The sequence below is a fragment of the Pseudomonas cremoris genome (assembly GCF_014230465.1).
Genome location: NZ_JAAXCY010000001.1, coordinates 341729 through 399399, shown reverse-complemented (window position 1 = coordinate 399399; position 57671 = coordinate 341729). Strand labels below are relative to the sequence as shown.

Sequence of the window (57671 nt, the reverse complement as noted above, 5' to 3'; positions counted from 1 at the left end):
ATATCAACGCTGCCAAAGTCTTTGAAAGCATGGGCGGCTACGCGCCGACCATCGGCATCATCGGTGCGGTGATGGGCCTGATCCACGTGATGGGCAACCTGGCTGATCCGTCGCAACTGGGCAGCGGTATTGCCGTGGCGTTTGTCGCCACCATCTACGGCGTGGCCAGTGCCAACCTGGTGTTGCTGCCGGTGGCCAGCAAGCTCAAGTCGATTGCCATGCGCCAGTCGCGTTATCGCGAGATGCTGCTTGAAGGCATCCTGTCGATTGCCGAAGGCGAGAACCCGCGCTCCATCGAATTGAAGCTCCAGGGCTTCATGGATTGATGGGGAGGATCGTCTATGAGCCGTCGCCGTCGAGAGCCTGAGGAACACGTCAACCATGAGCGTTGGCTGGTGTCCTATGCGGACTTCATCACCTTGCTGTTCGCTTTTTTCGTGGTGATGTACTCCATCTCGTCGATCAACGAAGGCAAGTACAAAGTCATTTCCCAGGCGCTGATCGGGGTGTTCAACGATGCCGACCGCGCCCTCAAGCCGATCCCCATCGGCGAAGAGCGCCCCAAGACCGTCACCCCAGCCAAGCCGCTGGTCAACGACAGCGACGAAACCGCCGCCGGCGTGGGCGGTACCAGCGACCCGCTGAAAAGCATCGCCGATGACATCAGCGCAGCCTTTGGCGACTTGATCAGCTCCAACCAGATGACCGTGCGCGGCAATGAGTTGTGGGTGGAGATCGAGCTTAATTCCAGCCTGTTGTTCGCCAGTGCCGACGCGTTGCCGAGCGACCAGGCGTTTACCATCATCGACAAGGTGGCGGCGATCCTCAAACCGTTTGAGAACCCGATCCACGTCGAAGGCTTCACCGACAATTTCCCGATCAGCACCGCGCAGTACCCGACCAACTGGGAGCTGTCCTCGGCACGTGCGTCGAGCATCGTGCGCATGCTCGCGATGCAGGGCGTGAACCCTGGGCGGCTGGCGTCGGTGGGCTATGGCGAGTTCCAGCCGGTGGCCAACAACGCCACGGCAGACGGTCGCGCGAAGAACCGCCGGGTGGTGCTGGTGGTGTCGCGTAACCTGGATGTACGTCGCAGCCTGACCGGCACCGGCACGGCCAATGCAACACCGGACGCCGCCTTAAAGCGCGCTGGCACACAAACTGCTTTGCCTCCTGTTAAGCCGCCGGTTCGTCAGGGCACCGTCAATACTCCGTCACCGGCTCTATAACTTATGCAATGTCTCGGTCGCGCCTGCGCCAGCCGGGAGGAACCAACCGAATGAGAGTCTGGGCAGTTGCCAATCAAAAAGGTGGAGTCGGCAAGACCACCACCTCCATCGCCTTAGCCGGCTTGCTGGCCGAGGCGGGCAAGCGCGTGGTCGTGGTCGACCTGGACCCCCACGGCTCCATGACCAGCTATTTCGGCTACGACCCGGATGCGCTGGAGCACAGCAACTACGACCTGTTCCTGCACAAAGGCAGCGTGCCGGCCGACCTGCCCGGGCAACTGTTGCTGCCCACCAGCAATGCAAGCATTTCGCTGCTGCCATCCAGCACCGCGCTGGCTACTCTGGAGCGCCAGTCGCCGGGGCAGAGCGGCCTGGGCCTGGTGATCGCCAAGACCCTGGCGCAGCTGTGGCAGGACTTCGACTACGCGATCATCGACAGCCCGCCGTTGTTGGGCGTGCTGATGGTCAATGCCTTGGCGGCGAGCCAGCAGTTGGTGATTCCGGTGCAGACCGAGCACTTGGCGGTCAAAGGCCTGGAGCGCATGGTCAGCACCTTGGCGATGATCAACCGGTCGCGCAAACAGGCGCTGCCGTTCAGCATCGTGCCGACCTTGTTCGACCGTCGCACCCAGGCGTCCCTCGGCACCTTGCGGGTGCTGCGTGATGCTTACCCGGACACCATCTGGAATGGCTACATCCCGGTGGACACGCGCCTGCGTGACGCCAGCCGCGCCGGCCTCGCGCCGTCGCAGTTCGACCCGAAAAGCCGTGGCGTGCTGGCCTACCGCGCGTTGCTCAAGCATCTGCTGTCGCAGCAACTTGTGGCGCAGGTGGCGTGATGAACCGGCCTATCGAGCTCAAGACGCGGCCGCAACTGGCGCTGGAATCCTACCTGGATGCCTTGCTGCAGGATGCGACCGAAGAAGAATTGCCGGCACCGATCCTGGTCCTCGAGCCTGCGATCGAGCCGCAAAGCACGCTGGATGAATTCCAGTTGGCCGTATTGGAAGAACAAGCGCGTGATGCTCACGTTGTCGTCGCGCCCGTCGTGGTGCCGATTGCTCCGGTGGCAGTAGTAGCGGTGCCTGTGGCGCCTGTGGTGGTCGAGCCGGTTGTCGAGGTTCATCTGCCGCCGAGCATCACGCCGCCGCCAGTGACCGGCGACGGTCGCCCGAGTTGGGCGGCCGAGCCGTTCGAATGCCTGCTGTTTGATGTCGCCGGGTTGACCCTGGCGGTGCCGCTGGTGTGCCTGGGGTCGATCTATTCCCTGGAAGGCCAGGAGCTCACGCCGCTGTTCGGCCAGCCTGAGTGGTTCCTTGGCATCCTGCCCAGCCAGGCTGGCAACCTCAAGGTGCTGGACACCGCGCGCTGGGTGATGCCCGACCGCTACCGCGATGATTTCCGCCAGGGCCTGCAATACGTGATCTCGGTGCAGGGCTACGAGTGGGGGCTGGCGGTGCATCAAGTCAGCCGCTCGTTGCGCCTGGACCCGAATGAAATCAAGTGGCGCAGCCACCGGGGCCAACGGCCTTGGTTGGCGGGCACCGTGATCGAACACATGTGCGCGTTGCTCGACGTCGCCGAACTGGCCGAGTTGATCGCCAGCGGCGCCGTCAAGACGATGCCGGTGACCAAACGCAGTTGATTGAACAATAAGGGCCACGCGGTTGCGTGGCCAATGAAGCATACACGCCGCATGCAGCGGCATTTGAAGGGGTCAGGGGTATGAACAAGTCAGCGTCCGCACAAGGTTTGGATGATCCGATCCTGCAATGGGTGACCTTCAAACTGGACAACGAGTCCTACGGCATCAACGTAATGCGCGTGCAGGAAGTGCTGCGCTACACCGAGATCGCGCCGGTACCGGGTGCGCCAAGCTATGTGCTGGGCATCATCAACCTGCGCGGCAACGTGGTCACCGTGATCGACACCCGCCAGCGCTTTGGCCTGGTGCCGACCGAAGTCAACGACAACACCCGTATCGTCATCATCGAAGCCGACAAGCAAGTGGTCGGGATCATGGTCGACAGCGTGGCCGAAGTGGTTTACCTGCGCCAATCGGAAGTGGAAACCGCGCCGAACGTGGGTAACGAAGAATCCGCCAAGTTCATCCAGGGCGTGTGCAACAAGAACGGCGAACTGCTGATTCTGGTTGAGCTGGACAAGATGATGAGCGAAGAAGAGTGGTCGGAACTGGAGAGCATCTGATTGTTCCTTGAGGCAGCGGTGATTGTCCTGGCCCTGTTGTGGGCCGGGACGCTGGCGTTTGTGCTGCGCTACGTGCGCCAGCAGCGGGAGTTGGCCTTGCAACAGGCCGAGCGTGACGCGGTGCGTGATCGGCGCCTGGTGGAACTGGTCAAGCGCGTTGACCACTTCCAGCAGAGCGCGGTGAAGGTCGGGGACGAAGTGCATGAACTGCGCGCGATCCTCGGTCCCTTGCCGGACAAGCTGGCGCAGATCGAGCAGCGTGATCCTTCAAGCCTGTCATTTGCCCAGGCGGCGAAGTTGGTGGGGATGGGCGCGACGGTGGATGAATTGACCCAGTCGTGCGGCCTGACCCAGGCCGAGGCGCAGTTGATGAGCAAGTTGCACAAGAGCAGTTAAGAGCTTGAAGCTACAAGCTTGTAGCTGCACTTTTCCTATCGGTTCAAGGTCAACATCCTTCAAGCACCTTTGAACTCAGGAGAACTCCACCATGACCACCCCCAAGGCCCTGTTGATCCTTCACGGCAAACAAGCCCTCAACGAGGACGTGCGCGCTGCCGTGCAGGCCAGGCGCGACCTGGGCTGGGAGCTGGCCGTGCGGGTTACCTGGGAGGGCGGCGATGCCCAGCGGCTGGTCAACGAAGCCCTCGATGACGGCTATACCCACCTGATAGCCGGCGGCGGCGACGGTACCTTGCGCGATGTGGCCGAAGCCATGGCCCTGGCCAAGACTGACGCCAGCCTGGTGCTGATGCCCCTGGGCACTGCCAACGATTTCGCGCGCGCGGCAGGGGTTCCATTGGAACCGGACGCTGCTCTCGCGCTGCTGGATGTGCCGGCCAGGGCCATCGACCTGGGCCAGGCTGGTGGGCAGATCTTCCTCAACATGGCCACCGGCGGCTTTGGTAGCCAGGTCACGGCCAATACCTCCGAAGACTTGAAGAAAGTCCTCGGCGGTGCTGCCTACCTGTTCACCGGCTTGACGCGCTTCAGCGAGTTGAAGGCTGCCTATGGCGAACTGGAAGGCCCGGGGTTTCACTGGAAGGGCGACCTGCTCGCGCTTGGTATCGGTAACGGGCGCCAGGCGGGTGGCGGGCACGTGTTGTGCCCCGGCGCGTTGGCGGACGATGGGCTGCTGGACATCAGCATCCTGCCGGCGCCTCAGGAAGTGGTGGGCACGCTGCTCACCCTGATGAGCGACGGTTGGGGCCTGGACAATATGTTTGTGCGTGCACGCTTGCCGTGGGTGGAGATCAAGGTTGCCGAAGGGTTGTACATCAACCTCGACGGCGAACCGCTCAAGGGCGATGACTTGCGCTTCGCCGCGTTGCCCAAGGCGCTGCGGGTACACTTGCCGGTGGGTTCGCCGCTAGTCGTCCAGGCTGATGATTTGCTCGCGCACGGCGAATAGCACAAGGCCCGCCACGTCGAAAATCTGCAGGCGCTTCATGATCTGCGAGCGGTGGGCTTCCACCGTCTTGATGCTCAGGCCCAGGCCATGGGCAATTTCGCGGGTGGATTTACCACGCACGATCAACCGCAAAATCTCCAATTGCCGCGCCGTGAGGTTATGGGTGTGGCCTGCGGGCGTGGTCGGTCCCTGGCTGCGCACCAGCGCCTGGTTGATCACCGTGTGGGCGATTGCCGGGCTCAGGTAGCGCTCGTTGTTGCGCAACGCCAGCAGCGCGTGTTCCAGCTCGTTGGCGCTGGTGTCCTTGAGCAGGTAGCCGTGGGCGCCGGACTCCAGCGCGCACATGATCAACTCGGGATCGGTGTGCATCGACAAAATCAGCACACGGCTCTTGGGGTAAGCGCGCTTGAGCTGTTGCAAGGCGTCCAGGCCGCCGGTGTGCTTCATCGACAGGTCCAGCAGGACGATATCGGGTTGCAAGGCACTGAACTGTTCAAGCAGTTGCGCGCCATCGCTGGCTTCGCCGACCACTTGGTAGCCGGGAATATCCTGGACCAGCGCGCGTACGCCGGCCCTGATCAGGGCGTGGTCATCCACCAGGAGTAATGTGCAGGTCACTCGAGAACCTTAGGGGAACTGGCCCGTTCGAGGGCGCGGGGCGCCCAGGGAAAAAGTGCGTCGATCCGCGTCCCTTTGCCTGGCTGGCTGCTAACGGACAACGAGCCCCCCAGTTGATCAATTCGCTCGGACATCCCCGCCATGCCCCGTTGGCCTTCCAGGCCTGGGTTGATGGCGGGTGAAAAGCCCTGGCCGTCATCGCAGATCGTCAGCGACAGGCCCTCAGGCAAACGTTGCAGACGTACCAGCAGATTCTGCGCCTGGGCGTGGCGCAGCATGTTGGTCACCGCTTCCTGGGTAATCCGAAAGGCTGCCACGGCCATTTCTTCGGGGATACCGGTCAGCCGTTGCTGGCACTCGAGGCTCCAGTGCACGGGTGTGTTTTCCAGGGTCTTGAGCAGGTGCGCGCGCAGGCTGGCCTCCAGGCCCAGGCTGGCCAACTGCCGGGGATTAAGGATGGCGGACACGTCGCGCACCTTGGCCAGGGTTTCACTGAGGGTATTGCACAGGACCGTGCACTGGTCTTGCAGGTCTTCGGGCAGGCGGCGCTTGAGCCATTCGCTTTGCAGCTTCGCGGCGGTCAGCAGTTGGCCGATATCGTCATGCAGTTCGCGGCTGAGGCGGTGGCGTTCGTTTTCCTGCACCTGCAGCAAGCGGTCGGCCAGTTCCTGGGGCTGGAACTTGATGGACTTGCGCGAGTGCCACTGTTGCAGGCCGACCACCACCAGTGTTGCCAGGTTAAGAATCACCAGCAGTGGCAAGGCCGCGGAAAAACTGTAGGCCCACAGGCTCAGCAGCAGCGAGCCAAGGCACAGGGCAAGGATCAAACGACGTGCATTGCTGCGGGACGCGGACCTTGCGATGAGTGTCTTGAGGTTGGCGTACATAGAGGATGGAGCCAATGAAGGTTCGCTGCGGGAAGTCCGGTCACGGCGGCTGACGGGGCTCTGTTTGGAATGCTCTATCGAATCGGTTTTAAGCATGGTGAAGTTGAGTCACTTCGAGCGGGGCATAGTACCACCACTCTAACCGTTGGTCGCCTGGTGGAGTGCCCGGCCGGTTTATTAAACGCGTAAGCACCCTGGGCGGTATTGCCAGAGTTCATCAAAAGGGAGAGTTGTATTGTTTGAATGTGTTTGTATCGTTATTACCATTAATGGCTAATTGATATCTTTCCGCGCTTAACTCAAGCCCAGGTGTTAGTTGATTGTGTCGTTTTCAGACAATTCATGCTTTGAATACGACCCGATAAACCTTCAGGACGAAGCGTGATGCACGCGTTGCTGAGGTTTATAACTGAAATCCTTTTGTGGGATTTGCAGTGTGACTGTCGCAATCAACGTGGCTTGTTCGCTGTCATCCATACCCAGTTCACCAGTTCGCGAGTCGATGAGTTCCAGTTGCCAGGCCAACAGGGTAAGGCAAGCGTGCAACGCATTCAGCGCCTCGTCGTGCAACTGCATGGGGCTGGCGGCGTTGTCGATCAGGTATTGGATATGTCGGGAAAACTCGCTGATCGCCTGCAGGGCCAGGGTGTCGGCCTTTTCCGCCAACTTGATCAGACTGGTTTTCATGCAGTCAATGGCGTCGCTGTCGTCACGAATCAGATGCAGGTGGTTCAAGCATTCTTCCGACTTGGCCAGCAGCATTTCAGCTTCAAGCAAAAACTCGGGAAGTGTGCTTTGCCATTCATTTGCGCTGTTCATCATGCAAGTCTCCACAACATAAGGTCGGGTGATGAGATGCCGCACCGGGTGAATGGCTTAAAACTAGCGCTGAAATATGACTGGAATCTGTAGGTCCGTTCTGAGATTTCAGTAGGACGTTTATTGAAATGCGGGCGACTGCAGCGCACGCCCCTCATGAGTGGGGTCAAGTGCACAACTTCAGTTGCCGACAAATGAGCGTCTGGAAGACCCGTGGGCCGAGGGCTTGGGATGGCAAACAAAAGCCTGACTCCATTCATGCATTGAGAATGGCGTCACATTAATGGCTATTAGATATTGCGAATATCAGGTTGGGCCCGATTGTGTGTAGGGGAATCCCTTACATAGAGGAACCTTGCGTCGAATTGAATGTCGCGCAATGTTGCCGCAAAGCCATATGAGGAGGCCCGCGCAGTAAACCATGATGTCAGTGTGACATCAATGAATTTACGTGGCATTTTACCAGGGTCAAGATCTGGCGCTCGCCGCCGATAAATAGCGTAGGAGCGAGCTTGCTCGCGAAGAATTCAAAGGCGCCGCGTTGAATCAGAACGGACGCGTTTTCGTCAGTTGCACAACCCCTTAGCGCATCAGGAGCTTTTAATGGCCGGCATTCTCGACACGGTAGATCAACGCACGCAACTGGTCGGTGAGAATCGCCTGGAAATCCTCATGTTTCGCCTGGCCGGGCGGCAGCTGTTTGCGATCAACGTGTTCAAAGTGCAGGAAGTGCTGCAACTGCCCAAATTGACCCTGATGCCACAGCGTCATCCCTTTGTCTGCGGCGTGGTCAACCTGCGCGGCCAGACCCTGCCGGTGATCGACCTGTCCCAGGCCATCGGCATGCGCCCGCTTGTGCCTGGCCCCAACAGCACCATCATCGTCACCGAGTACAACCGTTCGGTGCAGGCGTTCCTGGTAGGCGGGGTAGACCGCATCGTCAACATGAACTGGGAAGCCATCCTGCCGCCACCGGCCAGCGCCGGTCGCCAGCATTACCTCACGGCCATCAGCAAGGTCGACGACCAATTGGTGGAGATCATCGACGTGGAAAAAGTCCTCGCCGAGATCGTGCCGTACAACGCCAAGGTCTCCCGTGAAAAACTCGAAGACCCGGTGCTGGAACGCGCCCGTGGCCGCGAGGTGTTGCTGGTGGACGACTCCAACGTGGCCCTCTCGCAACTGCGCGACACCCTCGGCCAACTGGGGGTGAAAATGCACATCGCCAGCGACGGCCTCAAGGCGCTGAACATGCTCAAGGCCTGGGCCGACACGGGCCAGGTGATGACCGACAAGCTGCTGATGATCTTCACCGACGCCGAAATGCCCGAGATGGACGGCTACCGCCTCACCACCGAGATCCGCAACGACCCGCGCCTGCGCGGGCTCTACGTAGTGCTGCACACATCGTTGTCGGGCAGCTTCAACGATTCGATGGTGAAGAAGGTCGGCTGCGACAATTTCCTGTCCAAATTCCAGCCCGACAAGCTGGTGGACGTGGTACGCCAACGCCTGTTGCTGGACGAAGTTCCCGCCTAATGTAGTGAGCGGGCTTGTCCCGCGCTGCGCTGTGTCAGGTTGGCGTGAGGCACCAGGTACACCGTAGCGCGTATAGTGTGGGCTTTCTCCCTTCAGGAACGCAGGCCCATGCTTCGTCTCAGCGCGTTGTACCGTTACCCCTTGAAGTCTGGCAAGGCCGAGGTCTTGCAGCAGATCGGCCTGGACAAACTGGGGCTGGACGGCGACCGACGTTGGATGCTGGTGGACGCGGCCAGCGGACGTTTCCTGACCCAGCGTGCCGTGGCGAAGATGAGCCAGCTGGCGGCGTTGTGGAACAGCGCCGGTGGCCTGACCTTGAGTTCGCCAGGCCATGCGCCGCTTGACGTGGCCCTGCCCGGCAGCGAGGCCGAGTTGCGTGGCGTGACCATCTGGCGCGACACCTTGCGGGTGCCAGACGCCGGCGACGCGGCCGCCGCTTGGGTCAGCGACTTCATCGGCAAGCCGACGCGCCTGGTGCAAGTGCCAGTGGAACGTGCGCGCAGCACCGAGGCGGGCTTCGGCAAAGATGACGACAAAGTCGGTTTTGCCGATGGCTTCCCCTTGCTGCTGATCGGCCAAGCCTCCCTTGACGACTTGTCACAACGCATTGGCCGGCCCATGGAGATGCTGCGTTTTCGCCCCAACTTGGTGATCGAAGGCAGCGAGGCCTTTGCCGAAGATGGCTGGAAACGCGTGCGCATCGGCGAGGTGGAGTTTCGCGTGGTCAAGTCCTGCTCACGCTGCATCCTCACTACCATCGACCCGGCCACTGGCGAGCGCAGTGCCGACCGAGAACCACTGGCAACGCTCAAGACCTATCGCGAACAGGACGGTGACGTGATGTTCGGCCAGAACCTGGTTAACGATGGCATCGGCCAGTTGGCCGTGGGGATGCCGGTCACGGTCCTGGAATGAAAAAGGCCCGTCTCCTGCGAGACGGGCCTTTTTTTGAGCGGCTAACCCTTAGCCGCGGTATTCGCACAGGTAAGCGGTGTCCACGGCGACCTTCAACTGGAACTTGCTGTTGGCCGGTACGTTGAACTGGCTGCCGGCGGCGAAGGTTTCCCACTCGCTGGCCTCTGGCAGCTTGACGGTCAGGGCGCCGGACACCACGTGCATGATTTCACGCTGGGCGGTGCCGAACTCGTATTCACCCGGGGCCATGACGCCGATGGTCGCCGGACCTTCTGCGGTGCCGAAAGCGATCGACTTGACGGTGCCGTCGAAGTACTCGTTGACTTTAAACATGGGTGAATCCTCGGAAAAGGGTCTGGAAAGGTCGGCCAGTATGCCCAAGGGCAGGGGAGCTGCCTAGACCGGCAAAATCAACGGCAACAGGCGCGCGGTATTGCGCGCATCCTCCAGCGCCCGATGTTGCTGGCCGTTGAACTGCATACCCGCCAATTGCAGTGCGCCATTAAGCCCCAAGGGCTTGTCCAGGCGCCGCGCCTTGGCGAAGCGTTGCTTGAGGTTCACATGCGGCGTGTCGGCCAGCGCGCTGGCCAGGCCATGGCGTTGCCACTCCAGTTCCAACTGCCTGCGATCGTAATCGCCCCAGCTGGCCCAGCCTTCCAGGCGGGTTTGATGCTGGCCCAGCCAGCGCTCGAACAGCGGCCACACCTCGGTGATCGCAGCGGCGCTGTCGATGTTGGCTTGGGTGATGTGGGTCAGTTGGCGGCAGAAAGGCGTCAACAATGGGCGGCGCAGCGGCCGCACAAAGCGCTGGAAGTGATCCAGCTCGCGACCCTGGCGGTTCACCAGGCTCGCGCCGATCTCGATGACTTCCATCTCTGTCACGGGCCAGCCGCCGTCATCCGTGGTGGCTTCAAGGTCAATAATCAGCCAATGAGGCATGGTGCAGGTTCCCGTACTCGTCCTTTCCTGATGGGGATAGAGCGTAGCCCGGCCGTGTAGTTCCGCCTAGGGCGTTATTCGATCTCCAGCAGAACCTGGCGATTGCGCACCTGATCGCCCGTCATCACCTGCACGCCCTTGATCACCCCGTCGATGCCGGCGGTCAGCGGATGCTCCATTTTCATCGCCTCCAGCACCAGCAGCAGTTGGCCTTTGCTCACGCGGTCACCGGCGTTGACCCGTACATCGACGATGGCACCGTCCATCGGTGCCTTGACCGTACCGTTTTGGGCGTCGGCCTGGCGGTTGGCGACCTGCTGGGTGCGATTGATCACGGTCAGGCCCGGTAGCCACAATTGGTTGCCGTCGAGGTGATAGGCGATACGACGGCGGATGCCATTGAGCACCACGACCGCGTAGCGACCGTCGAGGGTGATTGGCAGCGGGTCAACGCTGACGGTGTGGAGGTTGTCGTTGGCCTCAAGGCGGTAGGTTACGGGGACACTGGCGTTGTTGCGCCACCCCGCCAGGGCTTGGGGGTGTTGGCCGGCGCTGTGCTGATAAAACAGCGCGGCGGCCAGGGCCAGTTGCTCTTTTGACGCCTCCGGGCGCGAGACCTCGTTGAAGTGCTCGGCGATAAACCCAGTGCCGAAATCGCCAGCGATAAAGCCCGGGTGCTTGAGCAGGTTTGCCAGCAGTTGCTGGTTGGTGGCGACGCCCAGCAGCAACGTGTCCTCCACGGCCCGCAGCAGTTTGCGCCGCGCCTCTTCGCGAGTGGCGCCGTGGGCGATGACCTTGCCCAGCATCGGATCGTAGAACGGGCTGATGCGCTGGCCTTCGACAACCCCGTGATCGGTGCGCACACCGGCTGCCGGTTGCCAGCGCAACACGTCGCCGGTTTGCGGCAGAAAGCCCTGGGCCGGGTCTTCGGCGTACAGGCGCACTTCCATGGCGTGGCCGGTCAGCGTCACTTCCTGTTGGGTCAACGGTAGCGGCTGGCCGGCGGCGATCTGCAACTGCCAGTCCACCAGGTCGAGGCCGTTGATCAGTTCAGTGACTGGGTGCTCGACTTGCAGGCGGGTGTTCATTTCCAGGAAGTAGAACTGGCCGTTACGGTCGAGCAGGAACTCCACCGTGCCGGCGCCGACATAATTCACCGCACGCCCGGCCTTGAGCGCCGCCTCGCCCATGGCGTGGCGTAGCGCGGGAGTCATCACCGGGCAGGGCGCTTCCTCGATGACTTTTTGATGGCGACGTTGGACCGAGCAATCGCGTTCGCCGAGGTAGATGAGGTGGCCGTGGCTGTCGCCGAACAGCTGGATTTCGACGTGACGCGGGTCGATCAACGCCTGTTCGAGGATCAGTTCGTCACTGCCGAAGGCGTTTCTGGCTTCGGAGCGCGCGGTGTGCAGGTTGTCCAGGAGCGCATCGCTTGTGTGCACCAGGCGCATGCCCCGGCCACCGCCGCCCGCACTGGCTTTGATCATCAGTGGGTAGCCGATGCGTTCGGCTTCGCGTTGCAGCGTGGTGTCGTCCTGGGCGCTGCCTTGGTAGCCGGCGATGCACGGCACGCCCGCGTCGAGCATGGCGAGCTTGGACAGGCGCTTGCTGCCCATCAGTTCGATGGCTGCAACGCTGGGGCCGATGAAGGTCAGGCCCGCCGCCAGGCAGGCGCGGGCGAAGTCGGGGTTTTCGGAGAGGAAACCGTAGCCAGGGTGGATGGCGTCGGCGCCGGTGACCTGCGCGGCGTGGATGATGGCTTGGATGTTCAGGTAGGACTGCTGTACGGGCGCGGGGCCGATAGGCACGGCTTCGTCGGCCATTTGCACGTGCAGGGCCTGGGCGTCGGCGTCACTGTAGACCGCCACGGTGCGGTAGCCCAAGGCCTGGGCGGTGCGCTGGATGCGGCAGGCGATTTCTCCGCGGTTGGCGATGAGGATTTTGCTGAATGCGGGCATTGGGTTATCCCTTGGGTGATGAGGTGTTTGTTAGGGCCTCTTCGCGAGCAAGCCCGCTCCCACATTGGGTTGGGTTCACACCTTTCTATTTGTGAATACATTCAAATGTGGGAGCGGGCTTGCTCGCGAAGGCGTCATTTGCACCACCTTGGCTTACGCTTCTGCACAAACGCCTGTGTCCCCTCAATCCCTTCCTCCCCCCTCACGGCCTCAGCAAACCACTGCGCCCCCCGATCCAGCACCGCCTCCAGCGGTTCATCCACACTCGCCAGCAACAGCGCTTTAGTCCGCCCATTCGCCCCCGGCGCACAGCGCAACACGTGCCCCAACACCTCATCCAATCGCTCGGCCAACGCCTGCGCATCACGCTCGGTAAAGTGCACGACACCCAAGCGCTCAGCCTCTAACCCATCAAACCGCGCGGCCGTCAGCGCAAGCCTGCGGGCCTGGGTCAACCCGATACGCTTGACCACAAATGGCGCAATCTGCGCCGGCAACAAGCCCAGGCCTGTCTCCGGCAAACCGAACTGGGCCTGGTGGTCTGCAATCGCAATATCACTGACACACGCCAAACCAAATCCACCGCCCAGTACCGCGCCTTGCAGCACCACGATCACCACTTGCGGCACGGCCTCCACTGCTTGCAACAAGGTGCCGAACGCGCGGTTCAGCGCCTGCAGTTGGTTACCCGCAGTGACCAGGTCCTTCACGTCCGCTCCGGCGCAGAAGTGCCCACCGGCCCCGCTGATCACCACGGCCCGCGTCTGGCTGTCCAATTGCGCCAACACCGCGCGCAGTTCGTTGACCATTTCCAGGCTCATGGCATTGCGGCATTCGGGGCGGTTGAGGGTGATGTGCAGCACGCCGTTATGCGGTTCCAGCAGCAGGGTGTTCATGGCTTTTTCCCAGGCAGAGTGCCCATCAGTTTGCAGATGATGCCCAGCATGATTTCGTCGGCGCCGCCGCCAATCGACACCAGCCGCACATCGCGATACGCCCGCGCCACCGGGTTGTCCCACATAAAGCCCATGCCGCCCCAATATTGCAGGCAACTGTCGCTGACTTCGCGGCCCAGGCGCCCAGCTTTCAGCTTGGCCATCGACGCCAGGCGGGTCACGTCCTGGCCCTTGATGTATTGCTCGGTGGCCTGGTAGACCAGTGCGCGCAGGCATTCGATTTCGGTGGACAGTTCGGCCAGGCGAAAGTGAATCACCTGGTTGTCGATCAGCGCTTTGCCGAAGGTCTGGCGCTCCTTGCAGTACTCGATGGTGCTGTCGACGCAGTGTTCCAGGCCCTTGATCATATTGGCCGCGCCAAACAGGCGTTCTTCCTGGAACTGCAGCATCTGCATCATGAAGCCCGCGCCTTCGTGGCCGATGCGGTTGCGCTGGGGGATGCGCACGTTGTCGAAAAACACCTGGGCGGTCTCGGAGCTGTGCATGCCGAGTTTTTCCAGGGGCGGGCTGACGCTGATGCCGGGGGTGTTCATCGGCACCATGATCAGCGACTTGTTGATATGTGGCTTGTCATCGGATGTGTTGGCCAGCAGGCAAATGAAGTCGGCGCTGGGGGAGTTGGTGATCCACATCTTGCTGCCGTTGATCACGTAGTCGTCGCCGTCCTTGCGCGCATGCGTCTTGAGCCCCGCCACGTCCGAGCCGGCGCCCGTTTCCGAGACGCCGATGCAACCGACCTGCTCGCCGCTGATGGCCGGGCGCAGGAACTCGTTGCGCAGTTCATCGCTGCCAAAGCGGGCGAGGGCGGGGGTGCACATGTCGGTCTGCACGCCGATGGACATGGGGATGCCACCACAGCGAATGGTGCCGAACTCTTCGGCGGCGACGATGGAGTAGCTGTAGTCCAGGCCCATGCCGCCGAATTTCTCCGGCTTGGAGATGCCCAGCAGGCCGAGGTCGCCGGCCTTGCGGAAAATGGCGTGGATGGGAAAGCGCCCGGCTTTTTCCCATTCGTCGACGTGAGGGTTGATCTCGCGGTCGACAAAGGCGCGGACGGTGCGGCGCAGTTCCTGGTGTTCCTGGGTAAAGATCATTGTTCTTATTCTCCGGTTAGAAACGCGCCACACCAAAGCTGATGGGTTGCAGCTGCCGCACCTCGGCCTCGTGGCAGATATCCAGCACAAACCCCAGCAACGTGCGGGTATCCCGTGGATCAATCAGCCCGTCGTCCCACAGGTTTGCACTGCCGTACAGGGCGGTGGACTGGCTGTCGAGCTTCTGTGCAGTGACCTGCTCCAGCATGTCCAGCACCTTCGGGTCAGGCACCAGACCGTCCTTCAATTGCTTGGCCTCGGTAACGATGCGCAGCACTTTTCCCGCCTGTGCGCCGCCCATTACCGCCGTGCGGCTGTTGGGCCAGGCGAAGATAAAACGCGGGTCCAGGCCACGGCCGCACATCGCATAATTGCCCGCGCCGTAGGAGCCGCCCACCACCACCGTCAGTTTAGGCACCCGTGCATTGGCCACTGCCTGGATCATCTTCGCGCCGTGCTTGATCACCCCTTGTTGCTCCGACTCGGTGCCCACCATAAAACCGGTGGTGTTGTGCAAAAACAGCAGCGGCGTGCGGCTCTGGTCGCACAGCTGGATAAATTGCGCGGCCTTGCTGGCGCCCTTGGGCGTGATGGGACCGTTGTTGCCGATCACGCCGACGGCGCGGCCCTGGATGTGCAGGTGGCCGCAGACGGTGTGGGCATCGAACTCGGCCTTGAAGTCGAGGAAATTCGACGCGTCGGCCAGGCGCGCGAGAATTTCGCGCACGTCATAGGGCTTTTTCGGGTCGTCGGGGATCAGGCCCAGCAGGTCCTCGATGGGGTACAACGGCTCTGCGTAAGCTTTTTTGGGCTCCACCTGCAGCCGATCATTCCAAGGCAACGCGCTGACAATCTCGCGTGCGATGCGCACGCCATCGGCATCGTTTTCCGCCAGGTATTCGGCGGTTCCGGCGGTTTGCGCATGCATCTCGGCGCCGCCCAGTTCTTCATCGCTGGCCACTTCGCCGGTGGCGGCTTTCAACAACGGCGGCCCGGCGAGAAACAGCTTGGCCTTGCCGCGCACCACCACCACGTAGTCCGACAACCCTGGTTGATACGCGCCGCCCGCCGTGGCCGAGCCGTGCACCACAGTGATCTGCGGCAAGCCCATGGCTGACATACGCGCCTGGTTGGCAAAGCTGCGCGCGCCTTCGACAAAAATATCAGCGGCGTAATTGAGGTTGGCGCCGCCGCTTTCGGCCAGGGTCACCACCGGCAGTTTGTTCTCCATGGCGATCTGTTGCAGGCGCAGGGATTTTTTCAGGCCGGAGGGGGAAATCGTGCCGCCCTTGATCGCACTGTTGTTGGCCACCACCAGCATGCGCACACCGCTGACGTAGCCGATTCCGGCAATCAACCCACCGCCGGCGGCGCTGCCGTCTTTGTCATCGTGGAGTTTGTAGCCAGCCAGGCCGGCGAGTTCCAGGAACGGTGCGCCGGGGTCCAGCAGCAGGTTGAGGCGCTCGCGCGGCAGCAGTTGGCCGCGCTTGTCGAACTTGGGCTTGGCCTCCTGCGCCTTGCTGAGCAGGTTGTGCTCCAACTGACGCAGGTGCTGGATGCCTACCAGCATGGCGTCGCGGTTGTGTGCGAACTGGGCGCTGTGAGCGTCGATCAGGGATTCAATCACCGGCATGGCTTAGTTCTCCCCCTTGAGTACATCCGGCATATACGCTCGGTGGAAGCCGTTGAACGACTCGCTTGGCGGTTGCGCCTTGTGCAGCGGCCAGGCGCGGCTGCCCAGGCTGGCGGCGCCGTCGATGCGCAGGGTGCTGCCGCTGATAAAGGCTGCGGCGGGGCTGAGCAAGAAGACGATGGCGGCGCTGACTTCCGATTCGGTGCCGATGCGTTTGAGTGGTACATGTTCACGCAAGGTCGGGATTACCGCCTTGAAGGCGCCTTCGTAAGTGTCCATGCCGCTGGAGGCAATCCAGCCCGGTGCCACGGCGTTGACGCGCACCCCGGCGTATCCCCATTCAAACGCGGCGGTCTTGGTGAAGTTGTCCATGCCCGAACGCGCAGCGCCCGAGTGACCCATGCCGGGCATCCCGCCCCACATGTCGGCAAGCATATTGACGATGGCGCCACCGTGCTTGCTCATGGATTGATTGAACACTTCCCGCGCCATCAGGAAACCGCCCACCAGATTGGTGCGCAGTACGGTTTCGAAGCCTTTTTGGTTGATCGCGGCCAGTGGCGACGGGTATTGGCCGCCAGCGTTGTTGACCAGGCCGTGTATCGGTCCATGGTCCTTGAGCATCTGGCTGACCAGGGCCTTCACCGCCTCTTCATCGCGAATGTCGCAGGCTTGCCAATAGGCGCTGCCCCCGTCCTCGGCGATCTCTGCCGCGACCTTTTGCAGCTTTTCCGGCTTGCGTCCTACCAGAATCACCTGTGCACCCAACGCCGCCAGTTCATGCGCGGTGCAGCGGCCAATGCCACTGCCGCCGCCGGTGATAATCACGGTGGTCCCTTGGAACAGGTCGGCTTTGAATATCGAGTCGAAGGGCACGGCAACGCTCCTTTTATTGGAATAAGTCTGCGATGTGTTGCGGCACGGCAATGGGGATTTCCAGCAACTGCTGGGCGAACGCCTTGCCTTGCGGGTCGATGCGCAAGCTGGCGATACCGCCGCCGCCCAAGGCGTTTTCCAGCAGGAAATTGAGGCTGTGGCTGCCGGGCAAATACCAGCGCTCGACGCGACCGTGGAGCGGGTCGAGAACGTGGCCCATCCAGTCGACGATCACGGCCGGGGTCAACGCTTCGGCGATCCACGGCAGGTACTCGGGGGCCCGGGCGATCACGCCGATATTGCTGTGGTTGCCTTTGTCGCCGGAGCGCGCCACGGCGAGTTTGACCAGGGGCACGCTGGCGTCGGCAAGGCCTTGGGGCTTGGGCGGGTCAAGTGATGCAGCGGGCGTGACTGGCGTCTGGGTGGTGGGCAAGTCGCACAGGTGGCGCTGACCCTGGAACTCGATCACGGGTGTGCACGACGACTTATCGACCAGGAATGAAAACAAGCGGATCAACGGGTACACCGTCGGCCGTCCACCGACGATGCCGGTGAGCCCCGGTGCCATGCCTGTCGCCGCCTGGGCGATCTCCCGGGCAAACAACACCAAGGCCTGTTTGCTCGGGTGACGCACCGCCAATTTCACCACCACTTCACGGCAGTCGTGACGCCTGGCGTGGGCGCCGTAAGTGGCTTCGCTGCCGAGCAGTTCGATATTCACATCGGTGTAAGGCGCCCAGCCGCGTTGGCTGAACAGCTCGGCGGTCTTGCTGATGATCGCCTGGCTGACCCGTTCGGCCTTGGCCACAGCGTCGATGCCGGCGATCAGGCAACTGGCGGTGCAGCGAAAGCCATCCGGGTACGTAGCACTCACCTTGTACTGATCGGTGGGTGGCAGGCCCTTGGCCCCGTGCAGGCGCACACTGTGTTTGTCCTGTTGCTGCAGTTTGACTTGGCTGAAATCGCAGATCACGTCCGGCAGCAGGTAGGCACGAGGGTCGCCGATTTCATACAGCAGCTGCTCGGCCACGCTGAGTTCACTGATCAGCCCGCCGCTGCCCTCGACCTTGTTCACGGTGAACTGCCCGTCGGCGCTGACTTCGACGATGGGAAAGCCGATGTGCTCGTAGTCCGGCACGTCGCGCCAATCGGTGAAGTTACCGCCGGTGCACTGGGCGCCGCATTCGATGATATGCCCGGCCAGTGCGGCGTGGGCAAGGCGGTCGTAGTCGTGCCACGACCAGTTGAACGCGTGCACCAGCGCGGCGCTGACCACCGCGCTATCCACCACGCGGCCAGTGATGACGATATCGGCCCCCAGCCCAAGCGCTTGGACGATACCGGGTGCGCCCAGGTAGGCGTTGGCGGACACACACATCGGCGGCAGCGGTGTGCCGTTGAACATGTCGGTGATGCCGTGGAATTTTTTCAGCTGGGGTTGCAGGTCATCGCCCAGCAGCACGGCGATTTTCAGCGGGATCGCAGCCTTGTCGCAGGCCGCTTGCAGGGCCGCGGCACAGGCTTGTGGGTTAATGCCACCCGCGTTGCTGATTACGCGGATGCCCTGGCGCTGGATATCTGCCAGCAGGGGCGTAAGCACTTCGACGAAATCCGTGGCGTAGCCGGCCTGGGGATCTTTCATCCGCGCACCAGCGAGGATCGACATCGTGACTTCCGCCAGGTAGTCGAACACCAGGTAGTCCAACGCGCCGCCGTGTACCAATTGGGCGGCGGCGGTGCAGGTGTCGCCCCAGAAGGCGCTGGCGCAGCCGATACGAACCGTCTTGCTCATGAGAAATCCTTCTCCAAGTGGCTGCTGCCGAGACTACCAAGCAAGCGCTTGGTTTGTAAACTCTCGACACAAAGTTTAAGCCAAGCGCTTGCTTGGGTAGCGGCCACGGCCTAAATTGCCGGCCAAGACGTCCGTAGAAGTGAAGGTGAGGAGAGCAGCATGGATGAGCACAAAGCCCTGCGGGTGATGCGCACCATGGTCGACGGCGGCCAATTGACCGACCCCGACAGTGCCCGGGGCAAGTTGTTGCAAACCGCGGCCCACCTGTTTCGCAACAAGGGCTACGAGCGCACTACGGTGCGTGACCTGGCCAGCGCCGTGGGCATCCAGTCCGGCAGCATCTTTCATCACTTCAAGAGCAAGGACGAGATCCTGCGGGCAGTGATGGAGGAAACCATCCACTACAACACCGCGATGATGCGTGCCTCCCTTGAAGAAGCCACGAACGTGCGTGAACGCGTGCTGGCGCTGATCCGCTGCGAATTGCAGTCGATCATGGGCGGCAGCGGCGAGGCCATGGCGGTGTTGGTGTATGAGTGGCGCTCACTGTCGGCCGAAGGCCAGGCCCAGGTGCTGGCGTTGCGCGACGTCTATGAAGCTATCTGGTTGCAGGTGCTGGGGGAGGCCAAGGCGGCCGGCTATATCAAGGGCGATGTGTTTATCACGCGGCGCTTTCTCACGGGGGCGTTGTCCTGGACCACCACCTGGTTCCGTGCCGAGGGCAGCCTCACGCTTGAGCAACTGGCCGAAGAAGCCCTGTTGATGGTTCTGAAGGCCGACTGAGGCGCAAGCTATTAATTTGACGTTGGAAAGTTGTCTCTCCAGAGGAAAACGCCTAGCTTATTGCCATCAGTGTATCGAACGGTGTGTGCCTTGATGTTTTCGCCCTGGCGGCTGGCTGCAGGACTTGCTTTATGGACACTGGGCACCGTGGGCTGGATGCCGGCTTCGGCTGCGCAGTTGGTGAGGATCGGCGCGGCACATTTCCCGCCCTACACGGTGCGCCCTGAGCAGGGTGCAGACACCGGACTGCTGCCGCAACTGGTCGAAGCTCTGAACGCCGTGCAAAGTGATTACCAATTTGTGCTGGTACCCACCTCGATCCCACGGCGTTTCCGGGACTTTGAGCAGGGCCGCGTCGACATGGCGATCTTCGAGAACCCTGACTGGGGCTGGCAGAAAATTGCTCACACCAGCGTCGATATGGGCCTGGAAGACGCAGAAATCTTCGTCGCCCAGCGTGAGGCCGGTCGCGGCCAGGACTATTTCGCCGACCTCACCGGCAAACGCCTGGCGGTGTTCAGCGGTTATCACTACGCCTTTGCCAACTTCAACCCCGACCCCAAGTACATGGCCGAGCACTTCAACGCCACGTTGACCTATTCCCATGACAGCAACCTGTTGATGGTGGCGCGCGGGCGTGCGGACATCGCCTTGGTCACCCGCTCATACCTCAGTGATTTCATGGTGCGCAACGCGGAGATGGCCGCGCAGTTCCTGGTGTCGGAACGCATCGATCAGGTCTATCACCACTATGCGTTGCTGCGACCCAAGGCGCCGATCACCGGCGAAGCGTTTGCCGGGTTGCTCAAGCGCCTGCGGGACAACGGCGAGATGCTGAAAATCTTCGAACCCTACCGCATCGATGTGATGCCCACGCCCTGACGGGCTAAATTTCTACCCATGGCTCACGTCACTTCTCTATCTGTCGACGATTATCGTGAGCCCCTCCCATGTCCAATCTGAAAGACCTGTCGACCTTGCCGCTGCCGGCCGGGCCCGCCTTGAATGCCGATGAAACCGACGCTCACCTGAGCCTGACCCTGGAAGGCCAGCCGCTGGTGCGTTTACGCCTTGAGCGGGGCGACGTGTTGCACGTGCATTTGCAGGACGCCAACCACGTTGCCCCGGCGCGTGCCTTATGGGCGGCCAGTTATTGGCTGTTCGTCAAGGAGCCTGCGCGCCAGCACCTGGTTTGGCACCTTGAACATGCGGCTGAAGATGCCTTGCGCAGTGGCCTGCTGGTTGCCACCGAGGTGGCAGGGCAATTTCACTGCGAGCGCACGCTGTTCTGGCAACTGCCCCAGCCGTGGCTCGGGCAATCCCTCAGTGGCAGTTACCCGCAGCAGATGGTCATCAGCAATGGCAAGCGCCACCCCGCTCGCGCACCCAAGCCGCGTGGTGAGGTGTACCGGCGTTTTGACGCACGCCTGGGCGCTTGGATTTCCCTGCGTACCGTTGAAATTGATGTGGACCTGGCGCGCTTCAATCGCTGGCAGAACAGCGAGCGCGTGGCGAGTTTCTGGCAGGAAAGCGGCAGCCTGGAACAGCACCGCGAATACCTGGACAAGCTGGAAGCCGATCCCCACACCCTCACGCTGATCGGATGCTTCGATGACGAACCCTTCGCTTATTTCGAAGCCTACTGGGCCAAGGAAGACCGCATCGCACCGTTCTACGCTGCTGGCGACTATGACCGTGGCATTCACATGCTGGTGGGGGAAGAACATCACCGTGGCCCGCACAAAGTCGCGAGTTGGTTATCTGCTTTGGTGCACTACCTGTTCCTGGATGATCCGCGCACCCAGCGCGTGGTGGCGGAGCCGCGTGCTGACAACGCGAAGATGATTGGCCATATGCAGAACCAGTGTTTCCACTGCGAGAAGGAATTTGATTTCCCCCACAAGCGTGCCGCCTTGATGATCCTGGGGCGCGAGCGGTTTTTTGATCGGTGTGGGTTGGTCTAAAGCCCGGACGCTCTTTGTAGTGAGCGGGGCAAGCCCGCTCACTACATGGCAGTTTGGGCGCGCTTGGCTATAGGTTTTCAGACCCGCCGCGCAAACGTATCGCTATGGCTGCCCGACACCTTGCGGCAATGCACCAGCGCATCGCGAATCATGAAGTTCACCAGCGTCGGTGATACGCCCAATTCCTTGGCGATGTCCTTCTGCGGCACGCCATGCAGGCGATACATCTCGAACGCGTAACGGGTGCGCTGCGGCAACTCGGTCAGGGCGTCGGCGATGTTTTCCAGCGTGTTGAAATTGATGTGGGAGGTTTCCGGTGAAGCGCCGTGGATGACCACATTCAAGCCTTCCTCTTCCGTCCCCGAGTATTTGAGCTCCAGTGCCTGCTTGCGGTAGTGGTCGATCGCCAGGTTGCGCACGATCTGGAACAGATAACTGAGTTGGGCCTTGAACGATGAGGTGATCGTTGGTGCCGATTGCAGTCGGAAGTAGGCGTCTTGCACCACGTCTTCGGCGCGTGAGCGGCAGCCGGTGATACGTGCTGCGATCTTCACCAGGATCAGCCGATTGTCGACAAATGCCTGAAGAAGTGGTGAGTCACACCTGCCTGTGGATACGGGTTCCGTCATGGAATTCACCTGATTGCTAAAGAGGTTAGGGGAGGGCGTCCTTGCTGAGGCCTCCTACACATCGGGCAACAAATTAGGCTTAATGATAATGATTGTCAAATGAGAAGACGAACTAATCTTATGCCTTCCCGGAAGGTGTGAACCACGTCTCGCTCATCCCCCGCGACTAATTATTTGCTGCTGCCGTCCGTTCTCATGGGTGACAGGCTCGTTAGTGAAACGGCCAAGGATCAGCACCCGCAGGAGAGCGAGATGGGTTTCGATCGTGCACACAGCATGTTTCAGTTTGGAGTCCTCAAGCGATGAGTACACCAACGCGGCTGCGGCTGTTCTGCCTGCCTTATTCGGGCGCCAGTGCCATGGTTTACGCGCGCTGGCGCCGCGCTTTGCCGGAGTGGTTGCAGGTGTGTCCGCTAGAGCTGCCGGGCCGTGGCATGCGCCTGGGAGAACCCTTGCAGCGCGATATCAAAACCTTGGCAGCGCAGCTTGCAGATGAAATCAGCCGCGACCTGGACGGCCCTTATGCGCTGTTTGGCCATAGCCTCGGCGGGCTGCTGGCGTTCGAACTGGCCCACGCTTTGGCCGCGCGTAAAGCCCCGGCGCCCTTGGCGCTATTCGCGTCCGGCACAGCGGGCCCGGCACATCGCGATGTCAGCGAATACGCCGTCGAAAAAACCGACGAACAGCTGATCGCCCGCCTGCGCGAACTGCAGGGCACCGCCGAAGAGGTCCTGGCCAATGCTGAGTTGATGCAGTTGATGCTGCCGATCCTGCGCGCCGATTTTCTGCTGTGCGGCAGCTTCACCTACGGCCAGCGCGAGCCGTTGGGTATGCCGATCCACGTGTTGGGCGGTAAGCAAGACACGGTGCGCGCCGACCAATTGCTCGACTGGCAAACCGACGCGGCCAGCGGTTTTTCCCTGGACATGTTCGACGGTCACCACTTCTTCCTCGTGCAGCACGAAAGCGCCGTACTGCGCTGCGTGCGGCGCTATGCCGACGAGCACCTGGCCCGCTGGCGCAATGACGCGGCACGGCAACTGGCTGCTGGTTGAGCGCCTCACATTCCCCGATTTCCCCGTAAGCCGATTTCAGGCAGGAACCCCATGATGGACGCCTTCGAACTTCCCCGCACATTGGTCCAGTCCCTTCAACGTCGCGCTGCGCAAACCCCGGACCAGGTGGCCTTGCGCTTCCTTGCCGAATCCGCCGAGCAGAACATTGTGCTCAGCTATCGCGACCTCGACAGGCGTGCCCGCACCATCGCCGCCGCGTTGCAGGCCAATGCGGCGCTCGGCGACCGTGCGGTGCTGTTGTTCCCTAGCGGCCCGGATTACGTCGCGGCGTTCTTTGGTTGCCTGTACGCCGGGGTGATCGCGGTACCGGCGTATCCGCCGGAGTCCACCCGTCGCCATCACCAGGAGCGTCTGCTGTCGATCATCAGTGATGCCGAACCGCGCCTGCTGCTGACCATCGCCAGCCTCGGCGATGGCCTGGCGCAGATCGAAAATGCGCCGCCGGTATTGAGTGTCGATACCCTCGATGCGCAGATTGCCGATCGCTGGGTCGCCCCTGACCTGCATGCCGACGACATCGCCTTCCTGCAATACACCTCCGGCTCCACCGCGTTGCCCAAGGGCGTGCAAGTCAGCCACGGCAACCTGGTGGCCAACGAAGTGCTGATCCGTCGCGGCTTTGGCATCGACCTCAACCCGAATGACGTGATCGTCAGTTGGTTGCCGCTGTACCACGACATGGGCCTGATCGGCGGCCTGTTGCAACCGATCTTCAGCGGCGTGCCGTGCGTGTTGATGTCTCCGGCGTACTTCCTCGGTCGCCCATTGCGCTGGCTCGAAGCGATCAGCGAATACGGCGGCACCATCAGCGGCGGCCCGGATTTCGCCTACCGCCTGTGCAGCGAGCGGGTCAGTGAGTCGGCCGTGGAACGCCTGGACTTGAGCCAATGGCGCGTGGCCTATTCCGGCTCCGAGCCAATCCGTCTCGACACCCTGGAGCGCTTCGCCGAGAAGTTCGCTGCCTGCGGGTTTACGCCCGATAATTTTTTCGCCTCCTATGGCCTGGCCGAAGCGACGCTGTTCGTCGCCGGCGGCAGCCGTGGCCGTGGCATCCCGGCCATGCGCATGGACGAACAAGCATTGGCCGCCAACCGCGCCGAGCCGGGGCAGGGCGCTGCGATCATGAGTTGCGGCACCAGCCAGCCGGAACACGCGGTGCTGATCGTCGACCCGCAGACCCTGGCAGAGTTGCCAGACAATAGCGTTGGCGAACTCTGGGCTACCGGCCCAAGCATCGCCCACGGCTACTGGCGCAACCCCGAGGCCACTGCCAAGACCTTCGTGCAGCACGCCGGTCGTACCTGGTTGCGCACCGGCGACCTGGGTTTTATGCGCTTTGGCGAGGTGTACATCACTGGCCGCTTGAAAGACCTGCTGATCGTGCGCGGTCACAACCTGTACCCCCAGGACATCGAGCAGACCATCGAGCGCGAAGTAGAAGTGGTACGCAAGGGCCGGGTGGCGGCGTTTGCCGTGAATCACCAGGGCCTGGAAGGCATCGGCATTGCCGCCGAGATCAGCCGCAGCGTGCAGAAAATCCTGCCGCCCGAAGCGTTGATCAAGGCGATTCGCCAAGCGGTTGCCGAGGCTTATCAAGAGGCGCCGAGCGTGGTGGTGCTGCTCAACCCCGGCGCGCTGCCCAAGACTTCCAGCGGCAAGGTGCAGCGGGCGGCGTGTGGCTTGCGTCACGCCGATGGCAGCCTCGATAGCTACGCGCAGTTTCCCGAGGTGCAAACCCAGGTCGGTGATGCGGTGTTGGAGTCCGAACTGCAAAACCGGATCGCCGCGATCTGGTGCGAGCAGCTGCATGTCGCGACGGTCGCCGCCGATGACCACTTCTTCCTGCTCGGCGGCAACTCCATCACCGCCACTCAGGTAGTGGCACGCCTGCGCGAAACCCTGGGCCTGGAGCTGAACCTGCGCATGCTGTTCGAGGCGCCAACCCTGGAAGGCTTCGCCACGAATGTCGCGCAATTGCAGCAAGACGGTGGCGTCGCCCAAGGCGCCATCCACCGCCTGTCGCGCCAGGATGAACTGCCCCAATCCCTGGCGCAGAACCGCCTGTGGATCACCTGGCAACTGGATCCCCATAGTAGCGCCTATACCATCCCCGGCGCCTTGCGCCTGCGCGGCGAGCTGGACGAAGACGCGGTGCGTGCCAGTTTCCAGCAACTGATCCAACGCCACGAAGCGCTGCGCACACGTTTCTATGAGCGCGATGGCCAGGCCTTCCAGCGTGTCGATGCCAAGGCTGATTTCGAGCTGCAAGTCATCGACCTCAGCGACCTGCCTTTGGCCGAACGCGAAGCTCGCGCGCAACAGATCCGCGAGGACGAAGCACGCACTCAGTTCGACCTGGAAAAAGGTCCGCTGCTGTGGGTGACCCTGGTTCGTCTGGATGATGAAGACCACCAACTTCTAGTGACCTTGCACCACATCATCGCCGACGGTTGGTCGCTCAACATTTTGATCGACGAGTTCTCCCGCCTGTACGCCGCCGCAGCCCAAGGCCAAAGCCTGGAGCTGCCGCCCCAGGCCCTGCAATACGCCGACTATGGCAGTTGGCAGCGCCAATGGCTGGCCGAGGGCGAAGGCCAGCGGCAACTGGCCTACTGGAAGGCGCAACTCGGCGAGGAACATCCGACCCTGAGCCTGGCCACCGACCACCCGCATTCGGCGCATCACCGCAACAGCGCCTCGCGCCATACCGTGCGGTTGAATGCGGGCCTCAGCGAAGCGATTCGCCAGACCGCCCAGGCCAACCAGTCCACGCCGTTCATGCTGTTGCTGGCGGCGTTCCAGACCTTGCTTTACCGCTACAGCGGCCAGCGTGATATCCGCATCGGCGTGCCCAACGCCAACCGTCCGCGCCAGGAAACCCAGGGCCTGATCGGCTTCTTCATCAACACGCTGGTGTTGCGTGCTGAACTGGACAGCCGCCTGTCGTTCGACGCGCTGTTGGCCGCCACCCGCGAGACGGCGATGGGCGCCCAGGCCCACCAGGACCTGCCGTTCGAGCAACTGCTCGAAGCCTTCCCGCAGGCTCGTGAACAAGGTCTGTTCCAGGTCATGTTCAACCACCAGCAACGCGACCTCAGTGCATTGCGCCGCCTGCCGGGCATGCTCGCCGACGAGCTGCCATGGCACAGCCGCGAAGCCAAGTTCGACCTGCAACTGCACAGTGAAGAGGACCGCAGTGGGCGCCTGAGCCTGTCGTTCGACTACGCCGACGAACTGTTCGAAACCCGCACCATCGAGCGCCTGGCCGAGCACTTCACCCAACTGCTGCAAGCGGTGTGCGACCAACCCCAGCAAGCCATCGGCGACCTCAAGCTGATGCAGCAAGACGAGCAACAAGTGTGGAGTGAAGCGCCGTGTGCGCCCGCCGAGCAATGGCTCCCCGAATTGCTCAATCAGCAGACCTCGGACGCTACCGCATTGGTCTGGCAGGACGGCAGCCTGACCTTTGCCCAACTGCACACCCAGGCCAACCGCCTGGCCCATTACTTGCGTGACAAAGGCGTGGGCCCGGACGTATGCGTGGCGATCGCCGCCGAGCGTTCGCCGCAATTGCTGATCGGCCTACTGGCAATCATCAAGGCCGGTGGCGCCTATGTGCCGCTTGATCCGGACTACCCCGCCGACCGCCTGGCCTACATGCTCAAGGACAGCGGCGTACATCTGCTGCTGACCCAGACCGCGCTGTTGGAGCAACTGCCCACGGCTGATGGCGTGTGCGTGATCGCCATGGACAGCCTGCACCTGGACAGCTGGCCCACCCAGCCGCCGGGTCTGCACCTCAATGGCGACAACCTCGCCTACGTGATCTACACCTCCGGTTCCACCGGCCAGCCCAAAGGCGTGGGCAACACTCACGCGGCCTTGGCCGAGCGCTTGCAGTGGATGCAAGCCACTTACCCGCTCAATGAAACCGATGTGCTGATGCAGAAGGCGCCGATCAGTTTTGACGTATCGGTGTGGGAGTGCTTCTGGCCGCTGATCACCGGTTGCCGCTTGGTACTCGCGGGCCCCGGCGAGCATCGCGATCCGCACCGCATCGCGCAGTTGGTGCAAGAGCACGGCGTGACCACGCTGCACTTTGTGCCGCCGCTGTTGCAGCTGTTTATCGACGAACCCTTGGTGACCGAATGCACCAGTCTGCGCCGCTTGTTCTCCGGCGGTGAAGCGTTGCCGGCTGAACTGCGCAACCGCGTCTTGGCGCAACTGCCGGCGGTGCAATTGCACAACCGTTATGGCCCCACCGAAACCGCGATCAACGTGACGCACTGGCACTGCCGCGCCGAAGACGGCGAGCGCTCGCCGATTGGTCGGCCGCTGGGCAATGTGATCTGCCGTGTGCTCGACGAGCACCTCAATCCTGTGCCGCTGGGCGTGCCAGGCGAGTTGTGCATCGGTGGCATCGGCTTGGCCCGGGGTTACCTTGGCCGCGCGGGGTTGACCGCTGAGCGTTTTGTCGCCGATCACCACGGCGCTCGTCTGTACCGTACCGGTGACCGTGCACGCTGGAGTGCCGACGGTGTGCTCGAATACCTCGGCCGGCTGGATCAGCAGGTCAAGCTGCGTGGTTTCCGTGTGGAGCCGCAAGAAATCGAAGCACGCCTGCTGGCCCTGGACGGTATCGCCCAGGCGGTGGTGCTGGTGCGCGACGCACAGTTGATCGGTTACTACACCGCCCATACCGAGCTGGATGAAGATGAGGTAAAAACCGCCCTGGCCGCTGAGCTGCCGGAGTACATGGTGCCCGCGCTGCTGATGCGCCTGGACACCATGCCCCTGAGCCCCAGCGGCAAGCTGGACCGCCGCGCGCTGCCTGCACCTGTGTGGCAAACCCGTGAACATGTCGAGCCACAAACCCCGTTGCAACAGCAGATCGCCGCGATCTGGCGTGAAGTCCTCGGGCTGCCACGCATCGGCCTGCGCGATGACTTCTTCGCCCTTGGCGGCCACTCGTTGCTGGCCACGCAAATCATCTCCCGCACCCGCCAGGCGTGTGACGTCGAGCTGCCGTTGCGCACCCTGTTTGAAGCCAGTGAGCTGGGGGCGTTTGCCGAGCAGATTGGGCTGATCCAGGCGTCGGGCCAGCGCAATCAGCAAACCGCTATCGCCAAGGTCGACCGCAACCAACCGGTGCCGCTCTCCTATTCCCAGCAGCGCATGTGGTTCCTCTGGCAGATGGAACCAGACAGCCCGGCCTACAACGTCGGCGGCATGGCGCGCCTGCGTGGCGTGCTGGATGTGGGGCGTTTCGAGGCGGCGTTGCAGGCCTTGATCATGCGCCATGAAACCCTGCGCACCACCTTCCCAAGTGTCGATGGCGTGGCTTATCAGAAGGTCTCGGCGCAAACCGACCTGCGCATGGACTGGCAGGACCTCTCGGCGCTGAATGAAGCCGAGCGCCAGCTGCGTTTGCAGCGCCTGGCCGATCACGAAGCGCATACGCCGTTCAACCTGGAAACCGGTCCGTTATTGCGCGCGTGCCTGGTCAAGGCCGGCGAGCAGGAACACTACCTGGTGCTGACGCTGCACCATATCGTCACCGAAGGCTGGGCCATGGACATTTTTGCCCGTGAACTCAGCGCGCTTTACGAGGCGTTTATCGATGAACGCCTATCGCCCCTGGCGCCGTTGCCGGTGCAATACCTGGAATACAGCGTGTGGCAGCGCCAGTGGCTGGAGTCCGGTGAGCGCCAGCGTCAGTTGGATTACTGGACGCAGCAACTGGGCAGTGAACACCCGCTGCTGGAACTGCCCGGCGACCGCCCACGCCCGCCGGTGCAAAGTCACCAGGGCGAGCTGTACCGTTTTGATTTGAGCGATGACCTGGCCGCCCGCGTGCGCGCCTTCAATGCCGAGCGTGGCCTGACCCTGTTCATGACCATGACCGCCACCCTGGCCGTGCTGCTCTACCGCTACAGCGGTCAGACCGACCTGCGCATCGGCGCGCCGGTGGCCAATCGGATTCGCCCGGAAAGCGAAGGGTTGATCGGTGCGTTCCTCAACACCCAAGTGCTGCGTTGCCAGCTCAGTGGGCAGATGAATGTAGCTGAGCTCTTCGAGCACGTGCGTCACACTGTGATCGAAGGCCAGTCGCACCAGGACTTGCCGTTCGACCACTTGGTGGAAGCCCTGCAACCGCCCCGCAGCGCGGCGTACAACCCGCTGTTCCAAGTGATGTGCAACGTGCAGCGCTGGGAATTCCAGCAAAGCCGCCAGTTGGCCGGCATGACAGTCGAGTACCTGGCCAACGATGCCCGTGCCACCAAGTTCGACTTGAACCTGGAAGTCACCGACCTCGACCATCGCCTGGGTTGCTGCCTGACCTACAGCACCGACCTGTTTGATGAGCCGCGCATTGCGCGCATGGCCGAGCATTGGCGCAATCTGCTGGAAGCCTTGATCGCGAATCCGCAACAGCGCCTCAGCGAATTGCCATTGCTCAGCGTCGTTGAGCAACAAGCGTTGCAAGACAGCCTGGGTGTCGAAAAAGGAGAGCACCGCCTCGACCAGTGCATCCATCAACTGTTCAGCCAGCAGGCGATTAATCGTCCTGATGCTCCAGCGTTGACGTTTGCCGGCGTCACACTCAGCTACCGCGAGTTGAACGAACGTGCCAACCGCCTGGCGTGGATGCTGCGTGAGCGTGGCGTCGGCCCGCAGGTGCGCGTCGGCCTGGCGCTGCCGCGCTCGCTGGAAATGGTGACCGGCCTGCTGGCGATCCTCAAGGCCGGTGGCGCCTATGTACCGTTGGACCCGGAGTACCCGCTCGATCGCCTGCATTACATGATCGAAGACAGCGGCATCGGCCTGTTGCTCAGCGATGCGGCGATGTTCGAAGCCCTCGGCGAATTGCCGGCCACTGTGGCGTGCTGGTGCCTGGAAGATGACCTTCCCGTATTGGCTAATTACCCGTCCGACGAGTTGCCTTTTATCAGCCTGCCGCAACACCAGGCGTACCTGATCTACACCTCCGGCTCCACCGGCAAGCCCAAAGGCGTGGTGGTGTCCCACGGTGAAATCGCCATGCACTGTGCGGCGGTAATCGAACGCTTCGGCATGCGCCCGGACGACTGCGAGCTGCATTTTTATTCGATCAATTTCGACGCCGCCACCGAGCGTCTGCTGGTGCCGTTGCTCAGCGGTGCCCAAGTGGTATTGCGTGCTCAAGGGCAGTGGGATGCCGAAGAAATCTGCGCGCTGATCCGTACCCATCGCATCACTGTCCTGGGCTTCACCCCAAGCTACGGCAGCCAGTTGGCGCAGTGGCTGGCAACCCAGCAACAGACCTTGCCGGTGCGCATGTGCATCACCGGTGGCGAAGCGCTGACCGGTGAACACTTGCAGCGCATCCGAGCAGCGTTCCAACCGAAGGTGTTTTTCAACGCTTATGGCCCGACTGAGACGGTGGTGATGCCGCTGGCCAGCCTGGCGCCCGAGCAATTGGAAGAGGGCGCTGGCAGCGTGCCGATTGGCAGCATCATCGGTGACCGTGTGGCGTACATCCTCGACGCCGACCTGGCATTGGTGCCTCAAGGTGCGACGGGGGAGTTGTACATCGGTGGCGCGGGCCTGGCCCAGGGGTATCACGAACGTCCTGGCATGACGGCGGAGCGCTTTGTTGCCGATCCGTTTGCCAGCAATGGTGGCCGCCTGTACCGCACCGGCGACCTGGTGCGCCAACGCGCCGATGGCTTGGTGGAGTACCTGGGGCGTATCGACCATCAGGTGAAAATTCGCGGTTTCCGCATTGAGTTGGGCGAGATCGAAACCCGCCTGCTGGAACACGACGCCGTGCGCGAAGCGGTGGTGCTGGCGCTGGATTCGCCGAGTGGCAAACAGCTGGTTGCGTACCTGGTCAGCGATGCGGAACACGGCGCTCTGCGCGACGCCTTGAAGGCTCATCTAAAGGCGCAGCTGCCGGACTACATGGTGCCCGCGCACCTGATCGTGCTCGACAGCATGCCGCTGACCGCCAACGGCAAGCTCGACCGCCGCGCCTTACCGCAACCGGACCCCGAGGCCAACCGCCAACAGTACGTGGCGCCCCGCAATGAGCTGGAGCAAACACTCGCGGCGATCTGGGCGGCGGTGTTGAACGTACAGCAAGTCGGCCTAGACGATAATTTCTTCGAACTGGGTGGCGACTCGATCCTGTCGATCCAGGTGGTCAGCCGCGCGCGGCAGGCGGGGCTTCATTTCAGCCCGCGTGACCTGTTCCAGCACCAGACCGTGCAAACCCTGGCGGCTGTCGCCACGCGCTCCGAGCAGGTCACGGCGGAGCAGGGCGTGCTCACCGGAGGCTCGGGCCTTACGCCGATTCAGCATTGGTTCTTCGACACCGAGATTCCACAGCGTCAGCACTGGAACCAGGCGTTGTTGCTCAAGCCGCTGCAGCTGCTGGAACCCCATCGCCTGGAGCAAGCCCTGCTGGCGGTACTGGAACACCACGACGCCCTGCGCCTGAGCTTCACCCGGCGCGATGCCAGATGGCACGCCGAGCATTTGGCTGTGCCTCAAGGTGGCGTGCTGATGCAGGCCCAAGTGCGTGACATGACGCAGTGCACCGCGCTGTTCACCGACACCCAGCGCAGCCTCGACCTGCAACACGGCCCGCTGCTGCGCGCCCTGCTGGTGGATGGCCCTGAAGGTCAGCAACGCCTGCTGATCGCAATCCACCACTTGGTGGTGGACGGCGTTTCGTGGCGCGTGTTGCTGGAGGACCTGCAAACGGTCTATCGCCAGTTGAGCGACGGCCAAGCCGTCAGCCTGCCGGCCAAGACCAGTGCGTTGCGTGACTGGGCGTCGCGCTTGCAGGCCTATGCCGGCAGCGAGTCCCTGCGTGAAGAACTGCGCGTGTGGCAGCACCAACTCGCCGGCCCTGCGGTGGCGTTGCCGGTGGACCGTCCCCGGGGCTCGCTGCGCAATCGCGACGCCGACACGGTCAGCGTGCGCTTGGACGCCGAACACACCCGCCAGTTGCTGCAACAGGCGCCAAGTGCCTACCGCACCCAGGTCAATGACCTGCTGCTGACCGCCTTGGCCCGCGTGCTGTGCCGCTGGAGCGGCCACGCCTCGGCGCTGATCCAACTGGAAGGCCATGGCCGTGAAAGCCTGTTCGATGACGTCGACCTGACCCGCAGTGTCGGCTGGTTCACCAGTGCTTATCCGCTGCGCCTGACACCGCCGGCAGAGCAGGGCGACTCGATCAAGGCGATCAAGGAGCAACTGCGCGGCGTACCGCACAAAGGTTTGGGTTATGGCGTGCTGCGCTACCTCGCAGATGACCTGATCAAACAGACCATGGCCGCGCTGCCAAGCGCCGAGATCACCTTCAACTACCTCGGCCAGTTCGACCAGAGCTTCGACAGCGATGCGCTGTTCCATCCGCTGGATGAATCGGCTGGCATCGCCCATGACCCGGATGCACCGCTGCCCAACACCCTGAGCGTCGACAGCCAGGTGTACGGCGGTGAATTGGTGCTGCGCTGGACCTTCAGCCGCGAACGTCACGATCAACACACCATTCGCGAACTGGCCGAGGCCTACGTCGCCGAACTGCAAAGCCTGGTGGCGCACTGCCTCAAGGATGATGCCGGTGGCCTCACGCCGTCCGACTTCCCCCTGGCGCACCTGACCCAGGCGCAACTGGATGCCTTGCCTGTACCGGCCAGCGCCATCGAGGATGTGTATCCGCTCACGCCCATGCAGGAAGGACTGTTGCTGCACACCCTGCTGGAACCGGGCACCGGCCTGTACTACATGCAGGACCGTTACCGCATCAACAGCGCCCTGGACCCCGAGCGTTTCGCCCAGGCCTGGCAGGCGGTGATCGCTCGTCACGAGGCCCTGCGCGCGTCGTTTTGCTGGAATGTCGGCGAGGACATGCTGCAAGTGATCCACAAACCGGGCAGTACGCCGGTCGAGTACCTGGATTGGAGCCATGACCCGGAACATGAACAGGAGCCGCGCCTGCAAGCCTTGCTCAAGAGCGAGCGCGAAGCCGGTTTTGATCTGCTCAACCAGGCGCCATTCCACCTGCGTTTGATTCGCGTCGGCGCAGAGCGCTACTGGTTCATGATGAGCAACCACCACATCCTGATCGATGCCTGGTGCCGTTCGCTGCTGATGAATGACTTCTTCGATATCTACATGGCCCTGGGCGAAGGCCGCGACGCGCAACTGGCCACGCCGCCGCGCTACCGCGACTACATCGCCTGGCTGCAACGCCAGAACCTGAATGAGGCGCGCCAGTGGTGGCAACAGAACTTGCAAGGTTTCGAGCGCACCACGCCGATCCCGAGTGACCGGCCATTTATGCGTGACCACGCAGGCCATGGCGGCATGGTGGTGGGTGACTGCTACACCCGTCTTGATGCCCGTGATGGTGCGCAATTGCGTGAGCTGGCCCAGGCCCATCAGTTGACCGTCAACACCTTCGCCCAGGCGGCTTGGGCATTGGTACTGCGCCGCTTGAGCGGCGATCGCGACGTGCTGTTTGGCGTCACCGTGGCCGGGCGTCCGGTGGAAATGCCTGAGATGCAGCGCACCGTCGGCCTGTTCATCAACAGCATCGCACTGCGGGTGAAGCTGCCCGAGGACGATCAACGCTGCAGCGTGCGCCAGTGGCTGAGCGGCTTGCTCGACAGCAATATGCAACTGCGCGAGTACGAATACCTGCCGTTGGTAACGATCCAGGAACACAGCGAATTGCCCAAGGGCCAGCCGCTGTTCGACAGCCTGTTTGTATTCGAAAACGCCCCGGTGGAAGTCTCGGTGCTGGACCGCGCACAAAGCCTGAATGCCACCTCGGACTCTGGCCGCACCCACACCAACTTCCCGCTGACGGCGGTGTGTTATCCGGGCGATGACCTGGGCTTGCACCTGTCCTATGACCAGCGCTACTTCGACGAAACCACCGTGCAAGGCATGCTCGGCGAGTTCAAGCGCCTGCTGCTGGCGCTGGTGCAGGGCTTCCATGGCGACATGGCCGACCTGCCGCTGATTGGCGAGCAGGAACGTGCATTCCTGATGGACGGCTGCAACCAGAGCGAGCATGCGTATCCGCTGGAGCTCAGCTATGTCGAGCTGTTCGAAGCGCAGGTGGCCGCCCACCCGCAACGCATCGCCGCCAGTTGCCTCGACCAGCAATGGAGCTATGTCGAGCTGAACCTCCGCAGCAACCGCCTGGGGCATGCGTTGATCAAGGCGGGTGTTGGCCTGGATCAACCGGTGGCCTTGCTGGCTGAACGCAGCCTGGACTTGTTGGGCATGATCATCGGCAGCTTCAAGGCCGGTGCCGGTTACCTGCCGCTGGACCCGGGCCTGCCAAGCCAGCGTCTGAGCCGCATCATCGACTTGAGCCGTACGCCGTTGTTGGTGTGCACCGAAGCGTGTCGCGAACAGGCCGAGCAACTGCTGGAAGAGTTCGCTTGCTCGGGCCGGCCCAAACTGTTGGTGTGGGAAGCATTGGATGAGCGTGAGGACAATCCTGGGGTCTACAGCGGCCCGGACAATCTCGCCTACGTGATCTACACCTCGGGCTCTACCGGCCTGCCCAAAGGCGTGATGGTGGAACAACGCGGCATGCTCAATAACCAGTTGAGCAAGGTGCCGTATCTCGACCTGAGCCCGGCAGATGTGATCGCCCAGACCGCCTCACAAAGCTTCGATATTTCCGTGTGGCAATTCCTCGCCGCGCCGCTGTTTGGCGCACGGGTGGATATCGTACCGAATACCATCGCCCACGATCCGCAGGGGCTGCTTGCGCATGTACAGGCCCAGGGCATCACCGTACTGGAAAGCGTGCCGTCGCTGATCCAGGGCATGCTTGCCCAGGACCGCATCAGCCTGGACGGCCTGCGCTGGATGCTGCCAACCGGTGAAGCGATGCCGCCGGAGCTGGCGCACCAGTGGTTGCAGCGTTACCCAGAGATTGGCCTGGTGAATGCTTATGGCCCGGCTGAGTGCTCGGACGATGTGGCGTTCTATCGCGTCGACCTGGCGTCGACCCGGGGCACTTATCTGCCGATTGGTACGCCGACGGATAACAACCGCTTGTACCTGCTCGATGGTGCGCTGGAGTTGGTGCCGCAAGGTGCGGTGGGTGAGTTGTGTGTAGCGGGCACCGGCGTGGGGCGGGGTTACGTCAGCGATCCGCTACGCACCGCGCCAGTGTTTGTTCCGAACCCGTTCGGCGCGCCGGGGGAGCGGTTATATCGTACCGGTGACCTGGCACGTCGGCGCAGTGATGGCGTGCTGGAGTACGTCGGGCGTATCGACCATCAAGTGAAGATTCGCGGTTACCGCATCGAGCTGGGTGAAATCGAAGCGCGCCTGCATGAGCAACCGGAAGTTCGCGATGCGGCGGTGGGCGTGCAGGAGGGCGTCAATGGCAAGCACTTGGTGGGCTATCTGGTGGCGGCCGACGAAGCGCTGAACCCAAGCGAGCGTCTGGACCGCATCAAGCAACGCCTGCGCGCCGAGCTGCCGGAATACATGGTGCCGCTGCACTGGCTCTGGTTGGATCGCCTGCCACTCAACGCCAACGGCAAACTCGACCGCAAGGCCTTGCCTGATATCGACATCGGCCAGTTGCACGGCCAAGCCTATCAGGCGCCGCGTACCGAACTGGAGGCCACCTTGGCGGCGATTTGGGCTGAGGTGTTAAAGGTCGAAAAAGTGGGCGTGCAAGACAACTTCTTCGAACTGGGCGGGCATTCGCTGCTGGCCACGCAGATAGCCTCGCGGGTGCAGAAGACCCTGCAGCGGGATGTGCCGCTGCGGGCGATGTTCGAATGCAGCACGGTGGCGGAGTTGGCCGAGTATATCGACGGGTTGGCGGCCAATGAGATCAGTGCCGAGAAGGTGGATCGGTTGAGTGATTTGATGGCGGAGTTGGAGGGGCTTTAATCTCCATCGCTTGATAGGGCCTCTTCGCGAGCAAGCCCGCTCCCACATTGGATTGGGTTCACACATTTCTATAGGTGAACACCGTCAAATATGGGAGCGGGCTTGCTCGCGAAAGCGTCCGTCCAGTCACCGCTTATTTCGGCCCCATGATCTTCAGCAACTTCTCCGGCGAAGGCGCCCCTTGCTGCTGCTGCAACCCACCCTTGTCATCCAGATAGAAAATCGCCGGCGTCGCCGACAACTCCAATTCATCCATCAGCTTCATATTGGCATCGAGCTTGGCCTCGATATCCGCCGGGATCTTGGCCAGTGCCTGCAACTTGCTGCCTTTACCGGCGGCTTCGTGTTCTTCCAGTGCTTTTTGCGGGTCTTTGGCGGCGAACAGTGCGGCGGATTTGCCCGGGCTGTCTTCGCGGATGATGCCGACCATGATGTGGCGCAACTGCACCTTGCCAGCCTTCACCCATGGGCGGGCCTGTTCCCAGAACATGTTGCAGTACGGGCAGTTGGGGTCGCTGAACAGGTAGACGATGCGTGGCGCCTTGACGTCGCCGTCCTGGATCCAGCTGCTTTTTTCCATCTTGGCCCAGACTTCCTTGGCCATCGGCGCGTACACCAGTTTTTCCAGGGGCGCGCTGCTCAGGTCATTGCCCTGGGCGTCGTACAGGTTGCCGGCGATCACGCTGTTGCCGTCAGCGGTCAGGTACAGCGCCATGCCACGGTTCTGGTATTGCGCGGCGTAGCCGGTGAGGCCGCTGGGGGCGTCGAACTTGCCGAGGATCTTGGCGCCCTTGGCTTCGATCTGTTTGATCGGTGCCGGCCAGTCTTCGGCCTGGGCCAGGGTAGCCGCCAGTGTCAGGGGCAGCAGGGTCAGCAGGTGGCGGAGGCTTGGCATGTGGGTTTCCTTATTGTGGCGGTGTCGAAGGGTTCCATGGCGCGGGCCAGGCTGGCTTGGGACAACTCGCCCAGGTGGCTGTTGATCAGGCGCCCATCGGCTTGGTAGAACAGGGTAGTAGGCAATGCCATGGAGCCGACGGCCTGGCCAAGGCGGCCGCTGGCGTCGAACAGCACGTTGTCCAGCGTCAGGCCCTGAGTTGCCAGGAAGGTACTGACGCTTTGCATGCTTTCGGCCTGGTTGACGAACAGGAAGGTCACGTCAGGCCGTTGGTGTTGCGCGCGTTCGAGCACCGGCATCTCGCGCCGGCACGGTGGGCACCAGGTCGCCCATAGGTTGATCACCAGCGGGCCGCCCTTGTAGTCGGCCAGTTGCACCACGTCGCCATTGGCGTTGCGCAGGGTGATATCCGGCAGTTGCGAGCCTTTGTCATACAGGTTCAACGCCAGGCTGCTCATGCCCCAGAACACGAGACCTGTGACCACCCCGGCGCTTAGCGGTTTGCGCAAGGCCGGGCGGCGCCAGCCGTAGACCAGCGCGCCGAGGATCAGCACGATCACGCCGGGCCACGCGAGAAAACCACCGTCGCGCAGATCGACCATCTGCACCCAGTCGTTGCGGTAGTCGCTCCAGTACATCAGCACAAAGCTGATACGCGCGGCCAGCATGCCCAGCAGGAACAGGCTGAACAGCACCGATTCCGGGTTTTCACCACCGCGCTTGGCCACGCGCCAGCCCACCAGGGTGGCGAGAATCAGCGCGCTGATCAGCAGGATGTGATTCAGGGCGATAGCGAAGGTGCCGATGGTCAGGGTCATCATCAGGGCGCGTCTCGGGTTTGCGTCCAACGTTGCAGGAAGGCGGCGGCATCCACTTCGCCGGTGATGCGTTGGGCACGGCGTTCTTCACCGTCCGGGCCGATCCACACAAAGCTCGGTGGCCCAGGGACTTTATAGCGGCCGAGCAGCTCGCGGCTGGCGGCGTTGTCGGCGGTCACGTCCAGGCGTAGCAGGCGTACGTCCTTCAGCGCGTCCATCACTTGGGGTTGGCCGAACACCTGTTTTTCCATGATCTTGCACGACACGCACCAGTCGGCGTAGTAGTCCACCAGTACCCATTGGCCCTGGGCCTTGGCGCTGTCGAGCTGGTTTTGCAGCACGGCCGGGTCGTTGATGGTCATGAAGGCGTCGTGGGCACTGGGTGCGTTAGCAGTACGCGAGCCGCTGTAGACCTTCAGCGGCTGCCACAGGTCGTCGCTGCCACCCGCTGCGCCCACCACCAGCACCGCGCCCCACAGGCCCAACAGCAAGGAGCCTGCGCCAAATACCTTGGCGGCCAGGCCGTATTCGCGGGCCAGCGTCCAGCCGCAGTACGCCATGACCAATGCCAGGGCCCCCCACAGGCCAATCCACAGGCTGGCATCAACCACCGGACGAATCATCAGCACAGCGGTGCCCAGGAACAGGAAGCCGAAGACGCCCTTGAGCACGTTCATCCAGGTGCCCGGTTTAGGCAGGAAGCGGTTGCCCACGGTCACCAGCAGCAACAATGGAATGCCGATGCCGATGCCCATGGCGAACAGGATCAGGCCACCGTGCAGCGCGTTGCCGCTTTGGGCGATATACAGCAGGGCGCCGGCCAAGGGCGCGGTCATGCACGGGCCGACCAGCAGGCCCGACAGCGCGCCAAGAACCCCGGCACCTACCAGGCTGCCGCCGCTTTGCTGGCGGCTGGCGTTGTCCAGGCGATCGCGCAGGAAGGCGGGCAGTTGCAGTTCAAAGAAACCGAACATCGGCAGGGCGAGGATCACGAACAGAGCGGCGAAGCTGCCAAGAATCCACGGGGTTTGCAGCAGCGCAGCCAGGTTACTGCCGGCCAGGGCGGCCAATACGCCCAGCGCCGCATACACCAACGCCATGCACACCACGTAGCTGCTGGCCAAGGCGAAGCCACGACGCGGGCTGGCGCCACTGCCAACGACCAGGCCAGCGAGGATCGGCAACATCGGCAACGAACACGGGGCAAACGCCAGCAACAGGCCCAGGCCGAAGAACACCAGCAGGCTCCAGCCCAGGCTGCGCTGTTGCAGGCCGCTGGCCAGGCTTTGGTCCTGGGCTTGTGCGGTGGCCGCTACCGCCGGATTGCCGCCCAGGTCTACGGTGATCGATTGCGGCGGGTAGCACAGGCCAGCATCGGCGCAGCCCTGCCAGCCCAGCTTGACCTGGCCAGTGACGCCGGCCGGGATCTTCACTTCCAGGCCCTGGCGGTACACTTGCTGCTCGCCGAAGAACTCGTCGTTATGGGCTTCGCCCTGGGGCAGCGTCGGTTTTTCGGCCAGCCCGTCGAATTTCATGCGTTGCTGGTACAGGTAATAACCGTCGGCAATCTGCCAATACAGCTGGGTCTCGCCGCTTTCCAGGCGCTCGGAGGTAAAGGTGAAGGCCTTGCCCACCGGGAGGAAATCGGGTTTGGTTTCAAAGGGGTTGCCCGGCAAGGCCTGGGCGAATCCCGCGAACAACACCAGCAGAAAGGTAAACAGATGCCGCATGGTCAAGCCTTAGTTCGATGCAAGTTAGGCACACAATGTGTGGCGTTGATTAACCGATGATTAACCGGGGCTATTCTAGAGTGAGTGCGCACCGTTTAGCGGCATAATCTGCGCTTAATCCGTTGCCCTTTTAATCCCCCCATCTTTCATGAAGGGTTCAGCATGCACGTACTGGTCTGTGAAGACGACGAACTGATCGCCAGCGGCATTGTGGCAGGCCTCACCGCCCAGGGGTTTACCGTGGAGCGTGTGGGCTCGGCGTCGGCGGCGCGCGCGATGCTCAAGGCCGCGACGTTCGACATCATGGTGCTCGACCTCGGCCTGCCCGATGAAGACGGCCTGAAGTTGCTGCAGCAACAGCGCAGCCAGGGCCTGGAGATTCCGGTGCTGATCCTCACCGCGCGGGATTCGGTGACCAACCGCGTCGATGGCCTGCAAGCCGGCGCCGATGACTACCTGCTCAAACCCTTCGACCTGCGCGAACTTGCCGCACGCCTGCAAACCCTGCTGCGACGCGTGGCGGGGCGCAGTGTCAACCTGATCGAGCACGGGCGCCTGGCCTATGACCCGAGCAGTCGAGAGACCTTCCTGGGCGGCGAGCCGGTGGACCTGTCCCGCCGTGAACAGGCGTTGTTGCAGGCGCTGCTGCATAACAAGGGCCGCGTGCTGTCCAGCGAGCAGCTCAAGGACAGCGTCTACGGCTTCAACGACGAGCTGGAAAGCAACGCCCTCAACGTGCACATTCACCACCTGCGGCGCAAATTGGGCAATGGTATCGTCGAGACTGTGCGCGGATTGGGCTACCGGCTGGGCCCGGCGGATGGTGGAGAGCACTCTTCGTGAAAAGCCTGCGCCTGCGCCTGACGTTCAAACTGGGCGCCGCATTTGTATTGATCTGGGCCCTGGCAGCGGCCTGGATGCTCAACGACCTGCGCAACCAGATGATGTTTTCCCTCGACCAGCGCCTGGTGGCTTCCGCGCGAATGGTCGCGGGGCTGACCGAGCAAATGCCGGGGCTGGCCAGTGTGAGTGGCGGGGCGCATTTCAGCGCTGAACAACTGCATGTGCCCGGCGGCATGGCCTGCCAGGTCAGTTCATTGCGTGGGGAAATTCTTGCACGCAGCCATACCACCCCGGAAGAAGGCCTGGAGTCGCGCAAGAGCGGCTTTCGTGACCAGGTGATCGACGGTGTGGGGTGGCGCAGTTTCACCCTGTCCCGGGGCGACTTGTTGATCACTACCGCCGACCGCCAGGTCGAGCGTGAGGCGCTCAACCTGTCGATCTTGCTGGCGGCCTCTGTGCCAGTGGGTGTGGCGATGCTGGGCTGCTTGTGCCTGCTGTGGCTGGGCATCGGCCAGAGCCTGCTGCCGCTCAACCGCATGCGCGATGCACTGATGCGCCGCAGCGCCGACTCCCTCGAACCGCTGCAGATTCACCCGCTGCCCAGTGAACTCAAGCCGTTGCTGGACACCCAGAACCAACTGCTGCAACGCATCGCCAAGACCATCGAGCGCGAACGCCGCCTGACCGGTGACGCCGCTCACGAACTGCGCAGCCCACTGACGGCGATCAAGACCCACCTGCAAGTGGCGCGCATGACCGAAGGCGCCGCGCGCGACCAATCCCTGGCCCACGCCGAAGAAGGCGCCGACCGCCTGCACCGCACCCTGGAGCAATTGCTGCTGCTGGCGCGGGTCGAGGGCAGTCTGTCGTTTGACGATGGCCTGCAGTCCAGCGCGGAGGACGTCGCTCGGCTGGCCATCGAAGACGCCAATGCGGGCGACAATCAGCGCATCGACCTGATCTTGCCGGACAACCTCACTGACGCCCCGGTGGAAATGCCAGTGGGCCTGGCGGTCGCGGCCCTGCGTAACCTGTTGGACAACGCCTTGCGCCACACTCCGGCGGACACCCGCGTAGAACTCAACGTGTTCACCGCTGGCGATCAAGTGGTGTTCCGCGTGCGTGACCATGGCAAGCAAATTTCTGCCGAAGACCTGCAATACCTGACCCAACGCTTCTGGCGCAATGGCAGCAGCGAAGGCTGCGGCCTGGGGCTGGCAATTGTGCAGGCGATTGTGCAGCGCTGTTCTTGCTCGCTGAAATTCGACAGCCGGCCCGACGGCTTGCGCGTTGACCTGGGTATGCCGCTGCGGCGCTGACGACCGTTCTCTCAAGTGCCAAATAGTTACCGCCCTCCTGAGATTCAAGCCTTCAGGATGGCGGTAATTTTTTTGCGCTTGAACGGGCCGAAAGACTCGGCCTGTATTGAAAAGGACGGTTCTTATGTTGGTTATCGACACCAGTTTTCCTGCCCAAGGCTTCAACGAACGTAACGGTGAGCCGGTGCGGCAGGTGATCTTGCACTACACCGCAGCAGCCTTTGCGTCATCCCTGCGTACCCTGACCCAAGACGGGGTCAGTGCGCATTATCTGCTACCCGACCCCAATGAGCCCAGTTACCGGGCCGCTGGCTACGATGAGCTGCGGGCTTTTCGCCTGGTAGGCGAGGACAAGCGCGCCTGGCATGCCGGGGTCAGTCATTGGGGCGGTCGCGATAACCTCAACAGCCGCTCGATTGGCATCGAGATCGTCAACCTGGCGCGCGATGACGGCGGTGTGTTCACCTTCCCGGCGTATACCGAAGCGCAGATCGAAGTGTTGATCTTGCTGCTTCGCGACCTGCTTGGGCGATATCCGCAGATCGGGCCGACCGACATCCTCGGGCATTCGGATGTGGCGTATTGGCGCAAGAGCGATCCAGGCCCCCGGTTACCATGGCAGTGCCTGCATGAGGCGGGTGTAGGCGCTTGGTATGACGAGCCGACGCGGGCGATGTACCAGCGCCGATTTTGCATGGGGCTACCGCCGGAGGTGGAGGTGGAGCGGGCATTTCAGCGCTATGGGTATAAGGCCGCGCAGAATCGCCAGGCGTTTGAGCACAGGACGCGGGCGTTTCAGATGCACTTTCGGCCACGGGATTATTGCGGGTTTCTGGATGCAGAGACGTGCGCGATTCTTTATGCCTTGAATGAAAAGTACCTTGGATTGTGAAGCCTCATCCGTCAGTAAAAGATCAGGGCCCCTAAATCCTTTCCTTGCTGGTGCGTTTCCAGAACAGGAACCAGATGAGGGATCAAGTAATGTCCGTCGCTATCAGCCATATCGAAGAAGCCCCGATTCAAGAAACGCTTTATCAGTTCGAAGAAACCCCTCTGCTGGCACGTCAACGCCAGCAGGAGTCGAACGCCCGTAGCTACCCTCGGCGGATTCCCCTGGCGCTCAAGCGCGCCAAGGGGATTTACGTGGAAGACGTGGAGGGTCGCAGCTTTATCGATTGCCTGGCCGGCGCCGGCACCCTGGCGCTGGGGCATAACCACCCGGCAGTGATCGAAGCCATCCAGCAAGTGTTGAGCGACGAGCTGCCGTTGCACACCCTGGACCTCACCACGCCGGTCAAGGACCAATTCGTACAGGACCTGTTCGGCCTGCTGCCGGCGGAGCTTGCACGGGAGGCAAAAATCCAGTTTTGCGGCCCGACTGGGACCGACGCAGTGGAAGCCGCGTTGAAACTGGTGCGCACCGCGACTGGGCGCAGCACCGTGTTGTCGTTCCAGGGCGGTTATCACGGCATGAGCCAGGGCGCCCTGAGCCTGATGGGCAGCCTGGGGCCGAAGAAACCCTTGGGCGCGTTGCTCAGCAATGGCGTGCAATTCCTGCCATTCCCTTATGACTATCGTTGCCCGTTCGGCCTGGGCGGCGTGGAAGGGGTGCGGGTCAACCTGCATTACCTGGAAAACCTGCTCAACGACCCGGAAGCCGGAGTGGCGTTGCCGGCAGCGGTGATTGTCGAAGTGGTGCAGGGCGAGGGCGGTGTGATTCCCGCCGATCTGGACTGGCTGCGTGGCCTGCGGCGCATCACCGAACAGGCCGGCGTGGCGTTGATCGTCGACGAGATCCAGAGCGGCTTCGGCCGTACCGGCAAGATGTTTGCCTTCGAACACGCCGGCATCATCCCGGACGTGGTGGTGATGTCCAAGGCCATCGGCGGCAGCCTGCCGCTGGCGGTGGTGGTGTATCGCGACTGGCTCGACACCTGGTTGCCGGGTGCACATGCCGGGACCTTCCGTGGTAACCAGATGGCGATGGCAGCAGGTTCGGCGGTGATGCGCTACCTCAAGGACCACGACTTGGCTGGCCACGCCGCCGCCATGGGCGAGCGCCTCGGTGAACACCTGCGCATCCTGCAGCGCGATTTCCCGCACCTGGGCGATATTCGCGGTCGCGGATTGATGCTTGGCGTCGAGTTGGTGGACCCGAACGGCACACCCGACATACAGGGCCATCCACCCGTGCATCGCCAATTGGCGCCACTGGTGCAGCGCGAATGCCTCAAGCGCGGGCTGATCCTGGAGCTTGGCGGCCGGCACGGCAGTGTCGTGCGCTTCTTGCCGCCGCTGGTGATCACCGGCGCCGAAGTGGACCGCGTGGCCGAGATCTTCGGGCGCGCCCTGGCGGCAGCGGTGGCCAGCCTCTAATTTTTTGGCGGCTTGGCACGTTTCTACAGATATCGGTGCTGCGCGTGGTGCGCAGCCAGTCTTTCAGCGATGGAGAACAGCAATGACCTCAGTATTCGACCGCGACGACATCCTGTTTCAGGTAGTGGTCAACCATGAAGAGCAGTATTCCATCTGGCCCGACTACAAGGCCGTGCCGGAAGGCTGGCGCACCGTGGGCAAGAGCGGCCTGAAGAAGGAATGCCTTGCCTATATCGAAGAGGTGTGGACCGATATGCGGCCATTGAGCCTGCGCCAGAAGATGGACAGCGCCGCTATCGCTTAAGCAGCGCGGATGAAATGTGGGAGCAGGCAAGCCAGCTCCCACATTCTAAGTGGTTTTTTCTTTCTCCAAACCGCCCGACGCCCCCGTCACCACTTGCACACTCAAACGTGGTGTCGCCAAATCCAACCCCGCCTCATCCAGATGCCGCTTCAACGACAGGTTGAACGCCCGCGACACTTCCCACTGCTTGATCGGCGCCGTCTTGAAGCGTGCCCGCAGGATCGCGCTGCCTGACTCAAAGCTTTCTACGCCCTGAATCTCCAGCGGCGACCAGATATTGCGGCGCTGCAGCGGGTCGTTGCGCATCTTGTGGCCGACATCACGCATCAGCTTGATGGCGTCGTCGATCTCCATGTTGTACGGGATTGCCACCCGAAAGATCGCGTAGCCGAACTCCCGCGAGTAGTTCTTGATGCTCTTGATCTCGCTGAACGGAATGGTGTGCACGATGCCGTCGATGTCGCGCAGGCGCACGGTGCGGATGGTCAGGCCCTCGACGGTGCCGAGGTGGCCGCCCACATCCACGTAGTCATCGATGGCCAGGGAGTCTTCGATGATGATGAACAGACCGGTGATCAAGTCCGCTACCAGCGATTGCGCACCAAAACCGATGGCCAGGCCGATGACACCGGCACCTGCCAGCAGGGGCGTGACGTTCATGCCCATGTTCGCCAGGGCCACGATGGCGGCAATGATGAAGATGGTCACGAACAGCACGTTGCGAATCAACGGCATCATGGTCTGGGCGCGGGCATTGGCCAGGCCTTTGCGCGAGCGTGTGAGGGCGTGGTGGATCGCCGTGTCGCTGAGAATCCAGATCAGCCAGGCAAACAGCAAGGTCCCGGCCAGGCCGAACAGCTTGACGCTGACTTCGTGGCCATCGCCCTCGGTAAACCGAATCAGTGACAAGCCCCACACCCGCAGGCCCAGTTCGATAAACACCAGCCACACCACGAGGTGCGCCAAGGTGTAGAAAAAGCTCTTCAACCGCTCGGAATACAGGGCGTGGCGCTTGTGCCCGCGCTGCGGCTTGAGGGCGTGGCGGCGTACAAGGCCGTTGATCACCATGCACAGCACCAGCAGCACCGTGCACAACAGCGATTGGCGCAAGGCCGTGCTGGTATCTCCGGCGGACACGAAGGTAGCGAACAGCGAGATGCCGACCAGCAGCAACGCCGGGATGTACCAGAACGAGCCGATGATCTCGATGGTGTCGCTGAGGGCGCGACGCGTCAGGCGGCGCGACAGCGGCTGGTTGCGGATCAGGTGGGCGATGGGCCGGCGGAAACGCAGGATAAATACGCCTGTGGAAAGCGCGGCCATTACATTGGCGACAGTCGCGGCGGTGTGGGACAAATGCTGGCCCAACGCTTGTACCAGGCGGGGATCGCTCAATGCTTCACCAAAAGCGGCAAAGCTGCCGATCCACCACAGCGGGCGGAACGCCTGGTGCCGCAGGATATACAGCGCACGGTGGCGGTGCGGCCCGTCGAGAACGGAGAAGGCAATGACGCAGATCGCCGAGAAACACGTGCCGACCACCAGCGCGTAGGCCAGCACCATCGCCAGCGACTTACCCAGGGACGAGGGCAGTGCGTAGCTCAGGTACACCGTGATCACCAGGGCGATCAGCCACGGCCCCAGTTTGCGCAGGGCGAAGCGCACCATGTCCCAGGTACGCGGGTGTTGCGGCAGTTCTTCGGGCAGGCCGAAACGTTCGCGTACGCGATGGCTGAGCCAGATCAACGCGTACGCAAGCAGGCTCCATACCGCGAGGATCAGCGCAAAACCGAAAATGATCGGCAGCCACTCGTTGGCCGGCAACATCAGGGCGCTGAGTTCTTCCTGGGCCTGGTCGACTTCATTGGACCAGCGCCCCAGCGGGCTGTCGACACCGGAAAACTGTGCCTCCAGATTGGCCAAGGTGCCGCCGATCAAGCCGAGCACGCCTTCTTCGGTGGCCGGTTGGGCTTTTTGCGTGGCTTCCCGGAGTTTTTTCAGGTCGCTCAGCAGCTGGGTGCGCTGCTGGTCGTTTTCCAGGGTCTTGATAACCTCGTCCAGCGACTGCCCCAGCGGTACGTCGGCTTGAGGCTGAGTCTTGGTGGCGTTGCCCAGCAGACCCGGCAGGCTCACGGCGTGGGCAGGCGCGAGCGGCAGCAACATGAGCAGGGCTATCAGCAGGGTGCAGGGCAGGGCAAAGAGACGGGAGAACACTAGGCGGTCAACCTTGAAAACGACGAGTTGACCGAGTGTACGAGGGCGTGGGTCATTCGGCCAGTTTGGCGAGGATTTTGTAGACCACGGTGCCCAGGATCAGCAGCATGCCGATCCACATGCCAAAGACGCCAACGGGCTTGTCACGAAAGTTGAAGCCTACGGCCAGCAGGATCATGCCGATCAGGATAGGAATAAGCATGGCGTGGAAGGAGGACATGGAGATCATGGTGCGACGGCCTTGTCGGAGTGGGAATACTGACAAGTTTAGGCCGGATTGCGGGAAATGCAGGTGATGTAGATCAGGTGTACACAAAACTAAATGTGGGAGCGGGCTTGCTCGCGAATGCGGTGGATCAGTCAGCATACTCAGTGACTGACACTCCGCTTTCGCGAGCAAGCCCGCTCCCACATTTTCGACCGCATTCAGCCCAGAAATCAGGGCAAGTCGCGACTCGCGTAAAAAGCCCCCAACACCTTCACCAGATGCGCCAGGTCATGGCTGCCGCACAGCTCACGAATGGAATGCATGGCAAACGTCGGCAAACCGATATCCACGGTGCGCACGCCCAGGTGGCTGGCGGTGATCGGGCCGATGGTGGAACCACAGCCCATGTCGCTGCGCACCACGAAGCTCTGCACCGGTACTTCTTCGGCCATGCACAAGTGACGGAAGAACCCGGCAGTTTCGCTGTTGGTGGCGTAGCGCTGGTTGCTGTTGACCTTGATCACCGGGCCGGCATTGAGCTTGGGGCCGTGGTTGGCGTCGTGTTTCTCGGCGTAGTTCGGGTGCACACCGTGGGCGTTGTCGGCAGACACCAGCAGGGATTTCTGAATGGTGCGTACGAATTCATCACCTTCCGGCAGCAGGCGGCGCAGGGTCTGTTCCAGCATCGGACCATCGGCGCCGCAGGCGGAGCAGGAGCCGACTTCTTCGTGGTCGTTGCACACCAGCACGCAGGTTTCATCGGTGTCGCTGGTGAGCAAGGCCTGCAGGCCGGCGTAGCAGGACAACAAGTTATCCAGGCGCGCGCCGGCAATGAAGTCGCCATTCAGGCCAATCACCGCAGCGCTTTGGGTGTCGTAGAAACTCAGCTCGTAGTCGAGCACCACATCGGCGTTCAGCCCATGTTCGCGGGCCAGTTGCTCGGTGAGCACGGCGCGGAAGTCTACGCGCTCGTCGCCGGCGAATTGCGCGAGGATCGGCGGCAGCTCGGTCTGTGCATTGATCGCCCAACCCTGGTTGGCTTCACGGTTCAGGTGAATGGCCAGGTTGGGGATGATGGCGATGGGCAGCTTGAAGTCGATCAGCTGGCTTTCGACCTTGCCATCGCGGCGGAAGGTCACGCGGCCGGCCAGGGACAGGTCGCGGTCGAACCACGGCGCCAGCAGTGCACCGCCGTAGACTTCGACGCCCAGTTGCCAGAAACCTTGGCGTTGCAGCTCAGGCTGGGGCTTGACCCGCAGGCACGGGCTGTCGGTGTGGGCGCCGACCAGGCGAATGCCACCTTGCAGCGGCGAATGGCGGCCGAGCTTGAAGGCGATGATCGAGGAGTCGTTGCGGGTCACGTAATAGCGACCGTTGGCTTCGGTGATCCAGGTATCGCGCTCGTCAAGACGCTGGTAACCGGCCGCTTCCAGGCGCTGGGCGAGGGCAGCAGTGGCATGAAAAGGAGTAGGGGAGGCCTTGAGGAAGTCGATCAGGCCTTGATTCAACGCTTCGCGCATAAATAGCTCCAGACAGCAATGCGCGGAGTTTACCGTCGGTGGCGAAAAGTGCACAGAACAAATGTGGGAGCGGGCTTGCTCGCGAATGCAGTGTGTCAGCCACTGAATGTGCCAACTGATCCACCGCATTCGCGAGCAAGCCCGCTCCCACATTTTGAACCTATTGCCAGCTTTAGAAGGGCGCAGGACACTCGAAGCGCAAACGCTCGCCGCTTTGCGGATGCGTGAAGCTGAGCATGCTCGCGTGCAGGCACAGGCGCGGCCAGGCCGCCAGGGCTTGTTCGTGAGCGTACAGGCCATCACCCAGCAGCGGGTGGCCGATGGAAAGCATGTGCACGCGCAGTTGGTGCGAACGCCCGGTAATCGGCGTCAGCTCCACACGGCACCAGTCGCCACAGCGCTCCAGCACCTTCCAGAAAGTCAGCGCGTGCTTGCCGAACTCGTAATCCACCACATGGCGCGGCTTGGTCGGCGGGTCGTAGCGCAAGGGCAGGTCGATGCTGCCGCTGTCCAGTTCCGGTTGGCCCCAGGCCAGGGCGGTGTAGGCCTTTTCGGTTTCACGGTCGTGAAACTGGCGGGACAGTTCGCGGTGGCTATCGGCGTCCCGGGCCAGCAGGATGATCCCTGAGGTTTCCCAGTCCAGGCGATGGACGATGCGGGCTTCGGGGTAGCCGTTTTCCTGCAGGCGGGTGATCAGGCAGTCCTTGTTGTCGTCGGCGCGGCCAGGCACCGAGAGCAGCAGGGTTGGCTTGTTCACCACCAGGACAGCGTCGTCCTGATGCAGGATATGGATATTGGACAGCGGCATTAAACAGCCTCGTAACAAACGCCAACGGCGGCTCGCCCACCTGGCTCCCGAAAAGGGATCAAGGTGTGCGAGCCGCCGTGGCGGCCGCCTGTTCGATCAACGATCAGGCAGGGTGATATTGAGTTCCAGAATCGAGCAGCTGCCGTCGTTTTCCAGGGCGACATGTACATCGTCGTTCCCGATGTTGACGTACTTGCGGATCACCTCGACCAGTTCCTTCTGCAAGGCTGGCAGGTAGTCCGGCGTGCTGCGTTGGCCGCGTTCGTGCGCCACGATGATCTGTAGACGCTCTTTCGCTACCGACGCGGTCGTAGGCTTTTTGTTGGCGCGAAAGAAGTCGAGAAATTTCATTGTTTAGTTGCCTCCAAAGATACGCTCGAAGAATCCCTTCTTCTTTACATCGAGGAAGCGATGTTCCACGGTCTTGCCCAGCAGGCGATCAACTGCATCGCTGTACGCCTGGCCGGCGTCGCTCTGGTCATCGAGGATGACCGGAACGCCTTGGTTGGAGGCCTTCAGGACTGCCTGGGATTCTGGAATCACGCCCAGCAGGGTCACTGCGAGGATTTCCTTCACGTCTTCAACGCCGAGCATTTCGCCATTGCTGACGCGCTCAGGGTTGTAACGGGTGAGCAGCAAGTGCTCCTTGATCGGGTCCTGGCCTTCTTCGGCGCGCTTGGATTTGCTGGCCAGCAGGCCCAGCATACGGTCCGAGTCACGTACGGAGGACACTTCCGGGTTCGTGACCACGATGGCTTCGTCGGCGAAGTACATCGCCAAGTGAGCACCGGTTTCGATACCGGCCGGGGAGTCGCACACCACGTACTCGAAGGTTTCTTTCAGCTCTGCCAGGACTTTGCCTACGCCTTCCTTGGTCAGTGCGTCTTTGTCGCGGGTCTGGCTGGCAGCCAGCACGTACAGGTTCTCAAGGCGCTTGTCCTTGATCAGGGCCTGCTGCAGGTTGGCTTCGCCGTTCACCACGTTGACGAAGTCGTACACCACGCGGCGTTCGCAGCCCATGATCAGGTCGAGGTTACGCAAACCGACGTCGAAGTCGACGATAACTGTTTTGTGGCCGCGCAGAGCGAGGCCGGTACCGATAGCGGCGCTGGTGGTGGTCTTACCCACACCACCCTTGCCGGATGTAACCACGAGAATCTTGGCCAAGGTGTTTCACCCCTAAGGAAAAAGGACTTTTCGGTCCCTGAAAAACATCTCTTGGAACTCGCTGCAGGCGGACAGCCTTTGTAGGAAAAAGATGTGGTTTCCGGAGGGGAAACGCCAACTTCCAATTATTCCTACACAAGTATTGCCGGTTTCGCTGTGCTATCAGAGTCTAGAGATGCTTGGAAAATGCGGCAGTATCCGTTAAAGACGGATGATGTTCAACACATCGCCCGACAGGCTGACCTGCACCCCGGCCCCCCACAGCGGATCACGGCGCAAATCTTCTGAAACCTTGTACTGGCCTGCGATGGACACTAGCTCAGCGGTCAACTGCTGGCAAAAAATACGGGCCTTGGTATCACCTTTGATGCCGGCGAGGGCACGTCCGCGCATCGGGCCGTATACATGGATGTTGCCATCGGCGAGAAGTTCCGCTCCTGGACTGACCGACGAGATCACCACAAGGTCGCCACCCTGGGCGTAAATCTGCTGCCCGCCCCGTACGGGAGAGGTGATGATTTTTGTAGGCTTTATCGTAGGCTCGGGTGGTTTTTCCGGTTTTTTCTTCTCTTCGCCGACCAATGGTTCTAGCGGACGCTCGCGCGCACCGGACGGCGGCAGTACTGGCAGTTCAATGGCGATGGCCGCGGCAATGTCTTCGATACGGCTGGCACGAATTGCCAGGGTGCGCAGGCCATGGGAGCGGCACACGCGCATCAGGCCGGGCAGGTCGATGACGCCTTGGCCGGCAGGCAGCTTGTCCAGGGCCAGCACCAGCGGGGCATTGTTGAAGAAGTTCGGCGCCAGGGCGACCTTGGCGGCCAATTGGCGGTCCAGGGCGTCGAGGTCGTTGCGGGCCAGTTCCAGCACGGTGATGGCGAGCATGCTGCCTTTCAGCTGGAACACGGGATCTTGGTCTAGCGGTTCGGTTTGGCTCATGGTCGGCAAAAGCGGCTTGTCACGAAAAGTGTCGAGACTTATAACGAGAACATCCACTGGCCGCAAGCCGAGTCGAACCGTTGTAGAATGCGCGGCCCTTGTCTTTACCGGAATCTGTAATGGATCGCCCGCGTTTTCGAGCTGTATTTTTTCACCCACGTTTTTGGCTGTTATGGCTGGGACTCGGCCTGCTGTGGCTGGTCACCCAGTTGCCGTACCGCGCGCTGCTGGTCATTGGGCGCCTGTTGGGTGCGGGAATGTACCGTGTGGCCGGTGAACGTCGGCGCATCGCCGCGCGAAACCTGGAGCTGTGCTTCCCGGAAAAATCCGCCAAAGAGCGAAAACATTTGCTCAAGGAAAACTTTGCCTCCACCGGCATCGCCTTCTTTGAAATGGCCATGAGCTGGTGGTGGTCGCGCCAGCGTTTGGCGCGCCTGGCCCATGTCGAAGGCCTGGAGCACCTCAAGCAGGCTCAGTTGGACGGCAAGGGCGTGATCCTCATGGCCCTGCATTTCACCACCCTGGAAATCGGCGCAGCCTTGCTGGGGCAAAAGCACACCATTGATGGCATGTACCGCGAGCACGGCAACCCGCTGTTCGACTATATCCAGCGCCGTGGCCGCGAGCGCCACAACCTCGACTCCCTGGCGGTGGAGCGCGAGGACGTGCGCGGCATGCTCAAGCTGCTGCGCGCCGGCCGTGCCATCTGGTATGCACCGGACCAGGACTACGGCGCCAAGCAAAGCATCTTCGTGCCGCTGTTCGGCATTCAGGCCGCTACCGTGCCGGCCACCAGCAAGTTCGCCAAGCTGGGCAAGGCGCTGGTGGTGCCGTTCACCCAGCAGCGCCTGGCCGACGGCAGTGGGTACCGCCTGGTGATCCACCCGCCGCTGGCTGACTTCCCCGGCGAAAGCGATGAGGCCGATTGCCTGCGCATCAACCAGTGGGTCGAAGCCTCGGTACGTGAATGCCCCGAGCAGTACCTGTGGACCCATCGCCGCTTCAAGAGCCGGCCACCGGGTGAGCCAAAACTGTACGAAAAACGCCGTCGGTAATCCCGACGTTCCCCTACATGGAGTGATGCGATGCGCCCAGCTGAACCGGTTACAGGCTTGATTCTTTCCGGCGGCGGGGCGCGAGCGGCGTATCAAGTGGGGGTGTTGGCGGCGATTGCCGAGTTGCTGCCGCCAGGGGCACCGAATCCGTTCCCGGTGATCGTCGGTACGTCGGCCGGTGCGATCAATGCGGTGAGCCTGGCCAGCGGGGCCATGGATTTCACCGCCGCGATCCAACGACTTACCGCGTTCTGGCAAGGCTTTCGCAGCCATCTGGTGCTGCGCAGTGACTGGCCGGGGGTGATTCGCCAGGCGAGCCGGTTTTTTTTCCACAGTTTGCTCGGCTTGGGCGCGCAGGTGCCGGTGGCACTGCTCAATAGCGCGCCGTTGCGCGATTTGCTCAACGACAAACTGCACCTGCACGGTATCGACGAAGCCATCCGCAAAAAGCACCTGCATGCGGTGGCCGTGACAGCCTTCGGTTATGAGTCCGGGCAAGCGGTGACCTTTTATCAAGGCGGGCGCACCATCGACGCGTGGTTGCGCCATCGGCGTATCGGTGTGCCCACTCAGCTCAGCGTTGAACACCTGCTGGCCAGTTCGGCGATCCCCTTGCTGTTCGCCCCAGTCAAACTTGACCATGAGTATTTCGGCGACGGCGCTGTACGCCAGTCGGCCCCCATCAGCCCGGCGCTGCACCTGGGGGCCAGCCGTGTGTTGGTGGTGGGCGTCAGCGGCAACCCGCGTGGCAATGAGCCAGCCGTGCAGCGAACCTTCACCGGCCAGGAGCCGACCCTGGCGCAGATCGGTGGGCACATGCTCAACAGTACGTTCATCGACAGCCTGGAAAGCGATATCGAACTGCTGGAGCGGCTCAACCAGTTCAGCCATTTCCGGCCTGCCGACAGCACCGCCCAGGGGCTGGCACCGGTGGAAGTGCTGGTCATTGCACCCAGCCAGCCTATCGACGAAATCGCGGCGCGACATCGCCAGGAATTGCCGGCGGCGTTGCGTCTGTTTCTGCGGGGGCCGGGGGCGACCAAGACGAGCGGAGCGGGGGTGTTGAGTTACTTGCTGTTCGAGGCGGGTTACTGCAGCGAGTTGATCGAGCTGGGGCGGCGGGACGCGTTGGCCAAGCGTGATCAGATCACGCGATTTTTGGGATTGTCCCCGATCTAACTGTGGGAGCGGGCTTGCTCGCGAATGCGGTGTGTCAGTCAGCACATTGGGTGACTGATCTATTGCATTCGCGAGCAAGCCCGCTCCCACATTAGTCCGGCGGTGTTTAATCAGAAGTGGTACTTGACCAGGAAGCTCGCCGTGTCCTGGTTGGTCTTGAACGCGCCTGAATCTTCGATCCCGTACTTGTTCTTCCAGTAGTCGTATTCAAAGCCGACGTACAGTTGCTTCTCGCCCCAATGCAACGCCTTGCCCAGGTCATATTTGACCTGTGGGTTGAAGTGCAGGTTGGCGTGGTAAGTGCCACGGGCGTTCTTGTCGTTGTCCGTCACCCAGTCCATGAAGCCGTCGATCAGGATGTTGGAGTTGCCCACTGGCAGGGTGTACGACCACACCGGCGTGATTTGCCACACGCCATCACCCGGGCGATTGCCCTCGGTTTGGCGCTGGTAGAAGTTCAACTGGAAGTAGTCGAAACCCGGGATGTTCAAGTCAAAGCCAGGGCCCAGCAGGTACGACTCGTTATCGCCTTCGCCGAACTCGTAAGTGAAGGCCAGCAATACGTCTTTGATCGGGCCGAAGGACAGGTCCTTGTCAAAGATCTTGCCGAATGACAGGCGTGGGCTGAACTCGCCGTAGTAAGTACTTGGGCCGACGTTGCCGTCTTCCTTGCCGTTGTAAAAGATGCGGTCGACAAACAAGAAGTTGTCGCCGTACTTCCATGCGTCGGCATGTTCGAACGTAACGGTTTGCTGGATCTGCGGGTTGACGGTAAAGCTCTTGCCCCACAGATAGGTCAGGCTGTTGTTCTGCCACTGCAACAGGTCACCGGCCACGGCTTGGCCACCGGCCAGCAGGGATCCCGCCAGCATCAGGCCTTTGAACATAGGTTTCATTCGGTTGCTCCCGAGTTAAAGTTTTATGGTTTTTCTTCTACGCAGGCGCTCTGGTGTGGCGCCTTTTGGATCGCTGCAAAAATCGTCTATTCGGTCAGCTTTAGTGCTTGTAGCAAGAGCTGCGCCAAGGTGTTTAAAAAGCCAAAAAATCCCCGTCGGCTGCATGAAATGCAGTCGAATTCAGAGGACTTTTGCGCACGTTGGCTGCAGACATGAGGCCGGGATAAGTTGGCCTTGCAGTCAGCTTTTACATTTGCTGTTTTTTTTTGAGTCGATTCGAGCGGGCGCGGAGAATACTGGCTCCAAAGCCTTGGCTCAAGTGCGCTGTAACAGAGCGCGTGGGGCAAGAATGGGGCACGGCGTGTGGCCGGCCCCAGGTGAATGCTGTGCATGTGGATATTCCCGGTTTCGTTATTGTTTTTATTTGAACGAAGGAATCAATGCGTATGGGCGACGGCAGGTCGTTCAGAGCCACCGAGAATGTTGAACAGGATATTCAGCGACAACGCGCTGAGCGTGGCCATGGCGATGCCGCTATGGGTAATCGGGCTCATCCACAACGGCAACTGGGCGAAGAACTCCGGACGCACCACCGGGATCAGGCCCATGCCGATACTCACCGCCACCAGCAACTGGTTGCGGCGGTCGGCAATGTCGGCTTCCTGCAGGATCTTGATCCCGGTAGCCGCCACCATGCCGAACATGGCGATTGCCGCACCACCCAATACCGCAGGCGGAATCGACGCCACCAGGAATGCCGCTTTCGGCAGCAGGCTGAGCACAATCAAAAAGGCCCCGGCCATGATCGTCACCGAACGGCAACGCACGCCGGTCATCTGCACCAGGCCGATGTTCTGGGCGAAGGAGGAGTGGGTAAAGGTGTTGAAGAACCCGGCAAAGAACGAAGCGCCGGCATCACACAGCAAGCCACGGCGCAGCATCTTCGGCGTGACGTCCTGGCCGGTGATCTTGCCCAGCGCGAGGAACATCCCGGTGGATTCGACAAAGATGATCACCACCACCAGGCACATCGACAGGATCGGCGCCAACTCGAACTTGGGCATGCCGAAGTGCAACGGCGTGACCACCTGCACCCACGGCGCCTGCGCCAAACCGCTAAGGTCGACCATGCCCAGCATGCCGCACAGCACGTAGCCCAGGCCCATGCCGATCAGCACCGAGATGTTCACCCAGAAGCCACGCATGAAGCGGTTGATCAACAGGATAGTGCCCAGGACCAATGCGGCAATCGCCAGGTAGACCGGCGAGCCGAAGGTGGCGGCTGCGCTGCCACCGCCGGCCCAGTTTACGGCCACTGGAAACAGCGACAAACCGATGGCGGTGATCACAGTGCCCGTCACCAGCGGCGGAAAGAAGCGTACGACTTTGGACATGAACGGCGCGATGACCATGCCGAAGAACCCGGCGGCGATCGTCGCGCCGAAGATCCCCTGCAAACCTATACCGGGCATGCCCGCCATGGCGACCATGCTGCCGACGGCGGCGAAACTGGCGCCCATCATCACCGGCATGCGAATGCCCACCGGGCCGATGCCGAACGACTGCACCATGGTGGCAATACCGGCCACCAGCAGGTCGGCGTTGATCAGGAACGCGATTTCTTCACGGCTAAGGCCGGCGGCCTGGCCAATGATCAGGGGCACGGCGACAGCGCCGCCGTACATCAGCAAGACGTGTTGCAGGCCTACCAGAATCAGTTGCAAGAGGGGCAGCCGCACCATGGCGGGTGCGGCAGGAATCTGCGGTTCGGCTAACTCGGTCATGCAACACCTCGGATCTTTTTTATTTTTGTGTTGTTCGGCATTCAATTGCCGGGTGGAACGCAATCTTCAAAACACGGCAAATCCCCTGTGGGAGCGGGCTTGCTCGCGAACGCGGTGGGTCAGTCACCTGAAGTGTTGAATGACACACCGCATTCGCGAGCAAGCCCGCTCCCACATTGGATCTACGTGGATCAGTTAATTAGTGCGGGCTCCTTGATTGATCCAGGTGCCAATCAAATCCCGCTCCTGCTGGGTCATTTGGGTGATGTTGCCCAGTGGCATGATCTGGCTGGCCACGGCTTGCGCCTGAATACGCGCTGCCTGCTGCTGGATCTGCGTCGGGGTATCGAACATCACCCCAGCCGGTGCGGTGCTGAACAGCGGGCTGGTGGGCTTGGCCGAATGGCAGACGGCGCAACGTTCCTGGATCACCCCGTGTACTTTGTCGAAATCAATCGTGGCCTGGGCCGGTGCAGGTTCAGCTGCCGGTGCAGCGGGCGCCGCCGGTGCGGCGGGTTTCAAGCCGCCACCCAACGCCGTTTCCGGCAGCGGTTGGTACTCGATGGCCGCTGGGGCCTTGGCCACTTCGGCAACGGGCTTGGGACCGGTCACGTACGCCAGGCTGATCATTGCCAACGCGCCGACCGGCAGTGTCCACGCATACTTCTGGCTGTTATGCCGGGTGTTGAAGTAGTGACGCACCAACACTGCCGCCACCGCGATACCGGCCAGGATCAGCCAGTTGTATTGGCTGCCATAGGTACTCGGGAAGTGGTTGCTGATCATGATGAACAGCACGGGCAAGGTGAAGTAGTTGTTGTGACGCGAACGCAGCAAGCCCTTGGCCGGCAGCGCGGGGTCCGGCGTGCGGTTCTCGGCAATCGCCGCTACCAGCGCACGTTGCGCCGGCATGATGATGCGGAACACGTTACCCACCATGATGGTGCCGATTACCGCACCCACATGCAGGTAGGCGCCACGGCCACTGAACACTTTGCTGAAGCCATAAGCTGCGGCAATCAACAGCACGAACAGGATGAAACCCAGCAGGGCAGGGCGTTTGCCCAGGGCCGAGTCGCAGAGGAAGGAGTAGATGAACCAGCCGGCGAACAGTGAGCCGATGCCCAGCAAGACGCCTTCGGTGCCGCTGAGCGTGCTGCCGGGGGCGAGCAGGTACAGCGTCGGGTTCCAGTAGAACACCACGCACAGCAGCGCAATGCCCGACATCCAGGTGAAGTAGGCTTCCCATTTGAACCAGTGCAAGTTGTCCGGCATGGTCGGCGGGGCCAGTTTGTATTTTTCCAGGTGGTAGATACCGCCACCGTGGATCGCCCACAAGTCACCGGCCAGGCCGCTCTTGGGGTTG

General features: G+C 62.0%; 46 protein-coding genes (2 of these 46 running past the window's edge). 21 read left to right on the top strand and 25 right to left on the bottom strand.

The window, feature by feature from the left end; all coding sequences use genetic code 11:
- From HF257_RS01830 to yegS, 7 genes are all read left to right on the top strand, one after another.
- Positions 1 to 326: the 3' portion of a flagellar motor protein gene (locus tag HF257_RS01830; RefSeq protein WP_010208778.1), read on the top strand. 415 nt of this gene lie to the left of the window's left edge; only the last 326 of its 741 coding nucleotides appear in the window; its start codon lies off the left edge, out of view; the stop codon is at positions 324 to 326.
- A 15-nt stretch (positions 327 to 341) separates the two neighbouring features.
- Complete coding sequence (gene motD / locus HF257_RS01825) at positions 342 to 1229, top strand: flagellar motor protein MotD (RefSeq protein ID WP_185703687.1); 888 nt, start codon at positions 342 to 344, stop codon at positions 1227 to 1229.
- A 50-nt stretch (positions 1230 to 1279) separates the two neighbouring features.
- The gene (locus HF257_RS01820; RefSeq protein ID WP_185703689.1) at positions 1280 to 2068 is read left to right on the top strand and encodes a ParA family protein; all 789 of its coding nucleotides are present in this window, start codon (positions 1280 to 1282) and stop codon (positions 2066 to 2068) included.
- On the top strand, positions 2068 to 2874 hold the full coding sequence (locus tag HF257_RS01815) for a CheW domain-containing protein (RefSeq protein ID WP_185703691.1): 807 nt from the start codon (positions 2068 to 2070) through the stop codon (positions 2872 to 2874). Before HF257_RS01820 ends, HF257_RS01815 begins: the two co-directional genes overlap by 1 nt.
- Before the next feature lie 80 nt (positions 2875 to 2954).
- On the top strand, positions 2955 to 3437 hold the full coding sequence (locus HF257_RS01810; RefSeq protein ID WP_010564003.1) for a chemotaxis protein CheW: 483 nt from the start codon (positions 2955 to 2957) through the stop codon (positions 3435 to 3437).
- The gene (locus tag HF257_RS01805; RefSeq protein WP_185703693.1) at positions 3438 to 3833 is read left to right on the top strand and encodes a DUF2802 domain-containing protein; all 396 of its coding nucleotides are present in this window, start codon (positions 3438 to 3440) and stop codon (positions 3831 to 3833) included.
- A 91-nt stretch (positions 3834 to 3924) separates the two neighbouring features.
- Positions 3925 to 4845, top strand: a complete 921-nt coding sequence (gene yegS / locus HF257_RS01800; protein ID WP_185703695.1) for a lipid kinase YegS — start codon at positions 3925 to 3927, stop codon at positions 4843 to 4845.
- Here yegS and HF257_RS01795 read toward each other — a convergent pair.
- The 3 genes from HF257_RS01795 to HF257_RS01785 form a co-directional block, all read right to left on the bottom strand.
- On the bottom strand, positions 4804 to 5463 hold the full coding sequence (locus HF257_RS01795) for a response regulator (protein WP_185703697.1): 660 nt from the start codon (positions 5461 to 5463) through the stop codon (positions 4804 to 4806). The genes yegS and HF257_RS01795 overlap by 42 nt on opposite strands.
- On the bottom strand, positions 5460 to 6350 hold the full coding sequence (locus HF257_RS01790; RefSeq protein WP_185704360.1) for a sensor histidine kinase: 891 nt from the start codon (positions 6348 to 6350) through the stop codon (positions 5460 to 5462). The genes HF257_RS01795 and HF257_RS01790 overlap by 4 nt, the downstream gene beginning before the upstream one ends.
- Before the next feature lie 369 nt (positions 6351 to 6719).
- Complete coding sequence (locus tag HF257_RS01785) at positions 6720 to 7172, bottom strand: hypothetical protein (protein WP_185703699.1); 453 nt, start codon at positions 7170 to 7172, stop codon at positions 6720 to 6722.
- A 600-nt stretch (positions 7173 to 7772) separates the two neighbouring features.
- Between HF257_RS01785 and HF257_RS01780 the strand changes: the two genes are divergently transcribed.
- A complete protein-coding gene (locus HF257_RS01780; protein ID WP_185703702.1) occupies positions 7773 to 8708 on the top strand; it encodes a chemotaxis protein CheV in 936 nt (311 codons plus the stop codon).
- Positions 8709 to 8816: 108 nt separating this feature from the next.
- Positions 8817 to 9623 carry an MOSC domain-containing protein gene (locus HF257_RS01775; protein ID WP_185703704.1) on the top strand — a complete coding sequence of 269 codons (807 nt, stop codon included), beginning with the start codon at positions 8817 to 8819 and terminating at the stop codon, positions 9621 to 9623.
- 48 nt (positions 9624 to 9671) lie between these two features.
- On the opposite strand, the gene ppnP is transcribed toward HF257_RS01775, so the two are convergent.
- The 8 genes from ppnP to HF257_RS01735 form a co-directional block, all read right to left on the bottom strand.
- Positions 9672 to 9956 (bottom strand): pyrimidine/purine nucleoside phosphorylase, encoded by a 285-nt coding sequence (ppnP, locus tag HF257_RS01770; protein WP_060756004.1) that lies wholly within the window; start codon positions 9954 to 9956, stop codon positions 9672 to 9674.
- Positions 9957 to 10019: 63 nt separating this feature from the next.
- Entirely contained in the window at positions 10020 to 10562 is a 543-nt protein-coding gene (locus tag HF257_RS01765; protein WP_185703706.1) for an exonuclease domain-containing protein, read from the bottom strand.
- 74 nt (positions 10563 to 10636) lie between these two features.
- Entirely contained in the window at positions 10637 to 12520 is a 1884-nt protein-coding gene (locus tag HF257_RS01760; protein ID WP_185703708.1) for an acetyl/propionyl/methylcrotonyl-CoA carboxylase subunit alpha, read from the bottom strand.
- A 134-nt stretch (positions 12521 to 12654) separates the two neighbouring features.
- Positions 12655 to 13416 (bottom strand): enoyl-CoA hydratase/isomerase family protein, encoded by a 762-nt coding sequence (locus HF257_RS01755; protein ID WP_185703710.1) that lies wholly within the window; start codon positions 13414 to 13416, stop codon positions 12655 to 12657.
- On the bottom strand, positions 13413 to 14570 hold the full coding sequence (gene atuD / locus HF257_RS01750) for a citronellyl-CoA dehydrogenase (protein WP_185703712.1): 1158 nt from the start codon (positions 14568 to 14570) through the stop codon (positions 13413 to 13415). Before atuD ends, HF257_RS01755 begins: the two co-directional genes overlap by 4 nt.
- Positions 14571 to 14586: 16 nt before the next feature.
- Positions 14587 to 16203 (bottom strand): acyl-CoA carboxylase subunit beta, encoded by a 1617-nt coding sequence (locus tag HF257_RS01745; RefSeq protein WP_185703714.1) that lies wholly within the window; start codon positions 16201 to 16203, stop codon positions 14587 to 14589.
- A gap of 3 nt (positions 16204 to 16206) precedes the next feature.
- Entirely contained in the window at positions 16207 to 17079 is an 873-nt protein-coding gene (locus HF257_RS01740) for an SDR family oxidoreductase (protein WP_185703716.1), read from the bottom strand.
- A 13-nt stretch (positions 17080 to 17092) separates the two neighbouring features.
- On the bottom strand, positions 17093 to 18871 hold the full coding sequence (locus HF257_RS01735) for an acyclic terpene utilization AtuA family protein (protein ID WP_185703717.1): 1779 nt from the start codon (positions 18869 to 18871) through the stop codon (positions 17093 to 17095).
- Between the two features lie 159 nt (positions 18872 to 19030).
- Between HF257_RS01735 and HF257_RS01730 the strand changes: the two genes are divergently transcribed.
- From HF257_RS01730 to HF257_RS01720, 3 genes are all read left to right on the top strand, one after another.
- Entirely contained in the window at positions 19031 to 19654 is a 624-nt protein-coding gene (locus HF257_RS01730; RefSeq protein ID WP_185703720.1) for a TetR/AcrR family transcriptional regulator, read from the top strand.
- A 93-nt stretch (positions 19655 to 19747) separates the two neighbouring features.
- Positions 19748 to 20536, top strand: a complete 789-nt coding sequence (locus tag HF257_RS01725; RefSeq protein ID WP_185703722.1) for a substrate-binding periplasmic protein — start codon at positions 19748 to 19750, stop codon at positions 20534 to 20536.
- Positions 20537 to 20604: 68 nt separating this feature from the next.
- Positions 20605 to 21618 carry a GNAT family N-acetyltransferase gene (locus HF257_RS01720; RefSeq protein WP_185703724.1) on the top strand — a complete coding sequence of 338 codons (1014 nt, stop codon included), beginning with the start codon at positions 20605 to 20607 and terminating at the stop codon, positions 21616 to 21618.
- 77 nt (positions 21619 to 21695) lie between these two features.
- On the opposite strand, the gene HF257_RS01715 is transcribed toward HF257_RS01720, so the two are convergent.
- Positions 21696 to 22247 (bottom strand): RNA polymerase factor sigma-70, encoded by a 552-nt coding sequence (locus HF257_RS01715; RefSeq protein ID WP_003192867.1) that lies wholly within the window; start codon positions 22245 to 22247, stop codon positions 21696 to 21698.
- A gap of 302 nt (positions 22248 to 22549) precedes the next feature.
- Between HF257_RS01715 and HF257_RS01710 the strand changes: the two genes are divergently transcribed.
- The gene (locus HF257_RS01710; RefSeq protein WP_185703726.1) at positions 22550 to 23302 is read left to right on the top strand and encodes a thioesterase II family protein; all 753 of its coding nucleotides are present in this window, start codon (positions 22550 to 22552) and stop codon (positions 23300 to 23302) included.
- A gap of 51 nt (positions 23303 to 23353) precedes the next feature.
- Positions 23354 to 36250, top strand: coding sequence for a non-ribosomal peptide synthetase (locus tag HF257_RS01705; protein ID WP_185703728.1), 12897 nt, complete (start codon positions 23354 to 23356; stop codon positions 36248 to 36250).
- Positions 36251 to 36383: 133 nt separating this feature from the next.
- On the opposite strand, the gene dsbG is transcribed toward HF257_RS01705, so the two are convergent.
- Genes dsbG through dsbD form a run of 3 tightly spaced genes read right to left on the bottom strand, consistent with a single transcriptional unit; the run spans position 36384 to position 39693 of the window.
- The gene (gene dsbG, locus HF257_RS01700) at positions 36384 to 37145 is read right to left on the bottom strand and encodes a thiol:disulfide interchange protein DsbG (RefSeq protein ID WP_185703730.1); all 762 of its coding nucleotides are present in this window, start codon (positions 37143 to 37145) and stop codon (positions 36384 to 36386) included.
- Entirely contained in the window at positions 37121 to 37966 is an 846-nt protein-coding gene (locus HF257_RS01695; RefSeq protein WP_185703732.1) for a TlpA disulfide reductase family protein, read from the bottom strand. The genes dsbG and HF257_RS01695 overlap by 25 nt, the downstream gene beginning before the upstream one ends.
- Entirely contained in the window at positions 37966 to 39693 is a 1728-nt protein-coding gene (gene dsbD / locus HF257_RS01690; protein WP_185703734.1) for a protein-disulfide reductase DsbD, read from the bottom strand. Before dsbD ends, HF257_RS01695 begins: the two co-directional genes overlap by 1 nt.
- A 162-nt stretch (positions 39694 to 39855) precedes the next feature.
- Here dsbD and HF257_RS01685 point away from each other — a divergent pair, with 162 nt between their 5' ends.
- The 5 genes from HF257_RS01685 (at position 39856) to HF257_RS01665 (ending at position 44535) form a co-directional block, all read left to right on the top strand.
- Positions 39856 to 40536 (top strand): response regulator, encoded by a 681-nt coding sequence (locus HF257_RS01685; RefSeq protein ID WP_185703736.1) that lies wholly within the window; start codon positions 39856 to 39858, stop codon positions 40534 to 40536.
- Entirely contained in the window at positions 40533 to 41855 is a 1323-nt protein-coding gene (locus tag HF257_RS01680; RefSeq protein WP_185703738.1) for an ATP-binding protein, read from the top strand. The genes HF257_RS01685 and HF257_RS01680 overlap by 4 nt, the downstream gene beginning before the upstream one ends.
- 124 nt (positions 41856 to 41979) lie before the next feature.
- Positions 41980 to 42747, top strand: a complete 768-nt coding sequence (locus HF257_RS01675) for an N-acetylmuramoyl-L-alanine amidase (protein WP_185703740.1) — start codon at positions 41980 to 41982, stop codon at positions 42745 to 42747.
- Positions 42748 to 42836: 89 nt separating this feature from the next.
- Positions 42837 to 44231: an aspartate aminotransferase family protein gene (locus HF257_RS01670; protein WP_185703742.1), complete on the top strand. Its 1395-nt coding sequence runs from the start codon at positions 42837 to 42839 to the stop codon at positions 44229 to 44231.
- An 82-nt stretch (positions 44232 to 44313) separates the two neighbouring features.
- On the top strand, positions 44314 to 44535 hold the full coding sequence (locus HF257_RS01665; protein ID WP_058424653.1) for an MbtH family protein: 222 nt from the start codon (positions 44314 to 44316) through the stop codon (positions 44533 to 44535).
- Between the two features lie 45 nt (positions 44536 to 44580).
- Here the strand turns inward: HF257_RS01665 and HF257_RS01660 are convergent, their stop codons facing one another.
- The 7 genes from HF257_RS01660 to minC form a co-directional block, all read right to left on the bottom strand.
- Complete coding sequence (locus HF257_RS01660) at positions 44581 to 46749, bottom strand: mechanosensitive ion channel family protein (RefSeq protein ID WP_185703745.1); 2169 nt, start codon at positions 46747 to 46749, stop codon at positions 44581 to 44583.
- 52 nt (positions 46750 to 46801) lie between these two features.
- The gene (locus tag HF257_RS01655; RefSeq protein WP_178119653.1) at positions 46802 to 46978 is read right to left on the bottom strand and encodes a hypothetical protein; all 177 of its coding nucleotides are present in this window, start codon (positions 46976 to 46978) and stop codon (positions 46802 to 46804) included.
- A gap of 209 nt (positions 46979 to 47187) precedes the next feature.
- A complete protein-coding gene (locus HF257_RS01650) occupies positions 47188 to 48477 on the bottom strand; it encodes a M18 family aminopeptidase (protein ID WP_185703747.1) in 1290 nt (429 codons plus the stop codon).
- 172 nt (positions 48478 to 48649) lie between these two features.
- Positions 48650 to 49285 (bottom strand): RluA family pseudouridine synthase, encoded by a 636-nt coding sequence (locus tag HF257_RS01645; RefSeq protein WP_159962013.1) that lies wholly within the window; start codon positions 49283 to 49285, stop codon positions 48650 to 48652.
- A gap of 96 nt (positions 49286 to 49381) precedes the next feature.
- Entirely contained in the window at positions 49382 to 49636 is a 255-nt protein-coding gene (gene minE, locus HF257_RS01640; protein ID WP_010208824.1) for a cell division topological specificity factor MinE, read from the bottom strand.
- 3 nt (positions 49637 to 49639) lie between these two features.
- Complete coding sequence (gene minD / locus HF257_RS01635) at positions 49640 to 50452, bottom strand: septum site-determining protein MinD (protein ID WP_003175251.1); 813 nt, start codon at positions 50450 to 50452, stop codon at positions 49640 to 49642.
- 201 nt (positions 50453 to 50653) lie between these two features.
- A complete protein-coding gene (gene minC / locus HF257_RS01630) occupies positions 50654 to 51391 on the bottom strand; it encodes a septum site-determining protein MinC (RefSeq protein ID WP_185703749.1) in 738 nt (245 codons plus the stop codon).
- A 119-nt stretch (positions 51392 to 51510) separates the two neighbouring features.
- On the opposite strand from minC, the gene HF257_RS01625 reads away from it, so the two are divergent.
- Positions 51511 to 52446, top strand: a complete 936-nt coding sequence (locus tag HF257_RS01625; protein WP_185703751.1) for a lipid A biosynthesis lauroyl acyltransferase — start codon at positions 51511 to 51513, stop codon at positions 52444 to 52446.
- Between the two features lie 30 nt (positions 52447 to 52476).
- Positions 52477 to 53625: a patatin-like phospholipase family protein gene (locus HF257_RS01620; protein ID WP_185703753.1), complete on the top strand. Its 1149-nt coding sequence runs from the start codon at positions 52477 to 52479 to the stop codon at positions 53623 to 53625.
- Positions 53626 to 53735: 110 nt separating this feature from the next.
- Here HF257_RS01620 and HF257_RS01615 read toward each other — a convergent pair whose 3' ends face one another.
- From HF257_RS01615 to HF257_RS01605, 3 genes are all read right to left on the bottom strand, one after another.
- Positions 53736 to 54521 (bottom strand): outer membrane protein OmpK, encoded by a 786-nt coding sequence (locus tag HF257_RS01615; protein ID WP_185703755.1) that lies wholly within the window; start codon positions 54519 to 54521, stop codon positions 53736 to 53738.
- Positions 54522 to 54958: 437 nt separating this feature from the next.
- Positions 54959 to 56305 carry a nucleobase:cation symporter-2 family protein gene (locus tag HF257_RS01610; protein ID WP_185703757.1) on the bottom strand — a complete coding sequence of 449 codons (1347 nt, stop codon included), beginning with the start codon at positions 56303 to 56305 and terminating at the stop codon, positions 54959 to 54961.
- Positions 56306 to 56500: 195 nt separating this feature from the next.
- On the bottom strand, positions 56501 to 57671 hold the 3' portion of the coding sequence (locus HF257_RS01605) for a urate hydroxylase PuuD (protein ID WP_185703759.1). It continues 122 nt past the right edge of the window; 1171 of the gene's 1293 nt are visible here — the last part of the coding sequence; its start codon lies beyond the right edge, outside the window — the gene reads right to left on this strand; the stop codon is at positions 56501 to 56503.

Excerpts from the sequence above, each read along its gene's own strand:
- motD (WP_185703687.1), top strand. The coding sequence starts at position 342 with ATGAGCCGTCGCCGTCGAGAGCCTGAGGAACACGTCAACCATGAGCGT.
- HF257_RS01820 (WP_185703689.1), top strand. The coding sequence starts at position 1,280 with ATGAGAGTCTGGGCAGTTGCCAATCAAAAAGGTGGAGTCGGCAAGACC.
- HF257_RS01815 (WP_185703691.1), top strand. The coding sequence starts at position 2,068 with ATGAACCGGCCTATCGAGCTCAAGACGCGGCCGCAACTGGCGCTGGAA.
- HF257_RS01810 (WP_010564003.1), top strand. The coding sequence starts at position 2,955 with ATGAACAAGTCAGCGTCCGCACAAGGTTTGGATGATCCGATCCTGCAA.
- yegS (WP_185703695.1), top strand. The coding sequence starts at position 3,925 with ATGACCACCCCCAAGGCCCTGTTGATCCTTCACGGCAAACAAGCCCTC.
- HF257_RS01790 (WP_185704360.1), bottom strand. The coding sequence starts at position 6,350 with ATGTACGCCAACCTCAAGACACTCATCGCAAGGTCCGCGTCCCGCAGC.
- HF257_RS01785 (WP_185703699.1), bottom strand. The coding sequence starts at position 7,172 with ATGATGAACAGCGCAAATGAATGGCAAAGCACACTTCCCGAGTTTTTG.
- HF257_RS01780 (WP_185703702.1), top strand. The coding sequence starts at position 7,773 with ATGGCCGGCATTCTCGACACGGTAGATCAACGCACGCAACTGGTCGGT.
- HF257_RS01775 (WP_185703704.1), top strand. The coding sequence starts at position 8,817 with ATGCTTCGTCTCAGCGCGTTGTACCGTTACCCCTTGAAGTCTGGCAAG.
- ppnP (WP_060756004.1), bottom strand. The coding sequence starts at position 9,956 with ATGTTTAAAGTCAACGAGTACTTCGACGGCACCGTCAAGTCGATCGCT.
- HF257_RS01765 (WP_185703706.1), bottom strand. The coding sequence starts at position 10,562 with ATGCCTCATTGGCTGATTATTGACCTTGAAGCCACCACGGATGACGGC.
- HF257_RS01760 (WP_185703708.1), bottom strand. The coding sequence starts at position 12,520 with ATGCCCGCATTCAGCAAAATCCTCATCGCCAACCGCGGAGAAATCGCC.
- HF257_RS01755 (WP_185703710.1), bottom strand. The coding sequence starts at position 13,416 with ATGAACACCCTGCTGCTGGAACCGCATAACGGCGTGCTGCACATCACC.
- atuD (WP_185703712.1), bottom strand. The coding sequence starts at position 14,570 with ATGATCTTTACCCAGGAACACCAGGAACTGCGCCGCACCGTCCGCGCC.
- HF257_RS01745 (WP_185703714.1), bottom strand. The coding sequence starts at position 16,203 with ATGCCGGTGATTGAATCCCTGATCGACGCTCACAGCGCCCAGTTCGCA.
- HF257_RS01735 (WP_185703717.1), bottom strand. The coding sequence starts at position 18,871 with ATGAGCAAGACGGTTCGTATCGGCTGCGCCAGCGCCTTCTGGGGCGAC.
- HF257_RS01730 (WP_185703720.1), top strand. The coding sequence starts at position 19,031 with ATGGATGAGCACAAAGCCCTGCGGGTGATGCGCACCATGGTCGACGGC.
- HF257_RS01725 (WP_185703722.1), top strand. The coding sequence starts at position 19,748 with ATGTTTTCGCCCTGGCGGCTGGCTGCAGGACTTGCTTTATGGACACTG.
- HF257_RS01720 (WP_185703724.1), top strand. The coding sequence starts at position 20,605 with ATGTCCAATCTGAAAGACCTGTCGACCTTGCCGCTGCCGGCCGGGCCC.
- HF257_RS01715 (WP_003192867.1), bottom strand. The coding sequence starts at position 22,247 with ATGACGGAACCCGTATCCACAGGCAGGTGTGACTCACCACTTCTTCAG.
- HF257_RS01710 (WP_185703726.1), top strand. The coding sequence starts at position 22,550 with ATGAGTACACCAACGCGGCTGCGGCTGTTCTGCCTGCCTTATTCGGGC.
- HF257_RS01705 (WP_185703728.1), top strand. The coding sequence starts at position 23,354 with ATGATGGACGCCTTCGAACTTCCCCGCACATTGGTCCAGTCCCTTCAA.
- dsbG (WP_185703730.1), bottom strand. The coding sequence starts at position 37,145 with ATGCCAAGCCTCCGCCACCTGCTGACCCTGCTGCCCCTGACACTGGCG.
- HF257_RS01695 (WP_185703732.1), bottom strand. The coding sequence starts at position 37,966 with ATGATGACCCTGACCATCGGCACCTTCGCTATCGCCCTGAATCACATC.
- dsbD (WP_185703734.1), bottom strand. The coding sequence starts at position 39,693 with ATGCGGCATCTGTTTACCTTTCTGCTGGTGTTGTTCGCGGGATTCGCC.
- HF257_RS01685 (WP_185703736.1), top strand. The coding sequence starts at position 39,856 with ATGCACGTACTGGTCTGTGAAGACGACGAACTGATCGCCAGCGGCATT.
- HF257_RS01675 (WP_185703740.1), top strand. The coding sequence starts at position 41,980 with ATGTTGGTTATCGACACCAGTTTTCCTGCCCAAGGCTTCAACGAACGT.
- HF257_RS01670 (WP_185703742.1), top strand. The coding sequence starts at position 42,837 with ATGTCCGTCGCTATCAGCCATATCGAAGAAGCCCCGATTCAAGAAACG.
- HF257_RS01665 (WP_058424653.1), top strand. The coding sequence starts at position 44,314 with ATGACCTCAGTATTCGACCGCGACGACATCCTGTTTCAGGTAGTGGTC.
- HF257_RS01655 (WP_178119653.1), bottom strand. The coding sequence starts at position 46,978 with ATGATCTCCATGTCCTCCTTCCACGCCATGCTTATTCCTATCCTGATC.
- HF257_RS01650 (WP_185703747.1), bottom strand. The coding sequence starts at position 48,477 with ATGCGCGAAGCGTTGAATCAAGGCCTGATCGACTTCCTCAAGGCCTCC.
- HF257_RS01645 (WP_159962013.1), bottom strand. The coding sequence starts at position 49,285 with ATGCCGCTGTCCAATATCCATATCCTGCATCAGGACGACGCTGTCCTG.
- minE (WP_010208824.1), bottom strand. The coding sequence starts at position 49,636 with ATGAAATTTCTCGACTTCTTTCGCGCCAACAAAAAGCCTACGACCGCG.
- minC (WP_185703749.1), bottom strand. The coding sequence starts at position 51,391 with ATGAGCCAAACCGAACCGCTAGACCAAGATCCCGTGTTCCAGCTGAAA.
- HF257_RS01625 (WP_185703751.1), top strand. The coding sequence starts at position 51,511 with ATGGATCGCCCGCGTTTTCGAGCTGTATTTTTTCACCCACGTTTTTGG.
- HF257_RS01620 (WP_185703753.1), top strand. The coding sequence starts at position 52,477 with ATGCGCCCAGCTGAACCGGTTACAGGCTTGATTCTTTCCGGCGGCGGG.
- HF257_RS01615 (WP_185703755.1), bottom strand. The coding sequence starts at position 54,521 with ATGAAACCTATGTTCAAAGGCCTGATGCTGGCGGGATCCCTGCTGGCC.
- HF257_RS01610 (WP_185703757.1), bottom strand. The coding sequence starts at position 56,305 with ATGACCGAGTTAGCCGAACCGCAGATTCCTGCCGCACCCGCCATGGTG.